This is a genomic window from Ruegeria sp. E8, from assembly GCF_056533985.1.
Genome location: NZ_JBQFOY010000006.1, coordinates 1 through 56400, shown reverse-complemented (window position 1 = coordinate 56400; position 56400 = coordinate 1). Strand labels below are relative to the sequence as shown.

Here is a 56400-nt window from a genome sequence, read left to right as displayed (position 1 = left end):
CCCGAAGACATGCCCCGGGTGATGAGCGTTGGACGGCTGGATTTGAATTCCGAAGGACTGCTGCTGCTGACCAATGATGGGGGCATCAAGCGCAAGCTCGAGCTCCCTTCGACCGGGTGGCTGCGCAAATACCGCGTGCGGGTGAATGGTCGCCCGAAAGACGAAGATTTCGAGCCGCTGCGCAAGGGGCTGGTGATCGAAGGTGAGCGGTTTCAGCCGATGACCGTGTCGCTGGACCGTCAGCAAGGTGCGAATGCCTGGCTGACCATTGGGTTGCGCGAAGGCAAGAACCGCGAAATCCGTCGTGCGATGGAAGATATCGGGTTTACCGTGAACCGCCTGCTGCGTGTTTCTTATGGTCCGTTCCAACTGGGCGACCTGAAACAGGGTGAAGTCGAAGAAATTCGGCGCCGTGTGATGCGCGATCAGCTTGGCCTGGAGTCCGATGCCAAAACCGGTGCTGCATCCAAACGCCCTGCACGACCGCAAAGAAAACGGGCACCGATCGGCAAGAAACCCCGCAAGTGACGCAGGTTCGGCAACCTTCCCCCTAGCGCTAAGCCTGCGCATCCCCTAAATTTTCAGTGAATGCTGCTATTGGGGGGCGTGATGTCCGGAAGCGGAGTGCAAAAACTGGCCTACGCTGTGTTGCTGGTGCTGTTGCTTGGTGTTTGCACCGGCCTGCTTGGAGGTCTGTAAGCCATGGCAAAGCGGTTTGGCGGCAAATACAGCCCGCAAGGTGATGCGTCGGACAATTCGCCTCAGCCACGTGGCCAGTTCGCTGGCGCAAAGGTTGAGCCCGCCGGAGCGCGGGCGAATATCCTGTTCCTGCCTGCTATTCCCCTGGTGTTTCTCTCGCTGAATGACGGTGCGATTGGCATGACCATCGGGCTGGTCGCCGCTGGCATCCTCACCGCCGCGGCGTTTTTGCTGCGCGAAGGGCTGCGGGCCGAGGCTGCGTATAACGCGCGCAAAACCGCCCGTCGGCCTGCTTTTCCGCGCAAGATCTTTGCCAGTATTCTGACCGGCCTAGGTGCGGGCCTTGCCGCTTACCGGACGGAGTTTCTGGATGCCGAAACCGCCGCGCAAGCCAGCCTGCTGGCTCCGGTGTTGTTTGGCGTGGCAGCGACCGTTCTGCACTCGGTCTCGTTCGGTATTGATCCGATGAAGGACAAGGGCATGGAAGGGATCGACACCTTTCAACAAGACCGCGTGGCCCGTGTCGTTGACGATGCCGAGAAACACCTGGCCGAGATGACGGACGCCATCAAACGCGCAGGCGACCGTCGGGTCGAAGCGCGCGTGGAGCGGTTTCAGGACACTGCGCGTGACCTGTTCCGCACGGTCGAGGAAGACCCGCGCGATTTGGCCGGTGCCAGAAAATACCTGACTGTCTATTTACAGGGCGCGCGGGACGCGACCGTCAAGTTTGCCGATGTCTATGCACGTACCCGCGACGCGCAGGCGCTTGCCGACTATTCCGCCCTGCTGGACGATCTGGAACAGAATTTCGCCGCGCGAACGCGCAAAATGCTATTGGATGACCGCAGTGATCTGACGGTTGAAATTGACGTGTTGCGCGAACGGCTGCAACGCGAAGGCGTCCGGTTGGACTGACCGGCCATTATTTGAGCGAGGAACATCCCCATGTCCGATGAGATCAAGAACAAGGCTGTTCAGGCCGAAACTTTGGTACAGGAAGTCACTGCCGTTGCTCTGCCAGAGCCGCAGGCCGAAGTCGTGTCGCTGGAAGAGGCCGACGAACCCGTCAGCGCCGAGATCCGCAAGCGGATGGACGAGATCGACATGGGCAACACCAATTCGATTGTGGCCTTCGGCTCATCTGCACAGGCAGAGTTGCAGGAAATCAGCCAGGCCATGCTGGCCGATGTGCGCAATAAGGATGTGGGCCCCGCCGGGGACAGCCTGCGTAATATTGTGACCACGATCCGGGGCTTTTCGGTCAGTGAACTTGATGTGCGCCGCGAGCGCAGCTGGTGGGAGAAGCTGCTGGGCAAGGCCGCGCCGTTTGCAAAATTCACCGCACAGTTTGAAGATGTGCAAGGTCAGATTGACAAGATCACGGATGATTTGTTGGGGCACGAGCATACGCTGCTCAAAGACATCAAGTCGCTGGATTTGCTGTATGAAAAGACGCTGGGATTCTATGATGAGCTGGCGCTGTATATCGCGGCGGGTGAGGAAAAGCTGACCGAGTTGGACAGCCATGACATCCCGGAAAAAGAAGCCGCGGTTCAGGCAGCGCCCGAAGAAGAACAGGTGATGAAAGCGCAGGAATTGCGTGATTTGCGCGCCGCGCGTGATGATCTGGAACGCCGGGTCCATGACCTGAAGCTGACCCGTCAGGTCACCATGCAGTCGCTGCCCTCGATCCGCTTGGTTCAGGAAAACGACAAATCGCTGGTGACCAAGATTAACTCGACGCTGGTGAATACGGTCCCCCTTTGGGAAACCCAACTGGCGCAGGCTGTCACCATCCAGCGCAGCGCCGAGGCTGCCGCCGCCGTCCGCGACGCCAACGACCTGACAAACGAGCTTCTGACCTCGAACGCGGCCAACCTGCGCCAGTCGAACAAGATGATCCGCGAAGAGATGGAGCGGGGCGTGTTTGACATTGAAGCGGTCAAGCAGGCCAATGCCGATCTGATTGGCACCATCAACGAAAGCCTTGCCATTGCCGATGAAGGCAAGGCCAAACGCGCCGCAGCTGAGGTTGAATTGCAGAAGATGGAAACCGAACTGCGCGACACTTTGGCGGCTGCCAAGGCACGCCGCGACGGAACCGGCGACAATGCCGGTACGGCGGTACCCGGCTAAGGGTGGGTTCGGCGTGCGGGCCTTCGGTTTTCTGAAACTGACACTTGGGGTGGCATCGTTTCTGGCGCTGGCCAATTGCGATGAGACCCTGACGTCTTCCATCGTGCCGCAGCCTCGCCCAACTACTGCACCGGCGGCGGCCAACGCCTATGTGCCGCCGTCTGCGGCCAGTCAGGATCTGGCGCGCTTTTATCAGCGGGTTGAACGGGACTTGCTGGTCCGGGGGCTTTTGCGCACCGATGGCGGTGGTCCGGACACCCCATATGACGCTGACGATCTGGCGCGGAATTTCGAAGCGATCGCGTTCTACAGCGAATATCCGACTCAAAGCGTCTCGATTGGTTCGCGCCAGACGGACGGACAGCTCAGCCGATGGTCCGGACCTGTGCGCATTCAGTCAGAGTTCGGCCCGTCTGTGCTTCCCTCGACTCGGGAAACGGATGCCGCTCAGGTTCAGGCCTTTGCCACCCGGCTGGCAAAGCTGACGGATCATCCGATTTCCGTGGTCTCCCGCAACGCCAATTTCCATGTTTTCTTCGCGGGCAAGGACGACAGCGCATATGTCGTGTCGCGCCTGAAACAGCTTATTCCGAATATCAGTCAGGACTCGCTGAATCTGGTCGCCAACCCACGGGCCAGTTTCGATTGTTTGGTGTTCGCTTCGGCGACCAGCAGCTCGCCCTACAGATATGTGCGAGCCGTTTCGCTGATCCGGGCCGAGCTGACCGATTTGGTCCGCCAAAGCTGCATCCACGAGGAAATCGCGCAAGGTTTGGGGTTGTCCAATGACAGCCCCGCGGCGCGCCCTTCAATCTTCAACGACGACGACGAGTTTGCCTTGCTGACCAGCCATGACGAAAAACTGCTGACAATGCTCTATGATGATCGGCTGGAGCCCGGCGTGACAGTCGATGAGGCCCGCCCCGTTGTACGTATCATTGCTCGCGAATTGATGGGGCAGCCGCTCTGACCCCAAGGACAGGAGAACCCAAATGGGAATTTTCGATTTTCTGACCGGTGAATTCATTGATGTCATCCATTGGGTGGATGACACCCGTGACACCATGGTCTGGCGGTTTGAACGCGAAGGTCACGAGATCAAGTACGGTGCCAAGCTGACCGTGCGCGAAGGACAGGCGGCGGTGTTTGTGCACGAAGGCCAACTGGCGGATGTGTTCACGCCGGGGCTTTACATGCTTGAGACCAACAACATGCCGATCCTGACAACGTTGCAGCATTGGGATCACGGCTTTCAGTCTCCGTTCAAATCCGAAGTCTATTTCGTCAACACGACCCGGTTCAACGACCTGAAATGGGGCACCAAGAACCCGATCATGCTGCGTGATCCGGAATTTGGTCCGACCCGTATCCGGGCTTATGGCACCTACACCGTTCGGGTGAAGGACCCGGCCAAGTTTCTGGTTGAAATCGTCGGAACAGATGGCGAATTCACCATGGATGAAATCAGCTTTCAAGTGCGCAACATCATCGTGCAGGAGTTCAGCCGTGTTATCTCAGGCTCGGGTATTCCGGTGCTGGACATGGCCGCAAATACTGCCGATCTGGGCAAATTGATCGCAGCCGAAGTTTCCCCGGTGCTGGACAGCTATGGGCTGGAGATGCCGGAATTCTACATCGAGAACATCTCGCTTCCGCCTGCGGTCGAAGCGGCTCTGGACAAGCGGACTTCGATGGGGCTGGCCGGAGATCTGGGCAAATTCACGCAGTATTCCGCCGCCGAGGCGATGACCGCTGCGGCCAACAATCCCGGACAAGGCGGTGGCATGGGCGCCGGTCTTGGCATGGGCATGGGCATGGCAATGGCGCAACAGATGTCGAACATGGCAGCGGGCCAGCCGAGCGGACCGTGGGGATCGCCAGCCCCCGCTGCCCCGCAACCGGCAGCCCATGCGGCACCGCCGCCTCCCCCGGTTGAGCATGTCTGGCATATCGCGGTGGATGGACAGACCAGCGGGCCGTTTTCCAAGGCCAAGATGGGCCGCATGGCGAGCGAGGGTGATCTGAAGCGGGAAACCTATGTCTGGACCGCGGGTCAGGATGGCTGGAAGAAAGCGGGCGATGTGCAGGAACTGGCGCAGCTGTTCACGATCCTGCCGCCACCGCCACCCGGAAGTTGATCAACCCCGGAAAGACGCATCGCAGTTGAATCGTAAACGTGGAAGCGTGACATAAATGAATGACACCTTGCCTCCGAAACCGGAACAGGAGCACCGCTTTCCCTGCAACCAATGCGGTGCGGATTACCGTTTCGATCCGGGCGACGGCACCCTGACCTGTGATCATTGCGGAAACTCGGAACCCATAGGCGCTGGCCCATGGGGCGGCGCAAGCCTGCGGGAACTGGATTTCGATACAGCCATAGCGGATCGACTGCCGGATAGTGAGATTGAGGAAACCCGCGTCCTGTCCTGCCCGAACTGCGCGGCGCAGGTTGAATTCGATCCCAACACGCATGCTGCGGAATGCCCGTTCTGCGCCACACCGGTTGTGACCGACACCGGAGTGAACCGACATATCAAACCGAAAGGGGTCTTGCCCTTTGCGCTGGATGAGCGCGCAGCCCACAATGCGATGAGCGATTGGCTGGGGGGGCTGTGGTTCGCCCCGAACGGGCTGAAGGACTATGCCCGCAAGGGACGCAAGATGCAGGGTATCTATGTGCCCTACTGGACCTTCGATGCCGACACCAAGTCTGTCTATCGTGGCGAGCGCGGCGTGGTCTACTATGAAACCCGCACCGTTATGCGGGACGGCAAGCGGGTTCAGCAACAGGTACCGAAAGTCCGTTGGACACCCAAATCCGGTCGGGTTGCCCGATTCTTTGACGACGTTCTGGTGCTTGCCTCAAGATCGCTGCCCAAAGCCTACACCGATGCTCTGGAACCTTGGGATTTACCCGCACTGGAGCCCTATCAGCCAGAATACCTCGCCGGGTTTCGCGCCGAGGCCTATACGGTTGAACTGAAGGAAGGCTACACCGAGGCCCGCGCCCATATGGCACGTGTGATCGAGCGGGACGTGCGTTTTGATATCGGTGGCGACCGGCAACGCATCCATGCTGTGGACACGGACGTGCGCGATGTCACATTCAAACATATCCTGCTGCCGGTTTGGATGGCCGCCTACAAATACCGTGGCCAGACCTATCGGTTTGTCGTGAATGGCCGGACCGGTCGGGTTCAGGGGGAACGCCCCTGGTCTGCAATCAAGATCACGATCGCGGTTGTGCTGGGCCTGCTGGTCGCTGCGGGCGTCGGATACCTGATGGCGACCGGACAGCAATAGCACCTCTTGTACATTGCACATGGCACGGTCATCCTCGAGCTCGCAACTTTGGAGACGAGGTCCCTGTGTCGTTTGCCGAACTGAATATACTGCTAGAGAAACGTCATTCCTGCCGGGCCTTTCTGCCTGATCCTGTGCCGCAAGAGCAGATCGAACAAATCGTGGCCAGCGCCGCCCGGGTTCCGAGCTGGTGCAATGCGCAGCCTTGGCAATTGGTGATCACCAGCGGTGACGAAACGAACAGGTTCCGCGACGCGTTACTGAATGAGGTGGAAACGGGCACTCCAGCACCCGATCTTCCCTTTCCCACGTCTTACTCTGGCGTCTATCAGGATCGCCGCCGTGCCTGTGGTTGGTCGCTATATAGTGCCGTCGGCGTTGAGCGGGGAGATCGCACAGCGTCGGCGCGGCAAATGATGCAGAACTATGCCCTGTTTGGCGCGCCGCATTGCGCCATTGTCTCAAGCCCGGCAGAGCTTGGATCTTATGGTGCGATGGATTGTGGCGGCTTTGTCACGGCCTTTACGCTAGCTGCTCAGGCGTTGGGCGTGGCGACAATCCCTCAGGCGGCCTTGGCGGCATACAGCCCTTTTTTACATAGATACTTTCAAATTCCGGAAGACCGCCTGATCCTGTGTGCAATTTCCTTCGGCTATTCAGATACGAACCACCCCGCAAATAACTTTCGCACAGACCGCGCGGCATTGGGTGACTTTGTGGACTGGCGCGGCTAAACGGTCGTTCAGGCAGGCATAACGTTGGGGGAGGAACCAAGTGCGCGCATTGCTGCAAAGGGTGTCACAGGCCAAAGTGTCGGTTGACGGCACCGTCATTGGAACATCCGGTCCGGGGCTGATGATCCTTGTCTGCGCCATGCAGGGCGATACCGAGGTACAGGCCAGAAAGCTGGCCGAAAAGACCGCTAAATTGCGGATTTTCAAGGACGAAGCGGGCAAGATGAACCGCTCGCTTCTGGATATCGAAGGGTCCGCCCTGGTGGTCAGCCAGTTTACGTTGGCGGCGGATACTACAAGCGGCAATCGACCTGGATTCTCGAACGCGGCCCCACCTGAACTGGGTGAGCAGCTATACGAGGTGTTCGCAAATCACCTCGCGGCACAGGGCATCGCGGTGGAAACCGGGCAGTTTGGAGCAGACATGGCGGTCGAGCTTGTAAATGATGGGCCGATTACGATCTGGGTGGAGAATTGATGAATATTGAAAAACAGGCGGTCGAGCTATGGCAGGCCGGCGTTGACGCCGTTGGGGGATTCCAAGCCACAGAAGCCGCATTGCCGGGCGTCCCGAAACCCGACCGTATTTTGGCCGTGGGCAAACCAGCCGCCGCCATGGCGCGGGCAGCATTGGCGCATTTCGGCCCGGTCCCGACACTTGTTGTCACCAAAGATGACCATGGCCGAGATTTGCCGGATGGGGTCGAGGTGATCGAAGCGTCTCACCCCGTACCGGACGACCGCAGCCTTGCAGGTGGGCGGGCATTGCGCCTGGCGATCGAGCAGATGGAGCCCGGTTCACATGTGCTCCTGCTGGTTTCAGGCGGCGCGTCGTCTTTGGCTGAGGACCTTATTCCCGGAAAAACGCTCGGTGACCTTGAGGCCTTGAACCGCAAGCTGCTGTCCGAAGGGTTGGACATCCGCGCAATGAATGCCGAACGTCGCGAGCTGTCGCGCATCAAAGGCGGCGGACTGTTGTCCCATTTTGCCGGAGCACGCGCGACGGTTCTGGCGATTTCGGATGTGCCCGGAGATGATCTGAACGTCATAGGCTCGGGAATCGGTGCTTTGCCAGACAGTTACTCTTTCTCAGCAACCACTCGCATCGTGGCCTCGAACGCACATGCCCGCAATGCCGCCGCCAAATCTGCGGAAACAAAGGGATTGCAGGTTTTGACCAATGATGAGGCCTTGCACGACGACTTTCTGCAGGTCGCGGCACATCTTGGGCCGATGCTGCGCGGGATGGACAAGGGCGTTATGGTCTTTGGCGGGGAACCAACTGTGGTGTTGCCGGAGGAACCCGGGCGTGGGGGCAGGAACCAGGCCCTGGCGCTTGCTTTGGCCAAAGAGATTTCCGGTCAGGACGATCTGGTGGTGGTGGTTGGCGGTACCGACGGAACAGACGGTCCGACAAATGCTGCAGGTGGAATCATTACCGGTGCAACCTGGGATGAAGGTGCGGATTCTGCCCTGCGCAATGCGGATAGCGGGACTTTTCTGGAAACGGCCGATGCCCTGCTGACGACCGGGCCGACCGGCACCAATGTCATGGACCTGATTGTCGCGATACGTGGATGAATTGACGCAAATTACACCGCCTGAACCTGTAAAGGCCCGGAAACTGACTGGTAATGCAGACCGTATCTGGGCATCCTCACAGCAAAGCCGCGCTTCGGACAAGATCAGAGAAGGGTTTCACCTTCGAAAATGAGGAGGAATCTCCTTGCCCGGTTCGCTGAAATGCGCCAACGTTGACTCATCCGTCAACAAAAAAGTCCTTCAAGGGGCTGGAAACACTCAACAGGGAGAACACTCAATGAATGAACAACTCACTCACATGGCCGGTCAGGTCACTGCAGGTAAATTGACCCGCCGCGAGTTCATGGGGAAAGCCGCAGCTCTGGGTGTATCGGCAGCTATGGCCAGCACCATGTTTGCCGATGCAGCACGCGCTGCGGGCCCCAAAAAGGGCGGTGATCTTAAGATCGGCTCTGTCGGCGGCGAATCGACGAACTCGCTCGACCCGGCATCATATGCGAGCCAGGTGCCCGCGCTGAACGGACGCCAGTTTGGGGATACGCTGGTTGTGGTCGCACCGGACGGCACGATTGAATCGCGCCTGGCCGAAAGTGTCGAAGCCAGTGCAGATGCCAAGGTCTGGAACTTCAAAATCCGTCCGGGTGTCGAATTCCACAACGGCAAAACGCTGACCAGCGAAGACGTGCTGAAAACGATGCAGCGCCACTCGAACGAGGATTCGAAGTCGGGTGCCCTCGGCATCATGAAAGAAATCGAGTCCATGAAGGCCGATGGTGACGTGTTCTCGGTCACACTGAACAATCCCAATGCTGACCTGCCCTTCCTCATGGCCGACTATCACCTGATTATCCAGCCAGACGGCGGCATGGAAGATCCGGGTGCTGGCATTGGTACTGGCCCCTACAAGATGGAAGTTAACGAACCGGGTGTGCGTCACGTCTACACCAAGTTCGACAACTACTGGGCCGACGACGGCCATTTCGACAGCGTCGAGATCCTTGCCATCAACGATTCCACCGCACGAACCGCTGCACTGCAGTCCGGTCAGGTGCACCTGATCAATCGGGTCGAACCCAAGGTTGCCGGTCTGCTGAGCCGCGCGCCGGGTCTGACCGTTCAACCGACCACGGGTCGTGGGCACTATGTCTTCATCATGCATGTCGACACGGCACCCTACGACAATCTCGACCTGCGTCTGGCGCTGAAATACGCGATCAACCGTGAGGAACTGGTCGAGAAGATCCTGCAGGGCTATGGCAGCGTCGGGAATGATATCCCGATCAACGCCGCTTATCCGCTGTTCGACGACACGATCCCGCAGCGGCCTTTCGACCTCGAAAAGGCGGCCGAGCACTACAAGAAGTCCGGCCATGACGGATCGCCCATCGTTCTGCGCACCTCCGAGGTTGCCTTCCCGGGTGCCGTGGACGCCGCCCAGCTGTTCCAGCAAAGCGCCGCATCGGCGGGCATTCCGCTGGTCATCGAGCGCGAACCGGGCGACGGTTACTGGTCAGAAGTCTGGAACGTTCAGCCCTTCTGCGCGTCCTACTGGACCGGGCGCCCGGTGCAGGATCAGATGTACTCCACGGCTTATCTGTCGACCGCCGACTGGAACGACACCCGTTGGAAACGGCCGGAATTCGACGACATGCTGAATCAGGCCAAGGGTGAGCTCGACACGGCGAAGCGCAAGGAACTCTATTCGCAAATGGGCCGTCTGGTGAACGAAGAGGGTGGTCTGATCTGCCCGATGTTCAACCAATTCATCGACGGTGTCAGCGATCAGCTGGCTGGTTGGGAACCCGATCCGTACGACGAACTGATGGGTGGCCAAGCGTCGCGCAAAATGTGGTTCGCCTGATAAGGGCCACGGATCATGCATCCTATCATCAAACTGGTTTTCCAGCGCCTTGCGCTGGGAATCCTGCTTCTCTTCGGTGCATCGGCTCTGATTTTCGGCCTCACCGAAGCCTTGCCCGGGGACGCTGCGCAAGCGGTCCTGGGCCAATCCGCAACCCCTGAATCCCTGGCGAACCTACGCGAAGAAATGGGCCTCAACCGGCCTGCCCTGACCCGATATTTTGAGTGGCTGGGTGGTATTTTACAAGGCGACCTCGGTCAGTCACTGACCAACAAGCTCGACATCGCAGAAAGCATCGGAAAACGGCTGGGCAACACCCTGTTTCTGGCCTGCGTGGCCGCTATTGTATCCGTTCCACTTGCCATTTTTCTTGGCCTTGTGGCCGTCCGCTTCCGCAATCGCTGGCCCGACAAGCTGATCTCGGCCATCACCCTTACAACGGTTTCCATCCCGGAATTCCTGATTGGCTATGTGGTGATCTATTTTATCTCGGTCAAGCTGGGCTGGTTTTCCTCGCTCGCCATGATCAACGATTCGATGTCTTTCGGCGATAAGCTCTATGCGATTGCGCTGCCTGCCTTCGTGCTGACATTGGTGGTTCTGGCGCAGATGATGCGGATGACCCGCGCTGCGATCCTGAACCTGATGCAATCGGCTTATATCGAAACGGCGGAACTGAAGGGCCTGACCAACTTTCAGGTTATCGCGCGTCATGCCTTTCCCAACGCGATTTCACCCATCGTCAACGTCGTGATGCTGAACCTGGCCTATCTGGTTGTGGGCGTCGTCGTTGTCGAGGTTGTGTTCGTCTATCCCGGCATGGGGCAGTATCTGGTGGACTCGGTGACCAAACGTGACGTGCCGGTCGTGCTGGCCTGCGGCGTCGTCTTTGCCGCCGTCTATATCGGGCTGAACATGGTTGCCGATATCGTGTCGATCCTTGCCAACCCAAGACTGAGGCATCCGAAATGATGAAGAATGTTCCTGTTTCGGCCATGATCGGGCTGTTCTTCACCGGGCTGTACTTTTTCGTAGCCTTTACCGCTCCTCTGATCGCCCCCTACGGCATGGCCGAAGTGGTCGGCGACGTGTGGGAGCCATCCAGCGCCGAGCATCTGCTGGGCACCGACAATATCGGGCGTGATCTGCTGACGCGCATGATCTATGGCGGGCGGACGACGATCTTCATCGCCGCCGCAGCCACGATCCTCAGCTTTGTCACCGGCACCTCGTTGGGTTTGCTGGCGGCGGTGCTGGGCGGATGGGCTGATCAGGTCCTCAGCCGTGCAGTTGACCTGATCATGTCGATCCCCACGCTGATCCTTGCGCTCGTCATCCTCGCGATTGTTCCGGTGACCATTCCGATCCTGATCCTGGTGATGGGACTGCTGGACGCCACACGCCCCTATCGCCTGTCGCGATCCGTTGCCGTGGACATCAACGTGATGGACTATGTCGAAGCCGCCAAGCTGCGCGGTGAGGGTCGGACCTGGATCATCTTCCGGGAAATCCTGCCCAACGCCCTGTCACCGCTGGTGGCCGAGTTCGGGCTGCGGTTCATCTTCATGGTCCTGTTCATCTCGACCCTGTCTTTCCTGGGTCTGGGCGTTCAGCCGCCGCTGGCCGACTGGGGGGGCATCGTGAAGGAAAACAAGGACGGCATCGTCTATGGTATCGGCGCGGCGCTGTATCCCGCTGTGGCCATCGCGACGCTGGCGATTTCGGTCAACCTCGTGGCTGACTGGGTCCTGAACCGCACCACATCGCTGAAAGGAGGCCGGGGATGAGTGATACCCTTCTCAAGGTCCGCGACCTCAAGATCGGCGCGACCGTCTATCCGCCGGGTGAGAAACCCCATGACATCGAAATCGTGCACGGGGTCAGCTTTGACCTCGAACGCGGCAAGGTGCTGGGGCTGATCGGAGAATCCGGGGCCGGTAAATCCACCATCGGTCTGGCCTCGATGGCCTATGGCCGGGGTGGCGTTGAAATCACCGGTGGCGAGGTCTGGGTAAACGGGCGCGATATCCTCAAGACATCGCTTGGCGATATCCGCAAGCTGCGCGGGGGTGAGGTCACGTATGTGTCCCAATCCGCCGCTGCGTCCTTTAACCCGGCCAAGAAGATCATGGATCAGGTGGTCGAGGCGGCGGTCGAGCAGAAAAAGTTCAGCCGTAAAGAGGCCGAGGGCCGCGCACGTGAGCTGTTCGCCAAGCTGGGTCTGCCCGATCCGGACAACATCGGTGACCGCTATCCGCACCAGGTTTCGGGCGGTCAGCTGCAACGCTGCATGACTGCGCTGGCCTTGTGCCCCGAGCCTGATCTGGTGGTATTCGACGAACCCACCACGGCGCTGGATGTGACGACACAGATCGACGTTCTGATGGCGATCAAGGAAGCCATCGCGGATACCGGCGTTGCCGCGCTGTATATCACGCATGACCTCGCCGTTGTGGCTCAGGTCAGCGATGAAATCATGGTTCTGCGTATGGGGAACACGGTCGAATACGGCACCACCGATCAGATCATCAACAACCCGCAGGAGGACTATACCAAGGCTCTGGTCTCGGTGCGGTCGATCGAACACGAGGAAAAGCAGCCCACACCGGAACCGGTGCTCAGCGTCGATGGGATCACCGCACGCTACAAGGGGCTGAATTTCGACGTGCTGCACAACGTCAATGTCGAGCTTCATCCGGGGCAAACCTTGGCGGTGGTTGGTGAATCCGGCTCGGGCAAATCTACGCTGGCGCGAGTGATCACCGGCCTGTTGCCGCCGCGCGATGGCGAGATCACCTTTGCCGGGCGCAAGCTTTCGCCCGACCTCAAGGGTCGCACCCGTGAGGACCTGCGCGAGCTACAGATGATCTACCAGATGGCTGATGTGGCAATGAACCCACGTCAGACCGTGGGCACGATCATCGGTCGCCCGTTGGAGTTCTACTTCAACATGCGCGGATCCGAAAAGCGCAAGCGGGTCATTGAGCTGTTGGATGAGATCGAGTTGGGCGAGAAGTTCATGGATCGCTATCCGGCGGAACTCTCGGGTGGTCAGAAACAACGCGTCTGTATCGCGCGGTCTCTGGCGGCCAAGCCCAAGATGATCATCTGTGACGAGGTCACCTCGGCGCTCGATCCCTTGGTTGCGGACGGCATTCTGAAGCTGCTGCTGGACCTGCAGAAGATCGAGGATGTGGCCTATCTGTTCATCACCCACGATCTGGCGACGGTCCGTGCGATCAGCGACAGCATCGCGGTGATGTATCAGGGCCGCGTTGCGCGTTATGGGCCGAAAAGCCAGGTGCTGAGCCCGCCGTTCGACGATTATACCGACCTGCTGCTCAGCTCGGTGCCGGAAATGCATCTGGGCTGGCTGGAAGAGGTTGTCGCCCATCGCAAGATGGAAAGCGCCGGGAACTGATCCGGTTTGTGACAGCTCGATGAAGAATTGAAATCCCGGCACATTGTCTGATGACAGGTGTCGGGATTTTGCTATTGGGGGCGCAAAATGACGGCCTTCTGGTTGCTATTCTCCTAGGGTCGACTGAACGAAAAGTCTCTGGAAGGGCCTCGACATGGACCGCAAGCTTCTCCTCATCATTCTGGACGGCGTCCCCTATCGCAACTTTCGCCGACTGTTCGGCAATCTCGAAGGTTGGGTCGACAGCGGCGAGGCGCGGGTCTGGAAATTGCGCGCCGTTCTGCCGTCGACATCGGCCAGTTGCTATGCGTCGATCCACACCGGTGTAACGCCGCAAGAACATGGCTGCACCGGAAATGGCAACGTGTTCCGGCTGAGCCATAAGGATGTCTTCAGTCAGGTGCGTGAGGCCGGCGGCGTGACCGGGGCCGTCACGCACAGCTACTGGTCCCAGTTCTTCAACCGGCACCCGTTCGATTACGTCCGGGACATCGAGTATGACGAACCCGAGAGCCAGACCATCAACCATGGCCGTTTCCACAGCATGACAGGCTACGGCAAAGACAATCAGATGACGCCGTCCGATGTGGATCTGTATGGGACACTCACCAATCTGTGCCTGCGCTTCGGGTTGGACTATGGCATCCTGCACACCTGCACCTTGGACAGCATGGGGCACCGTTTCTTCCATGATTGCGAAGAAATGGATCATGCCTGCTTTGTCGCCGACGAGATGCTGGCCCCATTTATTCCCCGCTGGCGTCAGCTGGGATATGACGTGATCGTCACGGCCGATCACGGTCAGGACGAGCGGGGCCACCACGGTGGTCGTGGCCCGTTACAACAGGAAACAGCGCTGTATTACTTCGGCGATGCAGAAGGGCCTGACGCAGAGACTGTCATCAACCAGTTGCAATTGGCTCCGACGATCCTGAGCCAAATGGGTGCCCCGATTGCAGAGACAATGAAGGCCGAGCCATTCCTTAGGTAAGAACGCAATTACGCCAGGTTTGAACGCGGCACCTTTGCCGCGTTGGTCCCATGCCTCAAGGATAACTTCACCAGACATTTAGCTGCAAGCTCACTTGGGACGCAGAAGGTCGAATGCCGCCGTCAAACAGGTCGGCTAGTCATAGGCCCAGATCCCCTGCCCCAGCGCTTCGATTGCAACTGATATCCGTTCAAAACTGTCGGCAGCCCGTTTCACCGAAGTCCGAGCACGCAGATAGCCGTGGACGAGGCCGGGCTCGTTGATCCAGTGGGCTTGACCGCCCGCTGCGATCACCCGCCCACAATAGACCTGCCCGTCATCCCGCAATGGGTCACAGTCAGCAGTCACAACCACGGTTGGGGGGAGGTTCGAAAAGTCACTGTCCTGCAAAGGCGCATAGGTCGGATCACCCTCGGGCTGATCGCCCGCGCATCGGACGGTTTCGTAGAACTTGATTTCGTCCAGCGTCAGCAAAGGAGCCTGGGCGTGTTCAAGATAGGACCCCTGAGTACGGTCCCCGCCGAGGCCCGGGTAGATCAGCACTTGCCCGAGGATGCCGTCCAAACGTCCGCGCGCGTGATGGGATACAGCAGCAGCCAGATTGCCACCGGCACTGTCACCGGCCAGGATCAGCGGGTCACCAAATTCTCCCATTGCCCAGTTCACAGCCGTCCAACAATCATCGAACTGCGCAGGATGCACATGTTCCGGGCACAGCCGGTAGTCCACGGCAACCACACGATACCCGGTCTGGACGCAAAATTCGGCGCAGACGTCATCATGGCTGTCGAGACCACCAACGACAAAACCGCCACCATGGAAATAGACGACGGTTCGGGTCGGTTGTCCGGCAGAGTAGACACGGACCGGAACGCCATCTGCCGTCCGGTCCTCGGTTTCCACGCCGGGTGGGCGCGATTGGCGAAAGTCCTGACACAGGGTGTCATAAACCCGGCGCTGGTCTTCGATGGACAGGTCTACTGCGTCATCAGGATAGCTTTCAGCCGTGCGACGTATGAACGCCCAGGTTTCCTCGTCGATCAGGCGTTCATAGTCCATTTTCCCTCCGGCTTACTCAGACCACTCCCACGGCCGGGTATATGCCCCCAGCACTTTCGAGACATCGTCATCCGAAGAACCGTTCGCGTCAAGCTGCGCGACAAGACCGCGCTTTTTGTCGTCGATCACCGAAACGACCCGTGCTGCAACACCCGCCGCCTCAAGCGCACCGTTGTAGATGCGGGTGATGGCCTGCTTGCGCAGATCGGGCTTGAAGACTTTGCCCACCGCAGTTTTCGGCAGTTCGGCCAGAATGGTCATGTGTTTGGGCTGCGCCGCGCGTTCATGCACGTGAACTTTGCAATACTCCATCAATTCCTGCTCAGTGACCGAGGCGCCATCGACCAGCTCGACAAAGGCACAGGGCACTTCACCGGAATGCGCGTCCGGCTGACCGATAGCCCCGGCAAAAGCGACGGCTTCATGGCCCAGCAATGCCTCTTCGATCTCGGCCGGGTCAATGTTGTGGCCGCCGCGAATGATCAGGTCTTTGGCGCGACCGGTGATCCACAGATAGCCATCTTCGTCGAACCGTCCCAGATCGCCCGTACGCAGGTATTTGTCGTAGTGGTACAGGTTCACGTTCTTGTCGGCCTCGGTATAGGTGTTGCCTGCATAGACACCCGGGTTCGAAATGCAGATTTCACCGATTTGGTCCGTACCGCATTCGGTTGGCCCATCCGGCCCGTCCTGAAGGATTTTGACGTCCGTATAGGGGAACGGAATGCCGATTGAACCGATCTTCTTTTCACCGTCCACTGGGTTGCACGAGACCAGGCAGGTGGCCTCGGTCAGGCCATAGCCTTCGACAATTGTGACGCCGGTTGCCTCTTCAAAACGACGGAACAGTTCCACCGGCAACGGGGCCGAGCCCGAGAAGGCCGTTTTTACGGAAGAGATATCCGCATCCACCGGGCGCTGCATCTTGGCTGAGATGGCGGTCGGAACGGTGATGATGAACGAAACTTTCCAGCGCTCGATCAGCTTCCAGAAATTGTCGAAAACACCGTCGCCGCGATACCCCTGCGGCGTGGGGAAGATCACATGTGCGCCGGACGATACAGCCGCCATCACGATCACATGCACCGCAAAAACGTGGAACATCGGCAGCGGGCACATGATGACGTCGTTTTCGTCAAACAGCAGCGTGTTGCCCAGCCAGCCATTGTAGATCAGGCCCGAGTATTTGTGCTGCGCCACCTTGGGCATACCGGTCGTACCGCCAGTGTGGAAATAGCACGCGACACGGTCTTCCTTGCTGTCTTCAAACGTCAGCGTCGTAGGCTGCTTGGCCAGTTCAGTGTGGAAGTTCTTGTAATCCGCATGGGCGAGCTTTGCCTTGTCGCCCATCTTGGGGCGCAGCAACGGCACAAGCCACGATTTGGGCGGTGTCAGATAGCGGTTCAGATCAATTTCCAGAATGGTGCTGACCTTAGGCGCGTGGCGCACCGCCTCTTCAACCTTCTGGGCGACGTCTGTCTTCGGGAAGGATTTCAAAGTCACCACAACCTTGGCCTCGGTCTCGCGCAGGATCGCCGCAATCTGTTCCGGCTCAAGCAGAGGGTTAATAGGGTTCACAATCCCCGCAACCGCACCGCCCATCATGGTGACCAGTGTTTCGTTACAATTGGGCAGCACATAGGCGACCACGTCGTTTTCACCAACGCCAAGCGAGCGGAACAGGTTCGCAGCCTGATTGACCTGTGACAGAAGTTGCGACCATGTCAGGGTCTCGGCCTTGTCATTCGGACCCGAGAACAGTTGGAAGCTCATGGCGTTGTGGTTGGGGAACTTCCCCGCGGTGCGCGACAAGAGCTGATGGAAGGTGACGGGCAGGTCCCGATCCTCCCACGGCATTTCCTGTTCCATGCGCGTTTTGTCTTCCAATCCCACAAAGGCCATGTGGTTCCTCCCGTATAGTCTCCCGCGTTTTGCGCGGGCTTGTTGTTCGCAACCAAGATGGAAGCAAAACAATCCCCGCGCAAGCGAGGGCTTAGCCTTCAAAGGGGGTAAAATGTAGAATGACGCTACGGCGAATTCGCAAATGCCCGAGCGTCACACTTATTCAGCGGCAACACCGTCGGTGAACTGCAATCGTGCAAGGCGTGCGTAAAGCCCATCCTGAGACACCAGATCATCATGGCTGCCTTGCGCCACGATGCGCCCTTCTTCAAGTACAACGATACGATCGGCTTTCTTCACGGTGGCCAGCCTGTGCGCGACGATCAGGGTCGTGCGCCCGGCCCGCATCTGGTCCACCGCCCCTTGCACCGCGCGTTCGCTTTCCGCATCCAGGGCAGAGGTCGCCTCGTCCAGCAACAGCACCGGCGCGTCACGCAAGATGGCCCGAGCGATGGCGATACGTTGCTTCTGTCCACCGGACAGCATGACACCACGTTCGCCGACGAAGCTGTCATATCCCTCGGGCAGCGCAGCAATGAAATCATGCGCAGCAGCGGCGCGGGCGGCTGCTTCGACTTCGGCGTCAGTTGCATCCAGACGACCAAAGCGGATGTTTTCCCGGGCCGAGGCGGCAAAGATCACCGGGTCCTGAGGCACCAAAGACATGTACATACGGAAATCCGACCGATCCAGTTCCCGCAGGTCATGACCATCCAGCGTGACCCGACCCGACTTGGGGTCATAGAACCTTTGGATCAATTGAATGATGGTCGTCTTGCCCGCACCTGACGGTCCGACGAAGGCAACCGTCTCACCGGGATTTACGTGAAGCGACAGGTGATCCAGCGCAACCGCATCGGGGCGCGCTGGATAGCGGAAGCTGACATCCTCAAACCTGATTTCGCCGCGAATGTCCTTGGGCAGCGTCGTGGGTTTGGCCGGGTCGATCACCGTGTCTTCGGCGTTCAGCAATTCGACCAGACGTTCGGTGGCCCCGGCTGCGCGCTGCAGTTCGCTCCAGATCTCGGACAGGGCTGCAACCGACCCTGCCATGATGATCGAATAGATCACGAACTGAATGAGAACACCTTCGGTCATCACTCCGTTGCGAACATCGTTTGCGCCCATCCACAGGACCCCAACGATGCCGGAGAACACCAGAAAGATCACGATGACCGTCAGCACCGCGCGGGTCTGAATACGGCGCAGCGAGACCACATATGAGGTTTCGGTCATCTCTCCGAATTGCTTGCGGCTTTCCTGTTCATGGGTAAAGGCCTGTACGGTCTGAACGGCGCCCAAAGCTTCACCCGCGTTTCCGGACGACGCTGCGATCCAATCCTGATTCTCGCGGCTGATGACGCGCAGGCGGCGCCCCAGAACCAGAATCGGCACCACGACAATCGGGATCAGCAACAGAACCAGACCTGTCAGCTTGGCCGAGGTCAGCAGCATCAGAACCAATCCGCCGACAAACATCAGCATGTTGCGCAGCGCGATGGACACGGACGAGCCAAGAACCGATTGGATCAGCGTCGTGTCCGTGGTGATCCGGCTCAGAACTTCGCCGGTCATGATGCGCTCGTAAAACTCCGGGCTCATGCCAATGACACGGTCAAACACCGCCTTGCGGATATCGGCCACCACCCTCTCACCCAGACGGGTGACCAGCGCGTAGCGAATACCGGTGCCCACGGCCAGAACGGCGGCAATGCCAAGTGCCGCCAGAAAGTACCAATCCAGCAGTTCGCCATCCTGAATGCGGAAGTTGTCGACAACACGCCGGACCGCCAATGGCAGCGTCAAAGTCATGCTTGCGGTCAGAATCAACGCCAGCGTCGCCCCGATCATCAAAACCTTATACGGCTTCATGAATGGCCAGAGTGAACGCAGTACGCCAATTTTCTTGGAACCGGCGCGCTCTTCGGTGGCTCCGGGGGCTGCGGCATGTGCTGGTTTGTTGGCGGGTCGTCTTGCCATCTCGGGCCCTTGTGTCCTGATCGGTACTAAGTGACCGCTTTCTTGGCTGTAGCGGCAGTATTGGTCAAGCACCACACCCGAGATCGGCAGCCTGACAGGGCCATTTGACGCAGAATTTCAGGAAGAGATTGGAGCGGGTAGACGGAATCGAACCGACATAGCCTGCTTGGAAGGCAGGGGCTTTACCATTAAGCTATACCCGCAAATGGTCTGCGTTGGGTACGTCATGCACCCGGGCGCGTCAAGCAGGAAGTGGCAAATTTTGTACCACCATTTTCTCACCACTGGACTTAACCAGATCGGGCCGTTTAATCCTGATTGCGGAATATCCGGGTCGAAGAAAAAAACTGCTCCAGTTCCTCGATCCGTTCCTTGCTTTCTTCCCAGCGCGCCTCTTGCACTTCGGCAATCAAGGTTTCCGATATCAACTGCAAAGCGATGGTCGAATCCCAGCTGGACGGAGCCTCGACCAGCGCGTGGAACGTATAATTGGCGGTCTTACCAATGGGCGACCCCCATTGATCCGTGAACAAAACAACCGTCACGCCACGTTTCGAGGCAACCTGCGCCAATTTCTCCAGATGCGCCTCGTATCGGCGGATGTCGAAGATCACCAGAACAGACGACTCGTCCATATCCAGCAAATATTGCGGCCAGACATTCGCCGAGTTGCCCAGCATCGTCACATTGGGCCGGATGATCTGCATGTGATTGAACAGGTAATCCGCGTTCGACCGGGTGATACGACCGCCGACGACATAAAGATGGCGATCCGTATCGGCCAAAAGCTGGGCAACGGTGTCGAACATCTCGTTGTCTAATCGCTCCAACGTGTGGCGCATGTTCGTCCATACGGCCTGCGCAAAGCGGGTTGTTGCATGTTCAGCGTCATCATCAACAACCCAGGCATCCCGTTTCGAGATCGGCTTTTTGATCTGCGCCGCCACCTCTTCACGCAGCGCATCCTGCAGGTCGGGGAAGCCGTCGAACCCAAGCTTGCGCGCCATGCGAATAACGGTTGGCGTCGACACCTGCGCCGCAGCCGCCAGCTTGGTGATCGATTGCAAACCCGCCATCGGATAGTCCTGCAACAGGACAGAGGCCAACTGGCGCTCTGACCGGGTCAGATCGTCCAGTTCATCCTGAATCCGTTGTTTGACAAGTTTGGCAACGGTGGCCATCGGCATTCTCGTTTCTTAATTTTGTTACAGGATATGATCGTCTGTAATTTTGTCTACAGTAATTTTCTTGACAGGTGAGAAACTACTGTAACAAATGCTACCTATGCCTCTCGAGACCGAGTCATCTTTGCTTCAGCCGACCGAAGCCCCCGCAGCCCGTGTGCTGAATGCACATGGCCGCGCGCCGGCTATGCTGATATGCGAACATGCAAGCCGGTTTATTCCGGCGTCTCTTGACGGATTGGGAATGGATGAGGCTGCTGCATCCTCTCATGCAGCTTGGGACATCGGCGCGCTGGAGCTTTCAGTGGAACTGATGGGCGCATTGGACGCGCCGCTGGTCTACTCGCGCGTCAGCCGGCTGGTCTATGACTGTAACCGTCCCCCAGAACGCGAAGATTCCATGCCGCAGGTCAGCGAAGTGTTTTCCATTCCCGGAAACGAAAACCTGACCGATGCCGAACGCGCCCAGCGGGTTCAAGATATCTATGAGCCGTTCAAACAGCTTGTCTCAGCCACTCTGGACGCACGACCCGAACCGCCGGTCGTCATCACGATCCACAGCTTCACGCCTGTCTACAAGGGAGAGCCCCGCGCTGTGGAGCTGGGAATTCTTCACGACCAGGATGACCGCGCAGCCCATCTTATGCTGCAGCGTTCGGAAGGGGCGGGATTACACGTGGAACTGAACGAGCCCTACTCAGCCACGGATGGCGTCACGCATACGTTGCGAGAACATGCGATCAGTCGAAGTCTTCCGAATATCATGATCGAGGTGCGGAACGACTTGATCGACACACCAACAGGCGTGAACCGTATGGCGGGGCTGCTGACGCCAATCCTGCAATCGGTCATTACTGCGTTTTCGCACGCAGAGGCGAAATCATGAAAGCAGAGGTATCGAGATGAAGTTTTTGCGGGGATATGTGGCGGTCATCGACCGCACGAACCGCTGGGTCGGGCGCGTGATCATGTACGGCATATTCGTCATGATGGGCATCCTGCTCTGGTCCTCGATATCGAAAACCTTCTTCCTGCCCTCGCTCTGGACGCTGGAGATGGCCCAGTTCGCGATGGTGGCCTATTACATGCTTGGTGGCCCCTATTCGATCCAGATGGGATCGAATGTGCGTATGGACCTGCTGTATGGCGAATGGTCTCATCGCCGCAAGGCCTGGACTGACGCGTTCACCGTCCTTTTCCTGATCGTCTATCTCATCATTCTGTTGTGGGGTGGTTGGGACAGTCTGATGTACTCGTTCCAATATGGTGGCGAGCGCAGCGCGACGATTTGGAGGCCTTATCTGTGGCCGGTCAAGATGATCATGGTTGTCGGCATCTTCCTGATGCTGCTGCAAGCCGTTTCTGAATTGTTCAAAGACATTCTGCGTCTGCGTGGCGACGATATCCCGCGAGAGGTAATCTGATGTCTCACGAGATGATTGCCTTGCTGATGTTCGCATCAATGATGCTGATGATGCTGACCGGGCAGCGCGTTTTCGGTGCTATCGGCTTTGTCGCCGTCGTCTCGGCCTTGTTCCTATGGGGAGACCGGGGCGGCTATGACCTTGGGTTTGCAGCCGCAATCAAGGTCATGAAATGGTATCCGCTGCTGACGCTGCCGATGTTCATCTTCATGGGGTACATCTTGTCTGAAAGTCGGATCGCCGATGATCTGTACAGGATGTTCCATGTCTGGATGGGTGGCCTGTCCGGCGGGTTGGCTGTTGGCACCATCGGGTTGATGGTGCTGATCTCGGCGATGAACGGGCTGTCTGTTGCCGGAATGGCGATTGGCGCGACCATTGCGTTACCGGAACTGCTGCGTCGTAACTATGATAAACGTATGGTGACGGGTGTCATACAGGCCGGATCATCCTTGGGAATTCTTGTGCCGCCATCCGTGGTTTTGGTTCTGTACGCGATGATCGCGCGGCAACCGGTTGGACAGTTGTGGCTCGCTGGCGTGATTCCGGGCCTGATGATGGCAGCCATGTTCATCATCTATATCGTCATCCGTTGCCGCATCACACCGTCGCTCGGCCCGGTTCTACCGGCAGAAGAGCGCGACATTCCGTTTCTGGAAAAGCTGCGCCTGTTGCAGTCCGGATTGTTACCTCTGGGGATTTTCGCGGTGATGATGGTGCCGTTTGTGAACGGCTGGACCTCGCTGGTGGAATCCTCCGCCATCGGGGCCATCACGGCGATGGTGGCGGCGGCACTGAAAGGCCGGCTGACACGCAGGGTTTTTGAAAACTCCGTTCGGCACACGCTGGGCATTTCCTGCATGTTCATGTGGATCATTCTGGCGGCTTTGGCATTTGGCGCGGTTTTCGACGGGCTGGGTGCGGTGAAGGCAATTGAAAGCCTTTTCACCGAGAAACTGGGCCTTTCCCCCTGGATGATACTGGTCCTGATGCAACTCAGCTTTATCCTGATGGGTACGTTTCTTGATGACACAGCCATGCTGGTCATTGTCGCCCCTCTATACGTTCCGCTGGTAGGCGCACTGGGCTTTGATCTGATCTGGTATGGCGTACTTTACACCATCACAACGCAGATCGCGTATATGACGCCGCCGTTCGGCTATAACCTCTTTTTGATGCGTGCGATGGCCCCACCGGAAATTTCGCTGCGCGATATCTACAGCTCCATCATTCCCTTTGTTCTGGTGATGGTCTGCGCCTTGGCCATAATCATAATCTTCCCCGAAATCGCGCTTTGGCTGCCCAATTATGTTTACGGAAAATAAGTCACAAGACCCCGGAAAGGGGCGAAATTCTGCAGAATTAAACAGAGGAGAAAGACAATGACAACAAGACGCAGATTTTTAAGTTCAGCCGGTCTGGCGGGTGCAGCCACATTAGCGAGCCCGGCAATTGTCAAAGCACAATCAGCCATCAAATGGCGTTTCCAGACCTATGCCGGCGGCGCGTTGGGAGAGCACGTGACCAAGCCCGCCATCGACTACATCAACGCGAATGCCAATGGCGAGCTTGAGATCGAGCTGTTCTACGCCGACCAGATCGTCCCGACAGGTGAGCTGTTCCAGGCCCTGCAACGCGGCACGATTGACGGCGTGCATTCCGATGACGATTCCATGGCGTCTCCGACACCGTTGCGCCAGTTCGGCGGTTACTTCCCATTCGCGACCAAGCATATTCTGGACGTGCCGGTGCTGTTCAATCAGTATGGTCTGGCCGATATCTGGCGTTCGGAATATGAAAAAGTCGGCGTGGCGTGGTTGTCTGCTGCCGGTCAAGACCCGTGCAACTTCAACACCAAGAAAGAAATCAAGACGCTTGGCGATCTGGACGGCCTGAAACTGTATACATTCCCGACAGCCGGGCGATTTTTGGCTAAATTCGGCGTCGTACCGGTGAACATCCCCTACGAAGATGCCGAAGTCGCGGTGCAAACCGGCGAACTGGATGGCATGGCCTGGTCGGGCATTACCGAAGACTACACCGTAGGTTGGGCCGACGTGACCGATTATTTTCTGACCAACAACATCTCGGGCGCCTGGATCGGTTCGTGGTTTGCAAACCAGGAACGCTGGGCCGAGCTGCCGGATCATCTGAAATCAGTGGTTATGGCGGGTATCGAAGCAGGCCACACCTATCGCAACCAGTGGTACTGGGGTGGCGAAGCGGCCTTGCGCGCGAATGGCGACAAGCTGCAACTGCGTCAGGTTCCGGCCGCAGAATGGAAAGAAGTCGAAAACGCAGCTATCGAATTCTGGGACGAGGTCGCCCAGGAAGGTGAAATTCACCAAAAGATTGTTGGCATATTCCGGGAGTATAACTCGGTCATCAACCAGGCCGGTGCCCCCTACACTTTCGACTGACATCAAAATTGGGGGCGCTGCGATCTGGTGCCCCCCATTAAATGCACGAGGCTTGTTCCATGACCGCTATTTTGACTTTTGAAACCCTGACATCCCGTGTGGCCAACGGCGAGATTGACACTGTTCTTGTTTGCCTTGTGGACATGCAGGGCCGCTTGATGGGCAAACGCTTTCACGCGGGTCATTTCGTTGCAAGCGCGTGGGAAGAGACGCATTGCTGCAACTACCTGCTGGCCACCGATCTGGAGATGGGCACACCGGACGGCTATGCCTCGACCAGTTGGGAACGCGGCTATGGCGACTATGTCATGAAACCCGACCTCAGCACCCTGCGCCCGGTTCCCTGGCTTGAAGGCACGGTGATGGTGATGTGCGACCTGCTGGATCACCACACGCATGAAGAGGTGCCACAAGCACCGCGCTCGCTTCTGAAAAAGCAGGTCAACCGATTGAAAGCCATGGGCTTTGACGCGATGACCGCGACGGAACTGGAGTTTTTCCTGTTCGAGAAAAGCTTTGACCAGATCCGCAAGGAGGGCTTCCGCGATCTGGAACCGATCTCGGGTTACAACGAAGACTATCACATTCTTCAGACCACCAAGGAAGAGCATGTGATGCGCCCGATCCGCAACCATCTGTGGAATGCCGGGATACCGGTGGAGAATTCAAAGGGCGAGGCCGAAACCGGGCAGGAAGAACTGAACATCAAATATGCACCCGCGATGGAGACGGCCGAGTATCATTCGATCGCCAAGAACGCGGTTAAGGAAATTGCCTGGCAGCATGGTCATGCGGCGACGTTTCTGCCGAAATGGCATCACGACAAAGTGGGGAGTTCGTCCCATGTGCATCAGTCGCTCTGGGCCGATGGCAAACCGGCATTTTATGATGAGGCGGACGCGTTGGGCATGTCAGCGCTGATGAAAAGCTATATGGCCGGTCTGCTGAAATATGCGCCGGATTACACCTGTTTCATGGCTCCTTACGTCAACAGCTACAAGAGGTTCATGAAAGGGACGTTTGCGCCGACGCGGATCATCTGGTCGGTGGATAACCGCACGGCCGGGTTCCGCCTGTGCGGCGATGGCACCAAGGCGGTGCGGGTGGAATGCCGTATTCCGGGGTCGGATATGAACCCCTATCTGGCCATGGCCGGGATGCTGGCCGCCGGGATCGCGGGTATCGAGGAAGGGTTGGAGTTGCAGCCTCCGACCAAGGGTGATGTCTATCAGGGCGACACCGGCATGATCCCGGGCAATCTGCGCGCGGCGCGGGATGCGTTGCATGGTTCGACCATGCTGCGGGCGGCCATGGGAGACGAAGTAGTGGACCACTACGTCCGCGCGGCAGAGGTTGAGATTGAAGAGTTCGAACGTGTGGTGACGGATTGGGAAGTAGCCCGCGGGTTTGAACGGGCTTGAGTTTGGGCCAGGCTGGGGGCTCTGCCCCCAGACCCCCGGGATATTTTTGGCCAGATGAAGCAGGGATCCTGTTTCTTTCGGGAATGGAGTGAAGATGGGACAGATGTTGCAATGTGTCTCGCCGATTGATGGATCGGTTTATGCCGAACGTGAGGTGTTATCGCGGGACGCGGCCTTTGAGGTCACCGCGCGGGCAAGAGCGGCGCAGGCAGGTTGGGCGGCGCGGTCGCTGCAGGACCGTATTGACCTTGTCATGGCAGGCGTCGCCGCCGTCGGCGCGATGAATGATGAGATCGTGCCGGAACTGGCGCATATGATGGGCCGCCCGGTACGTTTTGGCGGTGAGTTTGGCGGTTTCAATGAACGCGCCAGCCATATGGCGGAAATCGCCGAAGCGTCCCTGGCCGATATTGCCGTAGGCGAGGATGAGACGTTCAAGCGCTATATCAAACGCGTTCCGCATGGGGTGGTGTTTGTAGTGGCGCCCTGGAATTATCCCTACATGACGGCGATCAACACGGTCGCACCGGCACTGATTGCGGGCAACACCGTGATCCTGAAACACGCCACGCAGACCTTGCTGGTGGGTGAACGTATGGCACGGGCCTTCCACGCGGCGGGTGTGCCTGAAGATGTGTTCCAGAATGTCTTACTGAGTCACGACGTGACCAACGATCTGATCGCGGGCAACGCGTTTGATTTCGTGAACTTTACCGGCTCGGTCGGTGGTGGTCAGGCGATGGAGCGTGCAGCGGCCGGAACCTTTACCGGCGTCGGTACCGAACTGGGCGGCAAGGATCCGGGCTATATCATGGAGGATGCCGATCTGGATGCTGCCGTGGATACTCTGATCGACGGGGCTATGTTCAATTCGGGTCAATGCTGTTGCGGGATCGAGCGGATTTACGTCCACGAAGCCCTCTATGATGACTTCGTCGCCAAAGCGGTGGAGATCGTGAAGGGTTACAAGCTGGGCAATCCTCTGGATGCCGAGACGACGATTGGCCCGATGGCCAATGTGCGTTTCGCCGATGAGGTGCGGGCGCAGATCGCCGAGGCGGTTGAGGCCGGTGCGGTCGCCCATATCGAGGCTTTCGCCGAGGACGACGGTGGCGCCTATCTGACCCCACAGATTCTGACAAATGTCACGCACGACATGCGCGTGATGCGGGATGAAAGCTTTGGCCCCGTTGTAGGCATCATGAAAGTGTCCTCGGACGAAGAAGCCATCGCGCTGATGAATGACAGCGAGTTCGGTCTGACCGCCAGCCTGTGGACCCGCGACGTAGATCGCGCCGCGCAGGTAGGCGACCGGATTGAAACCGGTACCGTGTTCATGAACCGGGCCGACTATCTTGACCCCGGCCTGTGCTGGACCGGCTGCAAGAACACCGGGCGCGGTGGCGGCCTTTCGGTCATTGGATATCACAACCTAACCCGTCCCAAATCCTATCACCTGAAAAAGGTCACGGGCTAAGGACGACGGTCTGCTCGGGTTTGACCCCCTCCCCCGAGCAGACCTCAAATACAAAGGAAACCGTAAATGTCACTTGTTGGAAACTGGTCTTATCCGACCGCCATCAAATTCGGGGCCGGGCGTATCAAGGAACTGCCCGAAGCCTGTGCCGCCGCCGGGATGAAAAAACCCCTGTTGGTTACAGATAAAGGGCTGGCGGATCTGCCGATCACCACGGCGACGCTGGATATCTTGGAGGCTGCCGGATTGGGTCGCGGTTTGTTCGGTGATGTGGACCCGAACCCGAATGAAAAGAACCTCGATGCTGGGGTCGCGGCCTACAATGCGGGCGGCCATGACGGGGTAATTGCCTTTGGCGGGGGCTCGGGGTTGGATCTGGGCAAGATGGTGGCTTTCATGGCAGGCCAGACGCGTCCGGTCTGGGATTTTGAGGACATTGGAGACTGGTGGACACGTGCCGACGCCGATGCCATCGCGCCAATCATCGCCGTGCCGACGACCGCCGGTACAGGGTCCGAGGTGGGGCGTGCCAGTGTCATCACCAATTCCGAAACCCATGCCAAGAAGATCATCTTCCATCCCAAAGTGCTGCCGACCGTCGTGATCTGCGACCCGGAACTGACGGTTGGGATGCCCAAATTCATTACGGCGGGCACCGGCCTGGATGCCTTCGCGCATTGTGTCGAGGCCTATTCCAGCCCGCACTATCATCCGATGAGTCAGGGCATCGCTCTGGAAGGTATGCGGTTGGTCAAAGAGTACCTTCCACGGGCTTACGCGGATGGCAGTGATATCGAAGCCCGCGCCCAGATGATGAGCGCGGCCGCCATGGGGGCAACCGCCTTTCAAAAAGGTCTCGGCGCGATCCACGCCATGAGCCATCCAATAGGCGCCCATTTCAACACCCATCACGGCACCACCAATGCCGTCTGCATGCCCACGGTGCTGGAATTCAACGCGCCCGCCATTGCCGACCGTTTTCAACAGGCGGCGGACTATCTGGGCATCGATGGCGGCTTTGACGGGTTCCGCGCTTTTGTGCAGGACTTCAACGACAGCCTCGGCATCCCCTCCAAACTGTCCAATCTGGACGTGACCGAAGCGTCGATTCCCAAACTGGTTGAAGGTGCGATCATTGATCCTTCATGCGGTGGAAACCCGATTGAGTTGACGAAAGAGAACCTGACGCAGCTGTTCAAAGCTGCCCTGTAAAACTTAGGGCCCGGCAGACATCCTGCCGGGCCCCTTTTGACTTGTTCCTACGGTATCGGATCAGTGCCCGGTCAGCACAAGTGTATTGACCGGCATCAGGATCAGGCGCAAACGCAGACCGGCTGCGTGGACAACGCCGATTGTGTCGACCACATGCAGGAACGCAGCCTCCCAAAAGCCCAGATCTTCGTGTTCCAGCCGCTCATGGTTGTCGGTGTAGACATTGGCCAGACAATTGCTGCCCGGAGGAATGTCATCGCCCATGCCCTTATACAGCGGCTCCATATAGACCAGGATCGAGCCGGGATTGGTGTTGTTCTGCACATCCCGCAACTCATCCGATGGGCGAATTTGGCCAGAGGGGATAACATCCTGCACTTCGACTACGACCGTTGGAATCACGGTGAACGGCTTGGTCATGCAGCCCAACTCACCGATCATCCCCGGCTTGATCACTTGGGCCGACAGTTGGTTGAACGCGGCCTGGAAACGATCATGCCCGGTATGCGATGGCACAAGAATGCCAGCGGGACGCAAGAGCGGGCTCACGTAATCACCGACCTGCAGGCCGAACTGTTCGACCCGCCCGGTCACACCGGCGCTGACCACCGTTTTGTCCAACTCGGTCTGCGCGGCGTCCAGTTGCGCAATGGCGCTGGCCAGCTGCGCAGGGATCAGCTCTTGGATCTGCTGCTCAACGGCTGCACGTTTGGATTCCGCGGCAACAACCTGTGCCTCGCGCTCGGCGACAAGGTTCTCAAGCCTCTCGATCTCGGCCAGTCTAACCGCGCTCGAACCTTCATCACGCAGGGTGGTGTTGCGTTCCAGATCCTCAAGAGATTGCGCAAGGGCCGCCTTGGCTCCGGCAATACCAGCCTCAGCCTCGGCCAGATCGGTTTCCGCGACCTTCAGCGAGGCCTGAACCTGTGCAATCTGTGCATTAGCCGCCTGAACCTGCGCGGTCTGGGTGAAATCTTCGAGCCGGAAAATCGGCTGACCTGCAGTGACCAACTCGTTGTTCTTTACAAAGACTTCCGAAACCCGGCCGCCTAGTTGCGGCAGAATGGTTACCGTCCGGAAATAGGACGCTGCGGTTTTACTGGCCGGATGGAAATAGAACAGCGTCGTGATCACGGTCAGAGCCAGAATGGCACAGGTAGTCAAACCCCAACGCAGTTCGTACCACATGGTGAACAAGGTGATCTCGTGACCGATGCGCTTGCCCTGAACGAACCGGCGGAACAGATAATCGGGCAACACCGTAATCAGGGCGCAGAGCAATGTCTCGATCATGTGTTCTGCTCCTGCGTTTCGGTGGCCTCGGAAACGGGCGCAGTCGGTGCAGGTGCTTCAGGCACCGGGTCCGGAACAGGTGACTGACCAAGAGAACGAATGGCATCGGCAATGTTTCTGAGCGGCGTGGCGAAATCCGGAAATTGGAAACCGGCGACCAGAATGGCAGCAATCCAGAAAAGACCGTTATGTGTAAAAAGCGCCAACAGCGCCAGAATACCCACCAACTGAAACTGCGGATGATTGTTTTCGTGAGCCATCTTTTCTGGAACTGAATGAAGCGTCAGGTAACCAACGCCAATCAGCACCACAAGAACAACGAAAAAGACGACCATGGCTGAAAAAAGGTAATCGCTTCCGTCAGCTGCGACAACGTATCGGGGAATATGCCCTGTGGCCATTGGATGAAGGTCTGCTGCAGTCACCTTACCCTCCTGTTTATCTTATACTTCTTTGACCGGGTTGAAGCATAAATTCAAGGCTGGTTATAGTCTGGAAACATTGCGGCAAAACGAAAGAAGGGCTTTGAAGCCGACATGCATTCCAAGAACATTATGGCACTTCCATCCCGTAGATATCGCAAGTCATGATTGATTTTCTTATCATTGGCGGCGGCATTGCCGGGCTCAGCGCGGGTGCGCGCCTGTCGCAGCACGGAACCGTCACGGTTCTGGAGGCCGAAGACGCCTTGGGATATCACGCATCGGGTCGGTCAGCGGCGCTGTTTGAGGAAAACTACGGGCCGCCATCGGTCGTGGAGTTGAACAAGGCCGGGGCCGATTTCCTGCGCACGAAGAATGGTGGCCATCTGACGCCGCGCGGATTGATGCTGGTCGGCGCGCTGGATCAGGCCGACATTTTCAAAACCGATTGCGCCGATCTGAACATGGCCCCGATACCGATGGATCAGGCCATCTCGATCGTTCCGATTCTGAACCCGGACAAGGCCGGGTTTGCCGCCATTAGTAGAGAGGCTTACGACATCGATACCGATCGTTTGCTACAGGATTTCGCCAAGACAATCCGTCGAAACGGAGGGACGGTTTCGACAAAAAGCAAAGTCACCAGCATTCGCAAAGACGGGAATTGGGTGGTTGAGGCCGGTGAGGTCTTTGAAGCCCGCACTCTGGTCAACGCAGCCGGGGCCTGGGTGGACGAGGTTGCTGGGCTTGCTGGGCTGCCCGGTATCGGTATCACTCCGCGCCGCCGGTCTATGGCACGCCTTCCCGCCCCCGGTGGACATGATGTTTCCGTCTGGCCCATGATGCTGGGCGCGGGTGAAGCATGGTATGCTAAACCGGATGCCGGTAAACTGCTGGTCTCCCCTGCCGAGGCTGAACCAGTTACGCCACACGATGCCTATGCCGACGATATGGTCCTTGCCGAGGGTCTGGCCCGGTACGAGGCGCTGATGACCGAACCTGTAACACGGGTTGAATCGACTTGGGCTGGTTTGCGCAGTTTCTCTCCTGACGGGACGCTGGTGCTTGGCCCGGACCCGCTGGACCCTTCGTTTATCTGGTCCGCAGGTCAGGGCGGATATGGTTTCACAACCTCACCCGCGGCGTCGCAGCTGTTGTGTGATCTGGTTGTCGGAAACACTCCGGAACTGGAACCTGACGTTGTTAACTTGCTGACCCCTGACAGGCTGAAGAGATGATCAAACGCAAGCTCCCTTCGTCGGCAAGCGTCGCGCACACGCATGACAACGGCAAATTGATAGCCCCGGCCGCTACTCGAAACGCGGATGCCCTTTGCGCGTTGTTGCAGGACTGGGCGCCGCCCCGGGGGCAAGCTTTGGAGATCGCAAGCGGGACCGGTCAGCATGTCAGTGCCTTTGCGGAATCGCTGCCCGGTCTCAACTGGCACCCGACCGAAATTGACTCTGACCGGCGATTGAGCATCGACGCGTATACCCGCAACTTGCCAAATGTCGCGCGCGCCGAAAAGTTGGATGCAACACTCTCGGGCTGGCACAGGCAGTTTCCAGGGCAGAACCTGATCATTCTGATCAATCTGCTTCACTTGATCAGTTGGCAGGAAACCAAGACCATCGTCTCGGAAGTCGCTCAGTCTCTGTCTCCGAACGGTAGATTTGTTTTATACGGCCCATTCAAGCGCGCGGGTCAGCTTACCAGTGATGGGGACAAACGGTTTCACGAGGCTCTGACCCAACAAGATCCGGACATCGGTTACAAAAACGACGAGGTTATTCTAGGCCTTCTAAAAGACGTCGGTCTGTACACGTTGGAAACGGTTGAAATGCCCGCCAACAATCTGGCCTTTATTGCCGAACGCTCTGTCGCCTGATCGAGATCAAAGTCGAACTGCACCCCCCCAATTCATATTCATTTTACGAAATATGAAAGGGTATAAGTAAATGGCTTGGCAAGAAAAGCTCTCGGAAACGCGAAAGAGTTTGCGACATCTCAACAACACCATTCCCGAAACGACGCGTGCATTCGGAGCACTCGGGAAAGCCGTCAAGGAAGGCGGGACACTCGACTACAAGACAAAAGAGTTTATCGCATTGGGCATGTCGGTCTCTCAGCGATGCGAGCCCTGTATCACCCTGCACACCGAAGCGCTGATCAAAGCGGGCGCGACGCGAGATGAGGTTTCCGACGTATTGGCCATGGCCATTCAGATGGGCGGCGGCCCGGCCATGATGTACGCCGCCAAAGCGTTGGAATGTTTCGACGAACTCAGCACCTTGTAACATACGCATACAAAAAAGCCTGCTGAGGCAGGCTGGCCTCCGGCGGAGGTATTTTTCAACAGAAGAAGTAACGGATCGTTAACTCTGAACGGCAAAAATAGCTTTGCGGTACAGGCGGAGGCGCCGATGACCGCAACAGGAGAAGGCCCCCTTGCCAAAAGCAAGGGGGCTGGATTTGTCACCAGCCCCCGCTTCTTCTGTTTGAAAATACCTCCGCCGGAGGCATGGGCCGCCGCAGGCGGCGCATTCCATTCGAACCGCCTGCAACACAGTCCAGGATCAGCCGTCCTTGCGGATGACCTCGTTCTTCGGATCGTAGGGGCTGTCGCAGGTCACAACCGCATCCCACAGTTTATCCTGAATCTTGACCTGCAGCTTGGTGCCTTCGACCGCCAGCTCTGGCTTCACATAGCCCATGCCGATGGATTTCTCGAACGCCACCGAGTAACCGCCCGAGGTCAGACGACCGACGCGCTCACCTTCCGGTGTGTACAGCGCTTCGCGGCCCCACGGATCGGCATCGTCCGGTCCGTCGATCAGCAGGGTGCAGCATTTGACGCGCACGCCGGTCTCTTCCAGCTTGGCCTTGCCATAGAAATCTTTCGACAGATCGACAAAGCGCGGCAGGTCGGCTTCAAGCGGGGTCGCGTCGCGACCAAGTTCGGTACCAAACGCGCGATAGGATTTCTCCTGACGCAGCCAGTTTTGCGCGCGGGCACCGACCAGCTTCATACCGTGCTTTTCACCGGCTTTTTCCAGCAGGTCGAACAGGTAGTTCTGCATCTCGATCGGATGGTGCAGTTCCCAACCCAACTCACCGGTATAGGCCACACGGATCGCGTTGACCGGGCACATACCCAGTTCGATCTGACGGGCAGACAGCCACGGGAAGCGCTTGTTGGACAGAGCGGTATCCGGATCGGCGTCCTTGATGACCTCTTTCAGAACATCACGCGACTTGGGTCCGGCGATGGCGAAGACGCCCCACTGAGTGGTCACGTCCTGGATCTCGATGTAACCGAACTCCTCCATCTTGTCCTCGGCCGCCTTGCGCAGGTAGTCGGCGTCATACTCGGTCCAGGCACCGGCAGAGACGATGTAGTAGTTGTTCTCGCCATTGCGAACGATAGTGTATTCGGTGCGGGTGGTCCCGTGCGAGGTCAGCGCGTAGGTCAGGTTGATGCGACCGACCTTGGGCAGCTTGTTGCAGGTGAACCAATCCAGGAATTGGGTCGCACCGGGGCCTTTGACGACATGCTTGGTAAAGGCCGACGCGTCGATCAGGCCAACGCCTTCGCGGATCGCCTTCGCTTCTTCGACGGCATATTGCCACCAGCCACCGCGGCGGAACGAACGGCTTTCCTTGTCGAAGTTGTCAGGTGCATCGACGGGGCCGAAATAGTTCGGACGTTCCCAGCCGTTGACCCAGCCGAACTGTGCGCCGCGTGCTTTCTGACGGTCGTATGCCGGAACGGTCCGCAGCGGACGGCAGGCTGCGCGCTCTTCGTCCGGGTGGTGCAGGATGTAGACGTGCTCATAGCACTCTTCGTTCTTGCGGGCCGCAAATTCGGTGGTCATCCAGTTGCTGCTGTAACGCTTGGGGTCCAGCGAGGCCATGTCGATCTCGGCTTCGCCATCGACCATCATCTGCGCCAGATAGTAGCCGGTGCCGCCCGCAGCGGTGATACCGAACGAGAACCCTTCGGCCAGCCACATGTTGCGCAGGCCCGGAGCGGGGCCAACCAGAGGGTTGCCGTCAGGGGTGTAGCAAATTGGGCCGTTGAAATCGTCTTTCAGACCGGATTCGGCGCAGGACGGAACGCGTTCGGCCATCGCCATGTACTGATCGGCGATCCGGTCCAGATCCAGCGGGAACAGGTCGGCGCGGAAGCTGTCCGGTACGCCATGTTCGAACTGCGCGGGCGCGCCGTGCTCATAGATACCCAGAATCCAGCCGCCGCGTTCTTCGCGCGCATAGGATTCATTGTCAGCATCACGGACAACAGGGTGTTCGGGGTTGCCTGCCTCACGCCATTTGACCAGTTCCGGGTCTTTGTCCATGACGATGAATGTGTGTTCGACCGGGATGGCAGGCATTTTGATGCCCAGCATCTTGGCGGTGCGCTGTGCGTGGTTGCCCGACGCGGTCACAACGTGCTCGGCAGTGATTACGACCTGCTCATCAGAAGGAACGAGGTTGCCGCCCTTTTCGACCATCTTGGTGCAGGTGACTTCCCAGTGGGTGCCGTTCCAGTGGAACGCGTCGGCCTGCATCTTGCGGACAATATCGACACCGCGCTGACGAGCACCTTTGGCCATCGCCTGCGTCACGTCGGCAGGGTTAATGTAGCCGTCTTCAGTGTGGTAGATCGCGCCCTTCAGGTCCGAGGTTTCGATCAGCGGCCAGCGTTCCTTGATCTGATCAGGTGTCAGCCATTCGTAGGCGACATCACAGGTCTCGGCGGTGGAGGCGTAGAGCATGTACTCGTCCATACGCTCTTGCGTCTGCGCCATGCGCAGGTTGCCGACCACGGCGAAACCCGCGTTCAGTCCGGTCTCTTCCTCAAGCGTCTTGTAGAAATCGACCGAGTATTTGTGGATGTGGGTCGTCGCATAGGACATGTTGAACAGCGGCAGCAGGCCTGCCGCGTGCCAGGTCGAGCCAGAGGTCAGCTCATCCCGTTCGATCAGCATCACATCGTCCCAGCCCGCTTTGGCCAGGTGATAGGCAATCGAGGTGCCGACGGCGCCGCCGCCTACAACCAGTGCTTTGACTTGGGTTTTCATAGCCGGGAATCTCCCCTTGAATTCAGTTGCCACCATATGGCGCACTTATGGGGGGTCGCGCGACATTCATCCGACCAGTGATAGGAAAAAAACGACCCGATCAGCATATGCAGGTCGCAAACCGGCAATCGAGCCTTTGACCTCAGCCGCTGGAGCGGCAGCGTTTACTGGCTCCGACCGAGGTGCAGACCAGTTTGGTACCTTCCTCCGAAGGCTTCTGTGCGGTCGGGTTCTGAGGTTGCGGCGCTTCGGAATCGGCTTCGAACCAGCTGTCCGAAATCCCGGCGCGTGAAGAAACCGAGGCAAGATAACCTTTGACGCTCAGACCAATTTCCGATGCGTTGGCTTGCTGAGAATAGTCCAGCCCCGCAACGGCCAAACCGCAGATCGTTACAATCCCCGCCAGATATTTTGCACTCATGTTGATCACCTGTTCGTATTCGGGTCTTTGAGACCAGAACAAGTAGACGTTTTGAGGGCACAAAACGGACCAGATCACGAAACGCGTTACGAATGGTCGGATAAAATCTTGCCGGGATTCATGATGTTCTCGGGGTCTAGCGCGGCTTTGATCGCGGCCATATACCGGGTGGCTGCACCGAGTTCTTTGATCAGATAGGGTTTTTTGCCCTGGCCAATTCCATGTTCGCCGGTACAAGTGCCCTCCATCGAAATCGCCAGATCGTTCAACCAGCCAACAAACTCTTCAGCTTTGGCGACCTCATCGGCACTCTCCATGTCGATCAACAGAAGCGAGTGAAAATTCCCATCCCCCACGTGCCCCACCATCGGGGCGATAAGCCCAAGTTCGGTTGCTTTCCTCTGGGTCTCGGTCACGCACTCGGCCAGATGCGAGATCGGCACGCAGACATCGGTCGAGATACCGCGCGCACCGGGGCGCAATTGCAGGCATGCCCAATACATATCATGCCGCGCCTGCCAAAGCTTGTTCCGCTCTTCAGTGGTCGAGGTCGCGGCAAAATCGGTGCCGCCGAACTCTTCGGCAATCTGGCCAAAGGTTTCGGCCTGTTCCACCGCTCCGCTTTCCGAGCCATGGAATTCCAGCAACAGCAACGGCGTTTCCGGCAGGCTCAGCCCGGAATAGGCGTTGGCCGCCTGAACTGACATCTCGTCCAGCAACTCGATTCGGGCGACAGGAATGCCATATTGAATGGTCATCATCACGGCACGGCACGCCGCATCGACGGTTGGAAAGGAACACCGGGCGGAACTGATCGCTTCGGGGATGCCCTGCAACCTCAGGGTCAGTTCGGTGATGATCCCCAATGTGCCTTCGGCCCCGATCAGAAGGCGGGCCAGATCGTATCCGGCCGAGGATTTCTTGGCCCGGTGCCCGGTACGGATGATCTGACCATCCGGCATCACCGCCTCGAGGCTGAGCACATTGTCCTTCATGGTTCCATAGCGCACCGCATTTGTGCCCGAGGCACGGGTGGCAGCCATGCCGCCCAGTGAGGCGTTGGCACCGGGATCAATCGGGAAGAACAGACCCTGGTCGCGCAAATGCGTATTCAGCGCCTCGCGGGTCACGCCCGGCTGCACGACGCAGTCCAGATCCTCGGCATGGACAGCCAGAACCTTGTCCATTTGTGTCAGATCGACTGAGAAACCTCCCGCCGGCGCATTCACATGTCCTTCCAGCGACGTTCCAGTGCCGAACGGGATCACTGGCACACGGTGCGCGGCACAGGTTTTGACGATGTCAGAAACCTCCTGCGTTGTATGCGGGAATACCACGGCATCCGGGCTTTGGTTTTCGATCCATGTCGTGGTGTGACCATGCTGTTCACGGATCGCAGCACTTGTTTGCAACCTGTCGCCAAAGCGCTGCTTGAGCACGCCGATCACGGTTTCAATACCAGCTTCATTCCGTGGCAATGCGGTTGCCTGCACCATCGTCATCCTCCCCTGCCCGCGCATGTCGCGGACCTTTCAGCCTATGACTAAAAGGCCCATAGCGGGCGGGCAATCCCCACTAATACCGAGGGGTTACTCGCCCAGCGCAATGCCTTCACGACGCGGATCGGCACCCCCGCTCAGCCCGTCACCGATTTCGATGGCGTGCAAGCCGGATGTCAGGTCGCGGGGGTTGACCTCAAAGCCCTGCTGAACAAGGGCATCGGCAAAGCCTTCTGCCGCGGTTTCGATCTCGACATCATAGGTTCCGAAACGGTTGACCAGATGCGGCATGGACAGGGCTTGCTGCACATCCATGTCCCAATCGGCCCAGGCGATGATGGATTTGGCAACATAACCAATGATCCGACTGCCTCCCGGAGAACCAATCGCCAGAACCGGCGCGCCATCCTGCATCACGATGGTCGGGCTCATCGAGGATCGCGGGCGTTTGCCAGGCTCCAACCGGTTGGCAATCGGCACGCCGTTGCTGTGGGTCTTGAACGAGAAATCCGTCAGTTCATTGTTCAGAAGGAACCCGTTTGTCATCAGACGTGAACCAAAGCCGTTTTCGATGGTGGTCGTCATCGACAGCACGTTGCCATAGCTGTCCACGATCGAGATGTGCGAGGTCGAGGGCAATTCCAGCGAAGTATCATCCGCCCAGTTCAGCGCATGGTCGAATTCCGGTTGACCGGGTCCGACCTCGACCAATGCGCCTTCGGCCTCCAGTAGTTGCGCGCGCTGCGAAAGGTAGGCCGGATCAACCAGCCCGTTGGTCGGCATCGGTACGAAATCGCTGTCAGCCATGTATCGACCCCGGTCCGCAAAGGCGAGGCGTGAGGCATCGCCGATCAACCGCCACGCCTCAGCGCTCTCCGGTCCCATCGCTGCCAGATCGTAGTTGTTCAACATTCCCAGAATCTGCCCAACGGTCAGTGCACCGGACGACGGTGGCCCCATGCCGCAGACCTCGTAGGCGCGGTATTCGGCGCAAACCGGGTCCCGTTCGATCACTTGATACAACGCCAGATCCGTGCCGGACAAAACGCCGGGATTGCCCGGAGCGTTGCGAACCGTGCGCACGATATCCGCGGCAATCTCACCGCCGTAAAACCCGGCAACACCGTCGCTGGCCAGCACACGCAGCGTTTCGGCATAGTCCGGATTCACCAAACGTTGCCCTTGTTGCAAAGGCTCTCCGCCCGGCAGAAAATACGCCGCCGTTTCGGAAACGCGCGACAGGCGTTCGGCGTCGTTTTCAACGAGGCTGGCCAAACGCGGAGAGACCAGAAAGCCCTCATCCGCCAGCCGGATACCATCGGTGAACAAACCGGGCCAGGAGGAACGACCCCAGCGGCGATGCGCCTCTTCCAGCAAGGCAGGCGTGCCCGGCGTTCCCACGGACAACCCACCGACAACCGCATCGAAGAATTTCAGCGGTTCGCCGTTTTCATCCTGAAACAACCTTGGGGTGGCCGCCAGCGGCGCGGTTTCACGCCCGTCCAGTGTTGTCATCTGCCCGGTCGCTGCGTCGTACCAGACCAGAAACGCTCCACCGCCAAGACCCGAGGATTGCGGCTCGACCAGACCTAGCACCACCTGAACGGCAACCATTGCGTCAGCGGCAGAGCCGCCGGCGCGCAGCACCTTCGCTCCGGCTTCCACGGCCAACGGGTTGGCTGCGGCCACCATCCAGTTCTCAGATGTGACCGGAACGCCGTCCAGCTTGGCTTCGAGCGCGGCGATGACCTCTTCGGTCAGAGCCTGCACCTGCCCTTCCGTGGCCGTTTCCGGCGCAACGGCATCAGCCGCTTCCTGAGCGAACCCCGGAGCCGCAAAAGAAAATGCAGAAAGCAGCAAAACTGAAACACGTCTCATCTGATCAAACCCTCCAATACATTCTTATTTTTCAACACTGTACGCCGCGCGCACCATGTACAAGGACAAGTTGCTCGGTCACGAGCATAAGGCAGAGTTCCGCCTGATTTTCACTTAAGCGCCGTCTTCCATGCGATCCCGGTCATAGCGGGTCATTCCGGGGAACTCGGGCAACCATGCTTCGCGCCGGGCGACCCAGCATTCATATGTCGGCGTCAATTGGTCAGGCGTGTCGAGGCAGCCAAGATGTACTTCGATTTCTTCCCCACTGCGCGCAAAGACCGGAGAGCCGCAGGTCGGGCAAAAGTACCGGTCGGCATAGCCTCGCGCTTCGCCGGAAATCACCAGTTTGTCGTCTGGAAAAACCGCTGCCGCATAAAACAGTGCGCCATGATGTTTGCGACAGTCCAGACAATGGCAAATCCCGACCCTGAGGGGATGACCTGAAGCCTTGATGCGCAGATTTCCGCAGCGGCATCCTCCTTCATATGCGTCCATCCCAGCCCCTTTCGGCGTGCTACAGCATCGCAGGCACAACCTGATCCGGCGGGCGGTGACCGTCTTCGAAGGTCTTGATGTTGATGATGACCTTTTCACCCATCTCCACGCGCCCTTCCATCGTCGCCGATCCCATATGCGGCAACAGAACCACGTTGGGCAGCTGCCGCAGGCGCGGATTCACATCGGTGCCCTGTTCATAAACGTCCAGCCCTGCCCCCGCGATTTCACCCGAGCGGATCATCCGGGTCAGGGCGTTTTCGTCCACAACCTCACCCCGCGACGTGTTCACGATCACAGCCGACGGTTTCATCAGCTTCAGACGTCGCGCGTTCATCAAATGGAAGGTCGATGGCGTCGATGGACAATTGACCGAGATCACATCCATCCGGGCAACCATCTGATCTAGGCTTTCCCAATACGTCGCTTCAAGGTCTTGTTCTATCTCGGGGCGGAGCCTTCGACGGTTGTGATAGTGAACCTGCATGCCAAATGCGTTCGCGCGCCGCGCGACGGCCTGCCCGATCCGCCCCATACCGAGAATACCCAGACGACGCCCTCCAATACGACCACCCAGAAACGCAGTCGGGGCCCAGCCCGTCCAGTCGCCCTGCTGCATCACGCTCAACCCTTCGGGGATACGACGCGTCACGGCCAGAATCAGCGCCATGGTCATGTCTGCGGTGTCATCGGTCAGCACACCGGGCGTGTTCGACACCAGAATGCCACGCTGCCGTGCGGTCGCCACATCGATGTTGTCGACACCGGCCCCGTAATTGGCGATCAGCTTCAGGTTTTCCCCTGCCTGTCCCAACAGGCCGCCATCAATCGCATCGGTCACCGTGGGCACCAGCACATCGGCTTCCTGCACTGCGGCCACAAGTTCCTCGCGCGTCATCGGAGTGTCATCGTCGCGCAGGCGTACATCAAACAACTCGCTCAACCGGGTTTCGACCGCTTCGGGCAACCGTCGCGTAACGACAACACTCAAACGTTCTCTTGGCACCTCGGCTCTCCCACTGCTTTGCAAACGGACGCGCGCCATGGCATCGTGGCGCAGGATAAGGCGGGGCACAAGAACCCCATTGGCATTGAGTCGACCTTTTTTCAAAACCGGATCAACAGGCATAAGAGCGGGCAGTCAGTGAGTGGTATTCGACCGGTAAAACGCCGTTGTCTGGCGGCACTATCCGTATTTCTGGTCATGTTCGGCGCGTGGGCCGCACATGCCGAGGTCAAGCGCGGATCGGTCACCAACCTGCCCCTGCCGCGTTATGTTTCGATGAAAGCCGCCGAAGGCAATGTAAGGCGCGGGCCATCTTTGACCCATCGAATCGACTGGGTGTTCAAACGGCGCGGGATGCCGCTGCAGATCACGGCCGAATACGGCAATTGGCGAAAGGTACAGGACCGCGACGGTGCCGGCGGTTGGGTTCACTATGCTTTGTTGTCGGGCGTCCGCACGGTGCTGATCGAATCCGAGATGCTGCCTGTCTATGCGCGACCAGACCCGACCTCACCCGTGAATGCGCATTTCGAGACCGGAGTGGTGGCGCGCCTTGGAACCTGTTCGCTGGACTGGTGCCGGATCACAGCGGGCGGGTATCGCGGCTGGACATTGAAAGCGAACCTCTGGGGCGTCGATCCGTCCGAGATACGCGAATAGCCAACAGTCTGGTTTTCCCTTTTTGGAAGCACGCGACGAGGTGTTTGAGTTTCCTGTCGAAATACTGTGAAACTCTACCAAAACGGAGGCCACCATGCGCGCAGTCACATTTTCCACCTTCGGAGACCCAACGGATGTCCTGCGGATACAGGACCTTCCACCGATCCCACCCGGTCCGGGCGAGGTCACGGTCGAGCTGTCTTATTCCGGCGTGAACCCGTCCGACGTCAAAGCCCGCGCTGGAACCAGACCGGGCGTGACCGAACCGCCGTTTCCACTGATCGTCCCGCACAGCGACGGGGCCGGTGTGATCTCGGCGGTTGGAGATGGAGTACCTGCTTCGAGGGTTGGCCAGCGTGTATGGGTTTGGAACGGGCAATGGCAACGCCCTTTCGGTACCGCTGCCAGCCACATCACTCTGCCAGACACACAGGCCGTAGCCCTGCCGGACGCAGTTTCCCTACAGACCGGTGCCATTCTGGGCATCCCCGGCCTGACCGCCTGCCATGCGGTGTTTTCGGGCGGCTCCCCCAAAGGGCAAACGATTCTGATCCACGGTGGAGCAGGCACAGTTGGTTTTCTGGCCGTTCAACTTGCCAAATGGGCCGGGGCACGCGTCATCACGACCGCCAGCCCTCGCAACTTTGACCGAGTCCAAGCGGCAGGTGCAGATGCGGTACTCGACTATAACAGCAAGAGCCTTTCCGATCAGATCCTTGATGCAAATAACGGGCAGATGATCGGTCGTATCGTGGATGTTGAGTTCGGCCAAAACATAGAAACAAATGCAGCCGTCATCGCCGAGAACGGACGCATCAACGCTTACGGGTCAGCCCGAAACATGGCACCCATCTTTCCTTTTGGTCCCATGATGTTCAAAGCCGTGACCTTTGAGACAATTCTGATCTACCTTCTGCCCCCGCACTTGCGCGCCACTGCTGTTAAGACCCTCCACCAGGCCTTGACGGAGGGCGCTTTAATCTGCCCGGTCCAAAAGGTCTTTACGCTGGAAGAATGCGCCGCCGCCCATACGCTGGTGCAAGACGGCAACCGTACCGGCGCCGTGCTGATCGACACCAAGTAACGGCCTCGGAAAAAAATTGTTCAGCGCTCGGTTTTTTTGACAAAACGCTCTTGAACCCCGCCACCAACAATCGTAGATAGCCGCTCACCGTTGGGGTGTAGCCAAGTGGTAAGGCAGCGGTTTTTGGTACCGTGTATCGTAGGTTCGAATCCTACCACCCCAGCCATGATTTTCCTTTATATCACACACGAATAGCTAGCCGCCGATTATGGCGCGTTTTCAGCGACTTAACTTTTAGCGTTTTTAGCTGAGACCCGAACGTGCGTGCAACAATGGTCGATTTCAGGCCGCAGTCTCACTTCGCGATTCCGGCGGTACGAGTTTGGTGACTTTGGGAGAGTCTATAAATCAGAGCGCAGCGAGACTGCCACTCGGCCTGTCTAGTCTATACTGCTGCGCGGCCCGTCAGACCGGCCATTCGCTGCGGGTGATACCGGGATTTGGTTCGGGCCGTCGGCGACTGCAGTATCGTAGAGGTTCTTTACTTTTTAGCCTTCTAAATGACTTCAATCGCCTAAAGCGTCAGCTATCCCCGAGAGCGACTTGCGACGTTTCGGGGAAATCGCCAATGCGGCCTCGTAAGCCTCTATGGCGGCGCTAGGTTCGCCGAGTAATTGCAGCATGTCGCCCAACTGCTCGCGAACCGGCAGAACGTGACTTGGTGTGACCGGTGCCTTGCCAACGGAATCTTCGGTCTCGGCAGCCGCCACCATAAGGTTAAGTGCTGCTTCAGTATTCCCTGCTTCAAAAGCCATCCATCCTTCGATTGCACCGCTTTGTGCATTGGCCAATGTCGCCCAATAGCCCAATCCACGCTCCGTCATGATCGCACTAAGATCCGCGAGGCGGTTGAGTGCGACCTTTGCACCATTGGCGTCGCCGCCGCGCGCGGCTCCAATGCCCTGCGCGAACGCCACGATTGAAAGTGCATGTGGGTAGCGACCCCACTCGAGCCCTTCATATGGAATGTCAGGTAGTGCAGCTGCAGCCTCCCAGTCTTGCAGTTCGAGAGTAACACGCGCAGGTGCTGCGGCGACAGCATAGGCGGTGCCAAATACGTCCTGCATATTGGCCGTTCCGAGCAGAGTCTCCACAACTTCTGCCGCAGCTTCGAATTCGCCCAATTGCAGTAGCGCATAGGTAAGATAGTCGAGCGCATGGGGATAATGATTGGATACTGTTCCGTCCAACATAGGTTGAGCCATCACTGCGGCAGCGGAACGTCGGTTGAGATCTGCGGCCTCCTCCCAACGGCCAAGGCGGGTCATGATATGGGAAGGCATGTGGAGAGCGTGCGGGTTTTCAGGCGCAAGCTCGAGATATGATTGCACGAATTGAAGAGCCGATGCAGCCAGCGGAGGGTGATCATATGCATGAATCAGGTAATGCAGTGCACCGGGATGTTTAGGTTCGGTTGCATGAAGGTCTTCCAATAGGGCACCGGCCTCTCGCTGAAGCGCAAACGTTTGGTCCCCAGGTGCCGCAACAGAAAGCATCGCTAAGGCTGCAAAAGCTGTGGCATCAGTGTTCTCAGGATACATTTCATAAAGTTGCTGTTGCTTTGCAGCCCAAGCAGATTTGCGTTGGGGGTAAGTCGAAAGCTCTGGGTCATAAAAGCTAGTAACCGCAGCGAGGTAAGCTTTTTCCAGAGGTGTGATGGCATCAAGATTTTCAGCTCTTTGGATGGCCGCCAATCCATTTTCACGTTCTCGAGGCGACTGAATACCCGGCCAAAGTGGATGGAAATTGCTCATTGCAATGCCCCATTGGGCCATTGCACAAGAAGGATCCGACACAGCGGCGGCTTCAAAGCGCGCTTCAGCCATACGGTACATCATGTGGTGCAAGAGCAAGGTACCTTCTTTAACAGCCGCTTGCGCGGCATCATTGCAACTCACAGGGAAGTCGATCTGGCCCAAACGTTGATCAGTGTTCTGAGCAAGGACGGTAGAGCTCAGCAAGCAAAGGGCTAGCGATCCGAACAGAATACGGCGTTTCATGGCAAGTCTCCTTGTGTCTGATGACAGGGTAGAGAATTTCAGCGCATCAATTTATGCTGATTTTGGGTAACTGTTATTTACTTTGAGGAAATATTGGACAGACTGACCTCGATCCGAACATTTGTCGCGATAGTCGAATACGGCTCTCAGACCGAGGCGGCGCGACGATTGGGCCGGTCGCAATCATCTGTGGTTAGGAGCCTTGGAGAACTGGAAAAAGCGCTGGATGTGCAACTCCTTACCCGTACAACGCGGCGCTCATCCCTGACACCCGAGGGAGAACAATATTTTCACGATTGCAAACGTATCCTGGGCGATTTGGAAGCAGCGGAAGACCGTGTTCGCGAGCAACAAGAGAGCCCCAAAGGACAGATCAAGCTGACGGCACCAGTGGAGTTTGGAAACTTGGTATTGGCACCAACGCTTTTGGCATTGCAATCCGAGTTTTCTGAACTTCATCTAAAGATCGACCTGACCGATCAACCGCTAGACTTAGTTCGCGGCGGGTACGATGTCGCAGTCCGAATTGGCGAATTGAATGACAGCGGACTGATCGCGCGAAAGATCGGGAGTATGCCATCTTTCGTTTGTGCCGCTCCTTCGCTGATTGCGAAGGTTGGTGTTCCCCATGATTCCCATGAGCTGACTGACTTACCATGTGTTGGAGTCGACATCGCCAAAAGACGATTTGGGTTGGCATGGAAGTTCAACGAGCGCAGTGGAGCACCGTTCGTTGTTCGCCCCAACCCCGCGTTTGTCAGCGACAGCGTCGCTCTTGCTCGTACAGCATGCAGATCAGGTTTGGGATTTGCTGCATTCTTTGGGTATCAGGTGGCAGCCGACCTGCGCGACGGATCGTTGGTAAAAGTGTTAAACAGTGGCAACCCTGAACGCCCGATCAACCTTCTATGGCCTCCACAACGTCCGATGCCGAAACGGTTGCGAGCAGTCCTGCGGAGGATCGAAGTCGGGGTACGTGCGGAGTTGCGTTGGATGCGCGAGGTCTGGCGAAACCTAGACTAAGTGAGAATCAAGCTTTGCGGCCCAAATCAGTCATTCTCCGCGCAAGCAATATGAGCGTTTAGAGATAAGTCGGCAACGACAACACAGTCGATACCGCTTCAACTAAACCAACTTTGTCTATGTGCCAGTAAAGCCTTCCACCTCTGGTGCATCTTCTTCCAGATATCGCGGCCCAGGGCCGTTGGCACCGATTTTGTCGTCAGGGTTGACCAGCTTGCATGTATCCATCGACAGACAACCACATCCGATACAGCCTGCCATTCCATCTCTTAACCGCTGTAAACGTGCGATACGGTCGTCCAAATCTTCGGTCCAACGAGTGGAAAGTTTCTCCCAGTGCTTGACCGTCACCTTTTCCTCAGGCGGCAGAAAAACCATAGCTTCGGCTATTTCCCGAAGCGGAATGCCCGCCCGCTGCGCCACCTGGATAATGGCGATCTTTCGCAATACTGTCGGAGAATACCGGCGATGGTTGGCATCGTTACGTACCGACGCGATCAGCCCTTTGCGCTCATAGAAATGCACCGCAGACACAGCGATACCGCTGCGTTCAGCCACTTCGCCTACCGTCAGACCGCCACGACGATTCATCTTGCAACTCCTGTCATCGACCGCTTGACCTCAACTTAAGTTGAGGAAGTAGCAACGCAAGGGCAGGCTCGAATCATCGGGCAAAAAGACACGGAGATTGAAATGTCGAAACAGAAGCCAGCCTACCTTGTGGCCAGTTCATTCATGCCCGAAGGCCACGGCCCGCTTGATCCTTACGGTCAGGCCACACACCCAATTATTGAAAAGTGGGGCGGAGAGTTGATCGTCGCTGGCGAAACCGGGCAATTCATGGATCACTTTGAGGGTGTGTGGAAAGATGATGCCCGGTTCACTTTGTTCCGGTTCCCATCGATGGAAGCGCTGCAAGGCTTTTGGCACTCGGAAGAGTATCAGGCCGTCAAACACCTCAGAACGGATGTGATCCCTCCGAATTTTACGTTTGCGGTGGAAGGTTTCGATGCCGAAGAATGGGCCGAGCAAAACCCAGATCACGCTTACGTACAAAATGACTGAACACCGTTTCTGAGCGCGGAGCGAACTATGACGACAGCCGTTGAACACACAAAAGAAGCCGGGTGGCAGGAAATTCTAAGGGGAGAGTTCTCAGCTGCTTCCGCAGTCCTTGCGGCAGGCATCGCGTTGCACGCGGTGAACATCACCCTTTCGGCGACGATGCTGCCTTCAATCGTGGCAGAGATAGGCGGGCATAGCCTTTATGCCTGGAATGCGACGCTCGCTACGCTTGCGGCAATCCTCAGTGCGGCCGTCACAGGCAATCTTTTAAGGCGCACGGGCGTCCGCCTCGGATTTGGGATGGCTGGGATTGTTTTTGCAACAGGCAGCCTGCTTGCCGCATTGGCGTGGAGCATGCCGGTTTTGCTGGTGGGGCGGGTCATTCAGGGTGCAGGTGGCGGGATGCTGTTCACGCTGTGCTATTCGATGATCATCGTCGTCTATCCGGAACGCCTGTGGTCGCGGGCGATGGCGCTCTTGTCCGGAACATGGGGGATCACAATGCTGTTTGGCCCAGCCATCGGAGGTATTTTTGCCGAGCTTGGTATGTGGCGTATGGGCTTTGGGATCATGTTGCCGATTACCGCCTTGTTTGTCGCTTTGACCCTAATCCTACTCCCACGCAATCCGCAGGAACATAAGCCGACCGAGCCAATTGCATTCGGGCAACTCGGGCTGCTTGCAGGTTCTGTTTTGGCGATCTCGCTCGGTAGCATTGCACCATCTATTGCTTGGGCGTTTGCGGCAGTACTAGCCTCTGTTGTGCTTTTGCTCACCTTGATGCACCGCGAACAGGTTAAACCGGTGCGACTGTTCCCTCGCGACGCGACCATCCCAGGAACACCACTGTTTCTAGCCATATCGGTCATGGCGCTTTTGATCTTCTGTATCAATGCCGAGTTCTTCATGCCCTTTTATCTGCAAAAGTTGCATGAACTCAGCCCGCTGATGGCAGGTTATGTGGCTGCGTTGGTTTCAATCGGGTGGGCGGCCTCTGAAGTTTTCTCCGCTCGCTACACTGGTCGAAAGATGCACCAAGCAGTACTCGCCGGACCAATCCTGATGATGATTGCCTGCGTCGCACTTGGCACCACAACGCCGATGTTCGAGTTCGCAGGACCGGCTATGACTTTGCTGTTGTCAGTCGCCTTGATTGTTTTGGGAGTTGGCATCGGCTCCGGTTGGCCTCACCTCAACACATTCATCCTGCAATTCACGGATGAGAACGAACGGGACATGGCTGCTTCAGCCCTATCTACGGTTCAGATGTTTGCAGTCGCGTTTGGAACCGCTGCGGCTGGTCTTGTCGGCAACTTCACCGGGTTCAACGGTGCCGGGAACCAAGCAACCATAGCAAATTCAGCAATTTGGCTGTTCGTGACTTTCGGGTTGGCCGCCGGGGTTGCAGTTCTTGCCAGCCGCGCCCTTATTGCCGGACAGAAGGAGTAACAGGATGGAGCGGCTATTCCCGGGCCTTTGGCAAACACCGCTTGAAATGCGCTTCGGAACATTGAAGTCCCACGCCTACCTTCTTGAGCATCCCGAGGGGCGTGACATGATCTATGTTGCCGAAGATCCGTCGACGCTGCATGCCATCAAGGCATCTGGAAATGTCGATCACCTGTACCTCAGCCATAATCATGAGATCACCGACGGGCTGGCTAAGGCGAAATCCTTACTCGGCTCACCTTTGGTGGGGCATGCGGAAATTCAGAAGTACTTCCCGAAAGGTCTAAAGCTGGACCAATACATTGAAACGGATGGTCGCGCCAAACACAGCGGCGGGTTAGAGGCGATTTACACGCCGGGGCATACGGATAACAACATCTGCTACAGATACGCTTCACCACACGGTAAGACATATCTCTTTGTCGGTGACACGCTGTACCCCGACAACGGCGAGTGGAAGGCATTGGTCATGGAAAGCCATGGGGGAAACCGGACCACGTTGATTGAAACACTCGAAAAACTCAGAACCGTTCAGGCCGATATAATCATCCCCAGCGTCGCCGTTGGGAACTACCAAATAGCCGAACTGACCAAGAGCGACTGGCATGCCGCATTGGACTCAGCTATCTCGTCTTTGCAGTGAAGTAAGAACAGGCAGCAGTGTTTTATCCGAAAACGGTTGAAGGTGCCGAGATCGGAGGGTTTGTATAGGCCACTTGCCGCCAACGATCGGGGTTGGAGTATCCACAGGGTTTGACCTCAGCCGCTCTTTTCAACCAGAAAGTCGATCATGGCACGGGTCTTTGCGGGCAGGTTGTCGCGACTGGCGTAGATCACGTTGACCCCGATCGGCTGTGAGCGGAAATCGGGTAAAATTGCTACCAAAGCCCCGGCATCCAGTTCCGCCCGACAAGAAAGCTCTGGCAGGCGGGTAATCCCACGGCCGGCAAGGGCCAGCACCTTTTCGGTATGAGCGTCGTTGCATCGAACGCGCGGTGCGATTGGCACCGTAATCACATCTCCGTCTGGCCCTGGATAGGTCCAGTTTTGTGTGACCCCGTGAAACGAGAAGTCAATCAGTTCGTGGTCTTTGAGTTCATTGGGGTGACGCGGAGTGCCCTTTCGTTTCAGATAGGCGGGCGAAGCTACCGTAAGACCCTGCGTGCGAAAGATCTCGCGGGCAATCAGGTCGGACGGTGGCAAATCTCCGATGCGTACCAGCAAGTCTATTCCTTCGCCGATCATGTCAGCGCGGCGCTCGGATACATCGATGTTCAGATCAACTTCAGGGTACCGTTGGAGGAATTCGGGCAGCCACTCATTCAGCCACCCGTGCGCAAACACTACAGGCACGCTCATCCGCAATTCTCCAAATGGTCGGTCGCCAACCGAATGCAATCGGTCCTGCACTGCACGGGTGTCATCCACAATCCGACGGGCGTTTTCGTAGTATATGCGCCCGGATTCCGTCAGGCTGATCCGGCGCGTTGTCCGGTTCAAGAGCCGGGCGCCAAGTCGCACTTCAAGCCTCGAGATCTCTTTGCTGACATGGCTCGGCGTGTGGCCCAGCAGTTTTGCAGCTGCACTCATCCCTTCCTGTTCCACCACAGTGCAGAACAGAACCATGCCGTCGAAAAGATTCTTATTATGATCCATTAGGAATAGATGCCGTTCCAACTGGGTTATTAAAGTTCATTACAAGCATAACTACCTTTCTTGCAAGAAAAGGAAAGGTCAAACCATGTTGGACATCAGAAACTTCGACCACATCGGCATCCGCATCAGCAACCGCGACGTATCCGTCGCCTTCTATGAGTTGCTTGGATTCGAACTGATCGCAGACGGCGGCTATGACAAAGGCCATCCACTCGTGATGCTGCACCCGTCAGGGATCAACATCAACTTGCTCGGCCCGGCGACCGCAAAAGCGGGCGAAAACGTCCTGATGGACGACACTGAGAAATACCCTGGCATCACCCATCTGGCCGTCAAGGTGAAGGATGCCGAAGCAACCGAAGCCTTTGTTACCGAAAACGGCATCGCCATCACGGGCCGTCGGGAATTTCGCGGTACCAAAACCATCTTTATTCGCGACCCGGATCGCAATGTTCTGGAGCTTGTCGGCCCCGGTCCCTCTGTCGCGCAACTCATCGCCGAGCATGCACACGGCTAACACCAATCACTCAAGGAGATACTCTCATGATCGCTTTCTTAAAACCGTTCGCTGCGGCACTGAGCCTGACCATCGCCACCACAGCACTGCCGGCACTGGCGGAAACCCCGATGATCAAAACAGTGGATGGTGTCGCGACATACCCAGAAGGCTATCAGGGCACACCGATCCGGGCCGCTGACGAAGACCCGTTTCTGTCACCAACCAACTCGGCGCTGATCCTGATCGACTACCAGCCGCCTATTTTGGCCGGGGTCAAGAATATCGATCATGAAGAACTGATCAACAACACCACGGGTCTGATCAAGACTGCAGTGATCTATGACATTCCGATCATTTTCAGCCATGTCGCCGTGGGCCTGAACGGTTATGATCCGATGATCGAAGAACTGCGTGAGTTGGCCCCGAACGCAGTCTTTATCGACCGGACAAATGTCAATGCCTGGGAGGAACCTGAATTTGTCGCTGCGATCGAAGCAACCGGTCGAACCAAGCTGATAATGGGCGGTCTCTGGACAGATGTCTGTCTGGCCTATCCCGCGATTGAGGCCGAACTTGCCGGATATGATGTCTATGTGCCGGAAGATACGGTGGGTTCAATCAGCCAGCTCAGCCACGAGAATGGCATGCGCCGCATGATCGAGGCCGGCGTCGAGCCAATTACATGGAACGTGGTTCCGGCCGAACTGCAACGCGACCATGCGCGTTCTGACAAATTGCAGGACGTTACCCGCGTGTTCATGGAGCATCTGTTCAAAGTCGACCCGAGTTCAACGTGGTAACCACAACACCTGTCAGGGGCTTCGGCCCCCACAGCGAAATCTCTTTGAAGTTACGCTTTGCCTACACGCACGTGTGCAACTTCGCGAAAGCGAGCGCCAATGGCATTGAAGGATTTGATAGGCAGAGTCCTCTGCTGCTAAAATCAGTGCCTTAAAAACTTACCCCTTCGATCAGTAAGCCATAATTTGAAACCGCCCTTTCCTGCCATTAGTCGCTCTACGGCATTTCTGCAGTTGCAGTCAGCATAGCTGCCGTTTGCGGTAAGTGCGAGATTGCCCTGGTTCAATCGGCTCGAATGCCCGGGACGTGGTCCACCAGGAAATCGATCAGAACCCGCACCCGTCGCGGCAGGAAGGTTGTTTCCGGGCGTAGAATGAAGACCCCGCCGCCGGCGTCTTGTTCAGCGCAATCGGTTAAAATCGGCACCAAGTGGCCGTTTTGCAGGTCTTGAGAGACGAGAATTTCTGGCAGCCAAGCAATGCCGCGCCCCGCGCAGCACGCTGCGTGGAGAGCTTCCAGGCTGTTGCAAATGAAGCCAGGGCCAAGCCGTGCATGCCCATGTGCTGCTCGGGCAATCCCCCAATCCGAAAGGTGCCTCTCATGGCTTAGGCGCAGACATTTGTGCGTGGTAAGCTCTTCCGGCTGCCGGGGGGTGCCATGCTGTTCTAGATAGGCAGGTGCGGCACATGGCACCCGCCGGTAGGTCGTTAGTTTTCGCGAGACCAGGGATGAATCGCGTAAGACACCGCTGCGGATCGCAAGGTCAAAACCCTCTCCGATCAAATCAACCAATTTGTCGGTCAACAGCAATTCGATCTCAACCTCCGGATGCCGTTCCATGAATTCGATCGTAAGGGGAACTATATGCAGACGGCCAAGAGCTGCGGCGCTTGTCACGCGGATTGCGCCGCGCAGCCTGTCGCCATCATCGGCAATATCCTCTTCCAGCGCTGTGAGGCGAGCAAGAAGACCCCGCGCTTCTTCCACATATCTTTGCCCTGCATCGGTCAGGGCCATGCGCCGGGTCGAGCGGACAAGAAGCGGCACCTTCAACCGCTGTTCCAACTGATGCACCCGCTTCCCCACAGCGGACGGCGTGTATCCCAATATTCTGGCGGCAGCTGAGAAACTGCCGTGATCAACAACAGCCAGAAGGATCTCGATTTCTGTTTTTTGCGTCATCTGTTCCAAAACCTATCAAGAGATGATCCAAATGGCCATATTATCATGCAATCTTATCCTAAGTATCTCAAACAAAGATGGAAACTCCAAGGAGAACCGCTTTGCATACCGTTTCGAACGCCTCCCTGTTCTCGCCACTCACTTTGCCGAATGGGCGTGTATTGAAGAACCGGATCATCAAATCGGCGATGTCGGATTCGTTGGCAGATGGCCAGGGAAACCCAACTCCTACTCAGATGCGGCTTTATGAACGCTGGGCTGAAGGGGGGCTTGCCGCGTCGATCATCGGCGAGGTGCAAGGTGATCCGAGGTATCCCGAGAAACCAGGCAATTTGGTTCTGGATGATGAAGCCGACGTGAAAGCATTTAGCGACCTTGCGCGGCGCGGGTCGGCTAACGGAGCCCAATTGTGGCTGCAGCTCGGACATGCTGGGGCAATGGCTCATCTTCCGATCAGCAAACCCAGAGGGCCAAGCGCCATCGACTTTCCTGATTTCCGCAGCGAAGCCATGTCAATCGCCGAGATAAGAGCCGTTCCAGATTGCTTTGCCCGCACCGCGCAGCGTGCGGCGGAACTGGGATTTGGCGGCGTGCAAATCCATGCTGCACACGGCTTCCTCCTGAGCCAATTTCTGTCGCCGCTATTCAATCGCCGAACTGATGCCTATGGCGGTTCGATACAGGCGCGGATGCGGCTACTCATTGAAACGGTCGAAGCCGTTCGCGCGTCGGTCCCATCCGAATTTGTGGTTGCAGTAAAGCTGAATGCAACCGATCAACTCGACGGAGGCCTCACGGAAGACGAAGCCCTCGAAGTCGTTGCCGGACTCGAAGGCAAGGGTGTCGACCTGCTGGATATCAGCGGCGGGACCTATTTCCCTGGGGCACCTTCCAGTTCGGAACGCGCGACGAAGGGTCCATACTTTGTCGAATTTGCACGCGCTGCGCGTCGACTGATATCGGTTCCACTAATGGTCACCGGCGGCTTCAAACGCAAAGAAGAGGCTGAAGCTGCAGTCCGATCAGGGGATGCGGATGTCGTGGGGGTGGCACGGGGTATTGTCCTTGATCCCTCCTTGCCTAAAAAGTGGCAGGAAGGCAAAAGTGATCCCTCTTTCCCTCGCTTTGCCACCTTGCCGCCCGGCGGAATGACCGCTTGGTTTACCATGCGCATGACCGATCTCGGAAAAGATCGAGAGGATCATGTTAACCGGGACATCGGTGAAGCTGTTACAGAGTATGAGAAACGCGATGCACTGCGCGTTGTTCAGTGGAAGACAAGGTTTTCTGTTCCGAAAGGTGTTCCAGCCCGGGAAAGGCGGTTTTCCCAAGATCTGTCATTGAACCAATCCGCCGCGAAGGACAGGTAACCGTCCAATTTTAGGTGCATCGAAAACGGCCCTTAGCCGACCTTGAGCGCAGTCACCGATTGCGGCGTTCGCAGCCCACTTTTCTGCCATTCGTCGGCGGTGCACTTTCTGCACCTTTGCCGATGACTTCACCCGCGACAGAGCGTGCTTTTACTGAAATCTCCTCTCCCCTTAGAAGAAGGGGCGACACGACGGTCGCCCCTTTGACTTAGAACGTGATTGGCAGACTTAAAGGGATTCCACCGATGTGCTGCGGATGTCTTGCCACTGGTTTTCGGCTTTTGAAATCGTGCCCGCGCGGTCTTTGTTGAATTCATCGAAGATGGCTCGATTCAGGAACACATAGAGCTTGTCGTCGATGACGGCATGGAACTCAGGGTCACCGTCAAACTTTTTACCTACGGAAACGCCGAAGGTGCAGTAGCCACCATTCTGGGGCAGGTACGCCGCAGGGTTTGCTTCAAAAGCTTTCATGTTGGCTTCTGAGGTGAAGTAGTAAGCCACATCATCATGGACAGCAGTGAATGCGGCGGAGCCCTCAACCGGGTTTACAGTTGCGATAAACTCAACCGGATCCACCCCATGTAGGCCCAGAGGCGCACCGGCGGCCGTAATTCCACGTGACACGTTGTATTCGTCAGCCGCCATTGCGGTTGTGCCACTGAGCGCGAGGCCGGTCAAAAGAGCGGAGGTGATTGCGAGTTTCCTGATCATTGGGAATTCCTTTTTTGACTGTGAGAGCTCGACCGTCGAGCGCTCATCTCGTGCTCAAAGAATGAGTTTCTCAGAACGAACAATCAACGTGTACGCAGTTTATTTGAACTGTTTGTATGATGTTCCGAACGATCTGAATTAATTGTGCTGAAAAGGCCTGCCCATTATCGAAACGACGCTGTGGGTTGGGACCAGTTGCCGAGCATTGAATCGCGAAAGGGGCCGCATCAAGTGTGCGGCCCCTAGCTACGTCAATGTGTTTCAAGCGCTCAATGCCGCATCTTCTGGTTGATGCAGTCCAACAACCAGAAGGACCGCCCCGCCAAGCAGCGTGTAGTACCAGAAATCAAGGCCTGTGAAGCCGAACAGGAACGGTGCAACAACGAAGGTCACACCGACAAGAAAGTCGACCGTAAGGTGCAAACTGTACGGCAGCACTCGAATGATGCCGAGGGGATGATCCGTCAGAATCGTCAACCCGAAGGCGGCGACCCCGGTGGCAACCGAGAACCAAAGGGCCAGAGGGTTTCCCGCGCCCAGCCCGAAGATAAACGGCATGACAATGAGGCCAATGGCGACAGGATAGTCCAGATATGCGTGGATGGATTTGGTGACGAAGCGTAGGGACATGACAATTTTTCCTCCTGGTTTGAACTGCGGTGCAGCATTGATGAGGTCAAATTAGGTCGTTGGCAGAAGCCGAACCATGTCCGTAAGTTTGGAATAATGCGCAGATCGTTCAGACTTGCGAACGAACGAGATTTTGGGACTTTCGGAACTCTGCGGGGGTCATCCCTATCTCTTTTTTGAAAACCCGAGTGAACGACGAGTCCGATGCATATCCGGCATTTTCTGCTGCCTCAGAGAGAGACGTTCCAGGATCTTGTAGAACTTTCTTGGCAAGTTCCATGCGCCACCCTGTGACATATTCCATGGGTGTCATGCTCATTGTCTTCTGAAATTGGACCGCAAAACTTGTCCGCGACATCCCTGCGGCTTGGGCAAGCTTCTCCACCGTCCAACTGTCTGTCGGAGATTTGTGAAACGCATCCAACGCGCGGCTCAGGCTCTTGTCGGAAAAGGCACCCAAGCCCCATTCAGTTGCCTCGTCACCTTCAATGAAGCTACGGATCGCTTGGGCAAGGATTGCTTCTGACATTTTCAGCGCGATCAGGTCTCCACCGAGTTTTGTCCCTCCGGCCTCTTCGCCAATCATACGAAGCGTAGCTTCCATCCAGCGACCGGCGCTTTCACCATAGTTTTTCAGATGGATATACGGTGGCAGGCGATCCAGCAGAATGTGCCTTGAGCTTGGGTCGAACGAGAAATGCCCGCAAACAAGCTGCGTTTCGCACTGCGGCTCATCACCACCAAAAACCAGTACGCCTGACCCGTCGTAACCCGATTTTTCCAAAACGGCGTCAAGTGGCAGGACTGTCTTCTCTGGCTCATGACCGCAATAGAGCGAATGCGTCGCCCCATGCGGAATGATGACAAGATCGCCCTGCGCCAGATCTATAACCGTGTCGGTGCCTTCGACTCGCACAAGGCAGCTACCGCGATGCGCAAAGTGAAACCGGGCCACGTTCTCGTAACTTGGTACGGCGACACCCCAAGGCTTTGTGAACGACGTCCGGAAGTACAGCGTACCGCGCATGGACAGGCTGGTCAGTATGTGGCTCAGAAGATCAAGCATTCCATATGTCTAAGCCGTTAGTTGCGAATGTACAGGGCGGCGAACGATCTGCACAACTATTAGAACGTTTAGCCATGTCGTAGTACGGTGGGGAACCACTTGTCCTGGTTGGATCTCACGGCCCAATCCGGCCCTTCAGTGAATAACCTCGTTGCCGCAGCGCGGCGCGTCAAACCGGCCATTCGCTGCAGGCGCGCAGTTCTTACGCCGCAAGAGGTCAGTCGCGCCTGTATATTCGATACCTTACTGATTTTTCCAACCTTCAATCAGCCCGGCCGCCGCCTCGGCGTAGCTCTGCGGAAACTGATCTGAGGTTCGGGCTTTCATG

52 protein-coding genes and 2 tRNA genes (1 of these 54 only partly in view) are annotated in these 56400 nt (G+C 57.5%); 34 read left to right on the top strand and 20 right to left on the bottom strand.

What is annotated here, in order from left to right:
- From ACR0LF_RS10040 to ACR0LF_RS09975, 14 genes are all read left to right on the top strand, one after another.
- Positions 1-528, top strand: partial view of a pseudouridine synthase gene (locus tag ACR0LF_RS10040; protein WP_480578208.1) — the 3' portion only. The gene continues 351 nt to the left of window position 1, outside the view; the window shows 528 of its 879 coding nt (coding positions 352-879); its start codon lies off the left edge, out of view; it ends in the stop codon at positions 526-528.
- Positions 529-702: 174 nt separating this feature from the next.
- Positions 703-1617, top strand: coding sequence for a 5-bromo-4-chloroindolyl phosphate hydrolysis family protein (locus ACR0LF_RS10035; protein WP_480578205.1), 915 nt, complete (start codon positions 703-705; stop codon positions 1615-1617).
- 30 nt (positions 1618-1647) lie between these two features.
- On the top strand, positions 1648-2838 hold the full coding sequence (locus tag ACR0LF_RS10030; protein ID WP_480578203.1) for a toxic anion resistance protein: 1191 nt from the start codon (positions 1648-1650) through the stop codon (positions 2836-2838).
- Complete coding sequence (locus ACR0LF_RS10025; RefSeq protein WP_480578200.1) at positions 2813-3808, top strand: DUF2927 domain-containing protein; 996 nt, start codon at positions 2813-2815, stop codon at positions 3806-3808. The genes ACR0LF_RS10030 and ACR0LF_RS10025 overlap by 26 nt, the downstream gene beginning before the upstream one ends.
- A gap of 22 nt (positions 3809-3830) precedes the next feature.
- Complete coding sequence (locus tag ACR0LF_RS10020; RefSeq protein WP_480578197.1) at positions 3831-4976, top strand: SPFH domain-containing protein; 1146 nt, start codon at positions 3831-3833, stop codon at positions 4974-4976.
- Between the two features lie 55 nt (positions 4977-5031).
- Positions 5032-6144 carry a TFIIB-type zinc finger domain-containing protein gene (locus ACR0LF_RS10015; RefSeq protein WP_480578194.1) on the top strand — a complete coding sequence of 371 codons (1113 nt, stop codon included), beginning with the start codon at positions 5032-5034 and terminating at the stop codon, positions 6142-6144.
- Between the two features lie 65 nt (positions 6145-6209).
- Entirely contained in the window at positions 6210-6878 is a 669-nt protein-coding gene (locus ACR0LF_RS10010) for a nitroreductase (protein ID WP_480578191.1), read from the top strand.
- Positions 6879-6918: 40 nt separating this feature from the next.
- Positions 6919-7356 carry a D-aminoacyl-tRNA deacylase gene (gene dtd, locus ACR0LF_RS10005; protein WP_480578189.1) on the top strand — a complete coding sequence of 146 codons (438 nt, stop codon included), beginning with the start codon at positions 6919-6921 and terminating at the stop codon, positions 7354-7356.
- Entirely contained in the window at positions 7356-8459 is a 1104-nt protein-coding gene (locus ACR0LF_RS10000) for a glycerate kinase type-2 family protein (protein WP_480578186.1), read from the top strand. The genes dtd and ACR0LF_RS10000 overlap by 1 nt, the downstream gene beginning before the upstream one ends.
- 238 nt (positions 8460-8697) lie before the next feature.
- Positions 8698-10281 carry an ABC transporter substrate-binding protein gene (locus ACR0LF_RS09995; RefSeq protein ID WP_480578183.1) on the top strand — a complete coding sequence of 528 codons (1584 nt, stop codon included), beginning with the start codon at positions 8698-8700 and terminating at the stop codon, positions 10279-10281.
- Between the two features lie 15 nt (positions 10282-10296).
- Positions 10297-11253: an ABC transporter permease gene (locus ACR0LF_RS09990; RefSeq protein WP_480578179.1), complete on the top strand. Its 957-nt coding sequence runs from the start codon at positions 10297-10299 to the stop codon at positions 11251-11253.
- Positions 11253-12068 (top strand): ABC transporter permease, encoded by an 816-nt coding sequence (locus tag ACR0LF_RS09985; RefSeq protein WP_480578666.1) that lies wholly within the window; start codon positions 11253-11255, stop codon positions 12066-12068. The genes ACR0LF_RS09990 and ACR0LF_RS09985 overlap by 1 nt, the downstream gene beginning before the upstream one ends.
- Positions 12065-13702 (top strand): ABC transporter ATP-binding protein, encoded by a 1638-nt coding sequence (locus tag ACR0LF_RS09980; protein WP_480578176.1) that lies wholly within the window; start codon positions 12065-12067, stop codon positions 13700-13702. Before ACR0LF_RS09985 ends, ACR0LF_RS09980 begins: the two co-directional genes overlap by 4 nt.
- A 154-nt stretch (positions 13703-13856) precedes the next feature.
- Entirely contained in the window at positions 13857-14693 is an 837-nt protein-coding gene (locus tag ACR0LF_RS09975; RefSeq protein WP_480578173.1) for an alkaline phosphatase family protein, read from the top strand.
- 135 nt (positions 14694-14828) lie between these two features.
- Here ACR0LF_RS09975 and ACR0LF_RS09970 read toward each other — a convergent pair whose 3' ends face one another.
- The 5 genes from ACR0LF_RS09970 to ACR0LF_RS09950 form a co-directional block, all read right to left on the bottom strand.
- The gene (locus ACR0LF_RS09970) at positions 14829-15752 is read right to left on the bottom strand and encodes an alpha/beta hydrolase (protein ID WP_480578170.1); all 924 of its coding nucleotides are present in this window, start codon (positions 15750-15752) and stop codon (positions 14829-14831) included.
- Between the two features lie 12 nt (positions 15753-15764).
- Positions 15765-17654 (bottom strand): acyl-CoA synthetase, encoded by a 1890-nt coding sequence (locus tag ACR0LF_RS09965; RefSeq protein ID WP_480578167.1) that lies wholly within the window; start codon positions 17652-17654, stop codon positions 15765-15767.
- A 159-nt stretch (positions 17655-17813) separates the two neighbouring features.
- Positions 17814-19634 carry an ABC transporter transmembrane domain-containing protein gene (locus ACR0LF_RS09960; RefSeq protein WP_480578164.1) on the bottom strand — a complete coding sequence of 607 codons (1821 nt, stop codon included), beginning with the start codon at positions 19632-19634 and terminating at the stop codon, positions 17814-17816.
- 129 nt (positions 19635-19763) lie between these two features.
- Positions 19764-19837 (bottom strand) — tRNA-Gly (locus tag ACR0LF_RS09955).
- Between the two features lie 105 nt (positions 19838-19942).
- On the bottom strand, positions 19943-20815 hold the full coding sequence (locus ACR0LF_RS09950; protein ID WP_480578162.1) for a MurR/RpiR family transcriptional regulator: 873 nt from the start codon (positions 20813-20815) through the stop codon (positions 19943-19945).
- Positions 20816-20918: 103 nt separating this feature from the next.
- Between ACR0LF_RS09950 and ACR0LF_RS09945 the strand changes: the two genes are divergently transcribed.
- The 7 genes from ACR0LF_RS09945 (at position 20919) to ACR0LF_RS09915 (ending at position 28772) form a co-directional block, all read left to right on the top strand.
- Entirely contained in the window at positions 20919-21704 is a 786-nt protein-coding gene (locus ACR0LF_RS09945; RefSeq protein ID WP_480578159.1) for an N-formylglutamate amidohydrolase, read from the top strand.
- A 16-nt stretch (positions 21705-21720) separates the two neighbouring features.
- Positions 21721-22242 (top strand): TRAP transporter small permease subunit, encoded by a 522-nt coding sequence (locus tag ACR0LF_RS09940; RefSeq protein ID WP_480578156.1) that lies wholly within the window; start codon positions 21721-21723, stop codon positions 22240-22242.
- Positions 22242-23567 (top strand): TRAP transporter large permease, encoded by a 1326-nt coding sequence (locus ACR0LF_RS09935; RefSeq protein WP_480578153.1) that lies wholly within the window; start codon positions 22242-22244, stop codon positions 23565-23567. The genes ACR0LF_RS09940 and ACR0LF_RS09935 overlap by 1 nt, the downstream gene beginning before the upstream one ends.
- A 57-nt stretch (positions 23568-23624) precedes the next feature.
- Positions 23625-24662, top strand: coding sequence for a TRAP transporter substrate-binding protein (locus ACR0LF_RS09930; protein WP_480578151.1), 1038 nt, complete (start codon positions 23625-23627; stop codon positions 24660-24662).
- A gap of 59 nt (positions 24663-24721) precedes the next feature.
- On the top strand, positions 24722-26083 hold the full coding sequence (locus ACR0LF_RS09925) for a glutamine synthetase family protein (RefSeq protein ID WP_480578147.1): 1362 nt from the start codon (positions 24722-24724) through the stop codon (positions 26081-26083).
- Between the two features lie 94 nt (positions 26084-26177).
- Entirely contained in the window at positions 26178-27560 is a 1383-nt protein-coding gene (locus tag ACR0LF_RS09920; RefSeq protein WP_480578144.1) for an aldehyde dehydrogenase family protein, read from the top strand.
- Between the two features lie 66 nt (positions 27561-27626).
- On the top strand, positions 27627-28772 hold the full coding sequence (locus ACR0LF_RS09915; RefSeq protein WP_480578142.1) for an iron-containing alcohol dehydrogenase: 1146 nt from the start codon (positions 27627-27629) through the stop codon (positions 28770-28772).
- A 60-nt stretch (positions 28773-28832) separates the two neighbouring features.
- On the opposite strand, the gene ACR0LF_RS09910 is transcribed toward ACR0LF_RS09915, so the two are convergent.
- Together ACR0LF_RS09910 and ACR0LF_RS09905 are read right to left on the bottom strand one after the other, a co-directional pair.
- Positions 28833-30065 (bottom strand): HlyD family secretion protein, encoded by a 1233-nt coding sequence (locus ACR0LF_RS09910; protein WP_480578139.1) that lies wholly within the window; start codon positions 30063-30065, stop codon positions 28833-28835.
- Positions 30062-30490, bottom strand: a complete 429-nt coding sequence (locus ACR0LF_RS09905) for a hypothetical protein (RefSeq protein WP_480578136.1) — start codon at positions 30488-30490, stop codon at positions 30062-30064. The genes ACR0LF_RS09910 and ACR0LF_RS09905 overlap by 4 nt, the downstream gene beginning before the upstream one ends.
- Positions 30491-30651: 161 nt before the next feature.
- On the opposite strand from ACR0LF_RS09905, the gene ACR0LF_RS09900 reads away from it, so the two are divergent.
- The 3 genes from ACR0LF_RS09900 (at position 30652) to ACR0LF_RS09890 (ending at position 32784) form a co-directional block, all read left to right on the top strand.
- Positions 30652-31725, top strand: coding sequence for an NAD(P)/FAD-dependent oxidoreductase (locus ACR0LF_RS09900; RefSeq protein ID WP_480578133.1), 1074 nt, complete (start codon positions 30652-30654; stop codon positions 31723-31725).
- Positions 31722-32375, top strand: a complete 654-nt coding sequence (locus ACR0LF_RS09895) for a DUF938 domain-containing protein (protein WP_480578130.1) — start codon at positions 31722-31724, stop codon at positions 32373-32375. Before ACR0LF_RS09900 ends, ACR0LF_RS09895 begins: the two co-directional genes overlap by 4 nt.
- Before the next feature lie 70 nt (positions 32376-32445).
- A complete protein-coding gene (locus ACR0LF_RS09890; RefSeq protein WP_480578127.1) occupies positions 32446-32784 on the top strand; it encodes a carboxymuconolactone decarboxylase family protein in 339 nt (112 codons plus the stop codon).
- Positions 32785-33063: 279 nt separating this feature from the next.
- On the opposite strand, the gene ACR0LF_RS09885 is transcribed toward ACR0LF_RS09890, so the two are convergent.
- The 6 genes from ACR0LF_RS09885 to ACR0LF_RS09860 form a co-directional block, all read right to left on the bottom strand.
- The gene (locus tag ACR0LF_RS09885) at positions 33064-35571 is read right to left on the bottom strand and encodes a GcvT family protein (RefSeq protein WP_480578124.1); all 2508 of its coding nucleotides are present in this window, start codon (positions 35569-35571) and stop codon (positions 33064-33066) included.
- A gap of 142 nt (positions 35572-35713) precedes the next feature.
- The gene (locus ACR0LF_RS09880; protein WP_480578121.1) at positions 35714-35992 is read right to left on the bottom strand and encodes a hypothetical protein; all 279 of its coding nucleotides are present in this window, start codon (positions 35990-35992) and stop codon (positions 35714-35716) included.
- An 86-nt stretch (positions 35993-36078) separates the two neighbouring features.
- Entirely contained in the window at positions 36079-37488 is a 1410-nt protein-coding gene (locus tag ACR0LF_RS09875) for an FAD-binding oxidoreductase (protein ID WP_480578118.1), read from the bottom strand.
- Between the two features lie 93 nt (positions 37489-37581).
- Complete coding sequence (ggt, locus tag ACR0LF_RS09870) at positions 37582-39369, bottom strand: gamma-glutamyltransferase (protein ID WP_480578115.1); 1788 nt, start codon at positions 39367-39369, stop codon at positions 37582-37584.
- Between the two features lie 114 nt (positions 39370-39483).
- Positions 39484-39867 carry a GFA family protein gene (locus tag ACR0LF_RS09865; RefSeq protein WP_480578111.1) on the bottom strand — a complete coding sequence of 128 codons (384 nt, stop codon included), beginning with the start codon at positions 39865-39867 and terminating at the stop codon, positions 39484-39486.
- Between the two features lie 19 nt (positions 39868-39886).
- Positions 39887-40873: a 2-hydroxyacid dehydrogenase gene (locus ACR0LF_RS09860; protein ID WP_480578664.1), complete on the bottom strand. Its 987-nt coding sequence runs from the start codon at positions 40871-40873 to the stop codon at positions 39887-39889.
- A 198-nt stretch (positions 40874-41071) separates the two neighbouring features.
- Here ACR0LF_RS09860 and ACR0LF_RS09855 point away from each other — a divergent pair, with 198 nt between their 5' ends.
- The 3 genes from ACR0LF_RS09855 (at position 41072) to ACR0LF_RS09845 (ending at position 42783) form a co-directional block, all read left to right on the top strand.
- Positions 41072-41533 (top strand): SH3 domain-containing protein, encoded by a 462-nt coding sequence (locus tag ACR0LF_RS09855; protein WP_480578662.1) that lies wholly within the window; start codon positions 41072-41074, stop codon positions 41531-41533.
- Positions 41534-41627: 94 nt separating this feature from the next.
- Positions 41628-42617 (top strand): NADPH:quinone reductase, encoded by a 990-nt coding sequence (locus tag ACR0LF_RS09850; protein ID WP_480578108.1) that lies wholly within the window; start codon positions 41628-41630, stop codon positions 42615-42617.
- A 91-nt stretch (positions 42618-42708) separates the two neighbouring features.
- A tRNA-Gln gene (locus ACR0LF_RS09845) sits at positions 42709-42783 on the top strand.
- Positions 42784-43123: 340 nt separating this feature from the next.
- On the opposite strand, the gene ACR0LF_RS09840 is transcribed toward ACR0LF_RS09845, so the two are convergent.
- Positions 43124-44617 carry a hypothetical protein gene (locus ACR0LF_RS09840; protein ID WP_480578105.1) on the bottom strand — a complete coding sequence of 498 codons (1494 nt, stop codon included), beginning with the start codon at positions 44615-44617 and terminating at the stop codon, positions 43124-43126.
- Positions 44618-44710: 93 nt separating this feature from the next.
- On the opposite strand from ACR0LF_RS09840, the gene ACR0LF_RS09835 reads away from it, so the two are divergent.
- The gene (locus tag ACR0LF_RS09835; protein WP_480578103.1) at positions 44711-45640 is read left to right on the top strand and encodes a LysR family transcriptional regulator; all 930 of its coding nucleotides are present in this window, start codon (positions 44711-44713) and stop codon (positions 45638-45640) included.
- 117 nt (positions 45641-45757) lie between these two features.
- Here the strand turns inward: ACR0LF_RS09835 and soxR are convergent, their stop codons facing one another.
- On the bottom strand, positions 45758-46231 hold the full coding sequence (soxR, locus tag ACR0LF_RS09830) for a redox-sensitive transcriptional activator SoxR (protein ID WP_480578101.1): 474 nt from the start codon (positions 46229-46231) through the stop codon (positions 45758-45760).
- A gap of 102 nt (positions 46232-46333) precedes the next feature.
- On the opposite strand from soxR, the gene ACR0LF_RS09825 reads away from it, so the two are divergent.
- The 3 genes from ACR0LF_RS09825 to ACR0LF_RS09815 are packed head-to-tail and all read left to right on the top strand — an operon-like array spanning position 46334 to position 48797.
- Positions 46334-46705, top strand: coding sequence for a DUF1330 domain-containing protein (locus ACR0LF_RS09825; RefSeq protein WP_480578098.1), 372 nt, complete (start codon positions 46334-46336; stop codon positions 46703-46705).
- 27 nt (positions 46706-46732) lie between these two features.
- A complete protein-coding gene (locus tag ACR0LF_RS09820; protein WP_480578095.1) occupies positions 46733-48154 on the top strand; it encodes an MFS transporter in 1422 nt (473 codons plus the stop codon).
- Between the two features lie 4 nt (positions 48155-48158).
- Entirely contained in the window at positions 48159-48797 is a 639-nt protein-coding gene (locus tag ACR0LF_RS09815; RefSeq protein WP_480578092.1) for an MBL fold metallo-hydrolase, read from the top strand.
- Between the two features lie 116 nt (positions 48798-48913).
- On the opposite strand, the gene ACR0LF_RS09810 is transcribed toward ACR0LF_RS09815, so the two are convergent.
- Entirely contained in the window at positions 48914-49810 is an 897-nt protein-coding gene (locus ACR0LF_RS09810; RefSeq protein WP_480578089.1) for a LysR family transcriptional regulator, read from the bottom strand.
- 85 nt (positions 49811-49895) lie between these two features.
- Here ACR0LF_RS09810 and ACR0LF_RS09805 point away from each other — a divergent pair, with 85 nt between their 5' ends.
- Complete coding sequence (locus tag ACR0LF_RS09805; RefSeq protein WP_480578086.1) at positions 49896-50327, top strand: VOC family protein; 432 nt, start codon at positions 49896-49898, stop codon at positions 50325-50327.
- Between the two features lie 26 nt (positions 50328-50353).
- Positions 50354-51109, top strand: coding sequence for an isochorismatase family protein (locus tag ACR0LF_RS09800; protein ID WP_480578083.1), 756 nt, complete (start codon positions 50354-50356; stop codon positions 51107-51109).
- Between the two features lie 283 nt (positions 51110-51392).
- On the opposite strand, the gene ACR0LF_RS09795 is transcribed toward ACR0LF_RS09800, so the two are convergent.
- Positions 51393-52292, bottom strand: coding sequence for a LysR family transcriptional regulator (locus tag ACR0LF_RS09795; protein WP_480578080.1), 900 nt, complete (start codon positions 52290-52292; stop codon positions 51393-51395).
- Positions 52293-52369: 77 nt separating this feature from the next.
- Here ACR0LF_RS09795 and ACR0LF_RS09790 point away from each other — a divergent pair, with 77 nt between their 5' ends.
- A complete protein-coding gene (locus tag ACR0LF_RS09790; RefSeq protein ID WP_480578077.1) occupies positions 52370-53662 on the top strand; it encodes an NADH:flavin oxidoreductase/NADH oxidase family protein in 1293 nt (430 codons plus the stop codon).
- A gap of 228 nt (positions 53663-53890) precedes the next feature.
- On the opposite strand, the gene ACR0LF_RS09785 is transcribed toward ACR0LF_RS09790, so the two are convergent.
- The 3 genes from ACR0LF_RS09785 to ACR0LF_RS09775 all read right to left on the bottom strand — a co-directional run bounded on the left by ACR0LF_RS09785 (position 53891) and on the right by ACR0LF_RS09775 (position 56072).
- Positions 53891-54376 carry a YHS domain-containing (seleno)protein gene (locus tag ACR0LF_RS09785; protein ID WP_480578074.1) on the bottom strand — a complete coding sequence of 162 codons (486 nt, stop codon included), beginning with the start codon at positions 54374-54376 and terminating at the stop codon, positions 53891-53893.
- 261 nt (positions 54377-54637) lie between these two features.
- Positions 54638-55006, bottom strand: a complete 369-nt coding sequence (locus ACR0LF_RS09780; RefSeq protein WP_480578071.1) for an SPW repeat domain-containing protein — start codon at positions 55004-55006, stop codon at positions 54638-54640.
- A 109-nt stretch (positions 55007-55115) separates the two neighbouring features.
- Positions 55116-56072 carry an AraC family transcriptional regulator gene (locus tag ACR0LF_RS09775; RefSeq protein ID WP_480578068.1) on the bottom strand — a complete coding sequence of 319 codons (957 nt, stop codon included), beginning with the start codon at positions 56070-56072 and terminating at the stop codon, positions 55116-55118.
- Positions 56073-56400: the final 328 nt, after the last annotated feature.

What these genes read in the sequence shown, in the direction of transcription:
- ACR0LF_RS09840 (WP_480578105.1), bottom strand. Translation starts at nt 44,617, where the DNA reads ATGAAACGCCGTATTCTGTTCGGATCGCTAGCCCTTTGCTTGCTGAGC.
- ACR0LF_RS10035 (WP_480578205.1), top strand. Translation starts at nt 703, where the DNA reads ATGGCAAAGCGGTTTGGCGGCAAATACAGCCCGCAAGGTGATGCGTCG.
- ACR0LF_RS09815 (WP_480578092.1), top strand. Translation starts at nt 48,159, where the DNA reads ATGGAGCGGCTATTCCCGGGCCTTTGGCAAACACCGCTTGAAATGCGC.
- ACR0LF_RS09865 (WP_480578111.1), bottom strand. Translation starts at nt 39,867, where the DNA reads ATGGACGCATATGAAGGAGGATGCCGCTGCGGAAATCTGCGCATCAAG.
- ggt (WP_480578115.1), bottom strand. Translation starts at nt 39,369, where the DNA reads ATGAGACGTGTTTCAGTTTTGCTGCTTTCTGCATTTTCTTTTGCGGCT.
- ACR0LF_RS09950 (WP_480578162.1), bottom strand. Translation starts at nt 20,815, where the DNA reads ATGGCCACCGTTGCCAAACTTGTCAAACAACGGATTCAGGATGAACTG.
- ACR0LF_RS09825 (WP_480578098.1), top strand. Translation starts at nt 46,334, where the DNA reads ATGTCGAAACAGAAGCCAGCCTACCTTGTGGCCAGTTCATTCATGCCC.
- ACR0LF_RS09820 (WP_480578095.1), top strand. Translation starts at nt 46,733, where the DNA reads ATGACGACAGCCGTTGAACACACAAAAGAAGCCGGGTGGCAGGAAATT.
- ACR0LF_RS09790 (WP_480578077.1), top strand. Translation starts at nt 52,370, where the DNA reads ATGGAAACTCCAAGGAGAACCGCTTTGCATACCGTTTCGAACGCCTCC.
- ACR0LF_RS09805 (WP_480578086.1), top strand. Translation starts at nt 49,896, where the DNA reads ATGTTGGACATCAGAAACTTCGACCACATCGGCATCCGCATCAGCAAC.
- ACR0LF_RS09910 (WP_480578139.1), bottom strand. Translation starts at nt 30,065, where the DNA reads ATGATCGAGACATTGCTCTGCGCCCTGATTACGGTGTTGCCCGATTAT.
- ACR0LF_RS09930 (WP_480578151.1), top strand. Translation starts at nt 23,625, where the DNA reads ATGACAACAAGACGCAGATTTTTAAGTTCAGCCGGTCTGGCGGGTGCA.
- ACR0LF_RS09855 (WP_480578662.1), top strand. Translation starts at nt 41,072, where the DNA reads ATGTTCGGCGCGTGGGCCGCACATGCCGAGGTCAAGCGCGGATCGGTC.
- ACR0LF_RS09940 (WP_480578156.1), top strand. Translation starts at nt 21,721, where the DNA reads ATGAAGTTTTTGCGGGGATATGTGGCGGTCATCGACCGCACGAACCGC.
- ACR0LF_RS10000 (WP_480578186.1), top strand. Translation starts at nt 7,356, where the DNA reads ATGAATATTGAAAAACAGGCGGTCGAGCTATGGCAGGCCGGCGTTGAC.
- ACR0LF_RS09965 (WP_480578167.1), bottom strand. Translation starts at nt 17,654, where the DNA reads ATGGCCTTTGTGGGATTGGAAGACAAAACGCGCATGGAACAGGAAATG.
- ACR0LF_RS09915 (WP_480578142.1), top strand. Translation starts at nt 27,627, where the DNA reads ATGTCACTTGTTGGAAACTGGTCTTATCCGACCGCCATCAAATTCGGG.
- ACR0LF_RS09885 (WP_480578124.1), bottom strand. Translation starts at nt 35,571, where the DNA reads ATGAAAACCCAAGTCAAAGCACTGGTTGTAGGCGGCGGCGCCGTCGGC.
- ACR0LF_RS09800 (WP_480578083.1), top strand. Translation starts at nt 50,354, where the DNA reads ATGATCGCTTTCTTAAAACCGTTCGCTGCGGCACTGAGCCTGACCATC.
- ACR0LF_RS09935 (WP_480578153.1), top strand. Translation starts at nt 22,242, where the DNA reads ATGTCTCACGAGATGATTGCCTTGCTGATGTTCGCATCAATGATGCTG.
- ACR0LF_RS09975 (WP_480578173.1), top strand. Translation starts at nt 13,857, where the DNA reads ATGGACCGCAAGCTTCTCCTCATCATTCTGGACGGCGTCCCCTATCGC.
- ACR0LF_RS09880 (WP_480578121.1), bottom strand. Translation starts at nt 35,992, where the DNA reads ATGAGTGCAAAATATCTGGCGGGGATTGTAACGATCTGCGGTTTGGCC.
- ACR0LF_RS09995 (WP_480578183.1), top strand. Translation starts at nt 8,698, where the DNA reads ATGAATGAACAACTCACTCACATGGCCGGTCAGGTCACTGCAGGTAAA.
- ACR0LF_RS09960 (WP_480578164.1), bottom strand. Translation starts at nt 19,634, where the DNA reads ATGGCAAGACGACCCGCCAACAAACCAGCACATGCCGCAGCCCCCGGA.
- ACR0LF_RS09900 (WP_480578133.1), top strand. Translation starts at nt 30,652, where the DNA reads ATGATTGATTTTCTTATCATTGGCGGCGGCATTGCCGGGCTCAGCGCG.
- ACR0LF_RS09990 (WP_480578179.1), top strand. Translation starts at nt 10,297, where the DNA reads ATGCATCCTATCATCAAACTGGTTTTCCAGCGCCTTGCGCTGGGAATC.
- ACR0LF_RS09810 (WP_480578089.1), bottom strand. Translation starts at nt 49,810, where the DNA reads ATGGATCATAATAAGAATCTTTTCGACGGCATGGTTCTGTTCTGCACT.
- ACR0LF_RS09985 (WP_480578666.1), top strand. Translation starts at nt 11,253, where the DNA reads ATGAAGAATGTTCCTGTTTCGGCCATGATCGGGCTGTTCTTCACCGGG.
- ACR0LF_RS09895 (WP_480578130.1), top strand. Translation starts at nt 31,722, where the DNA reads ATGATCAAACGCAAGCTCCCTTCGTCGGCAAGCGTCGCGCACACGCAT.
- ACR0LF_RS09795 (WP_480578080.1), bottom strand. Translation starts at nt 52,292, where the DNA reads ATGACGCAAAAAACAGAAATCGAGATCCTTCTGGCTGTTGTTGATCAC.
- ACR0LF_RS10030 (WP_480578203.1), top strand. Translation starts at nt 1,648, where the DNA reads ATGTCCGATGAGATCAAGAACAAGGCTGTTCAGGCCGAAACTTTGGTA.
- ACR0LF_RS09920 (WP_480578144.1), top strand. Translation starts at nt 26,178, where the DNA reads ATGGGACAGATGTTGCAATGTGTCTCGCCGATTGATGGATCGGTTTAT.
- ACR0LF_RS09785 (WP_480578074.1), bottom strand. Translation starts at nt 54,376, where the DNA reads ATGATCAGGAAACTCGCAATCACCTCCGCTCTTTTGACCGGCCTCGCG.
- ACR0LF_RS10025 (WP_480578200.1), top strand. Translation starts at nt 2,813, where the DNA reads ATGCCGGTACGGCGGTACCCGGCTAAGGGTGGGTTCGGCGTGCGGGCC.
- ACR0LF_RS09780 (WP_480578071.1), bottom strand. Translation starts at nt 55,006, where the DNA reads ATGTCCCTACGCTTCGTCACCAAATCCATCCACGCATATCTGGACTAT.
- ACR0LF_RS10020 (WP_480578197.1), top strand. Translation starts at nt 3,831, where the DNA reads ATGGGAATTTTCGATTTTCTGACCGGTGAATTCATTGATGTCATCCAT.
- ACR0LF_RS09980 (WP_480578176.1), top strand. Translation starts at nt 12,065, where the DNA reads ATGAGTGATACCCTTCTCAAGGTCCGCGACCTCAAGATCGGCGCGACC.
- soxR (WP_480578101.1), bottom strand. Translation starts at nt 46,231, where the DNA reads ATGAATCGTCGTGGCGGTCTGACGGTAGGCGAAGTGGCTGAACGCAGC.
- ACR0LF_RS09890 (WP_480578127.1), top strand. Translation starts at nt 32,446, where the DNA reads ATGGCTTGGCAAGAAAAGCTCTCGGAAACGCGAAAGAGTTTGCGACAT.
- ACR0LF_RS10015 (WP_480578194.1), top strand. Translation starts at nt 5,032, where the DNA reads ATGAATGACACCTTGCCTCCGAAACCGGAACAGGAGCACCGCTTTCCC.
- ACR0LF_RS09850 (WP_480578108.1), top strand. Translation starts at nt 41,628, where the DNA reads ATGCGCGCAGTCACATTTTCCACCTTCGGAGACCCAACGGATGTCCTG.
- ACR0LF_RS09925 (WP_480578147.1), top strand. Translation starts at nt 24,722, where the DNA reads ATGACCGCTATTTTGACTTTTGAAACCCTGACATCCCGTGTGGCCAAC.
- ACR0LF_RS09775 (WP_480578068.1), bottom strand. Translation starts at nt 56,072, where the DNA reads ATGCTTGATCTTCTGAGCCACATACTGACCAGCCTGTCCATGCGCGGT.
- ACR0LF_RS09970 (WP_480578170.1), bottom strand. Translation starts at nt 15,752, where the DNA reads ATGGACTATGAACGCCTGATCGACGAGGAAACCTGGGCGTTCATACGT.
- ACR0LF_RS09875 (WP_480578118.1), bottom strand. Translation starts at nt 37,488, where the DNA reads ATGGTGCAGGCAACCGCATTGCCACGGAATGAAGCTGGTATTGAAACC.
- ACR0LF_RS09945 (WP_480578159.1), top strand. Translation starts at nt 20,919, where the DNA reads ATGCCTCTCGAGACCGAGTCATCTTTGCTTCAGCCGACCGAAGCCCCC.